This window comes from Austwickia chelonae NBRC 105200 (genome assembly GCF_000298175.1).
In the GTDB taxonomy this organism is placed as follows: Bacteria; Actinomycetota; Actinomycetes; order Actinomycetales; family Dermatophilaceae; genus Austwickia; species Austwickia chelonae.
The window spans coordinates 1-40,777 of the sequence record NZ_BAGZ01000025.1 but is presented as its reverse complement, the minus strand read 5'-3'; the positions used below and the strand labels follow the sequence as shown (position 1 = coordinate 40,777).

General features: G+C 65.5%; 32 protein-coding genes. 27 read left to right on the top strand and 5 right to left on the bottom strand.

Features of this window, described 5'->3' with window-relative positions:
• Positions 1–451: 451 nt before the first annotated feature.
• The 4 genes from AUCHE_RS16420 to AUCHE_RS15130 all read left to right on the top strand — a co-directional run bounded on the left by AUCHE_RS16420 (position 452) and on the right by AUCHE_RS15130 (position 5,095).
• On the top strand, positions 452–1,174 hold the full coding sequence (locus tag AUCHE_RS16420; protein WP_143115205.1) for an HNH endonuclease family protein: 723 nt from the start codon (positions 452–454) through the stop codon (positions 1,172–1,174).
• Between the two features lie 1,041 nt (positions 1,175–2,215).
• Positions 2,216–3,019: a pirin family protein gene (locus tag AUCHE_RS15140; protein ID WP_217994399.1), complete on the top strand. Its 804-nt coding sequence runs from the start codon at positions 2,216–2,218 to the stop codon at positions 3,017–3,019.
• A 176-nt stretch (positions 3,020–3,195) separates the two neighbouring features.
• Positions 3,196–4,245: a glutathione S-transferase family protein gene (locus tag AUCHE_RS15135; RefSeq protein WP_006504206.1), complete on the top strand. Its 1,050-nt coding sequence runs from the start codon at positions 3,196–3,198 to the stop codon at positions 4,243–4,245.
• A 112-nt stretch (positions 4,246–4,357) separates the two neighbouring features.
• A complete protein-coding gene (locus AUCHE_RS15130; RefSeq protein WP_006504205.1) occupies positions 4,358–5,095 on the top strand; it encodes a 2,3-dihydro-2,3-dihydroxybenzoate dehydrogenase in 738 nt (245 codons plus the stop codon).
• 31 nt (positions 5,096–5,126) lie between these two features.
• Here AUCHE_RS15130 and AUCHE_RS15125 read toward each other — a convergent pair whose 3' ends face one another.
• Positions 5,127–5,858: a 4'-phosphopantetheinyl transferase family protein gene (locus AUCHE_RS15125; RefSeq protein ID WP_006504204.1), complete on the bottom strand. Its 732-nt coding sequence runs from the start codon at positions 5,856–5,858 to the stop codon at positions 5,127–5,129.
• A 49-nt stretch (positions 5,859–5,907) separates the two neighbouring features.
• Here AUCHE_RS15125 and AUCHE_RS15965 point away from each other — a divergent pair, with 49 nt between their 5' ends.
• Positions 5,908–7,062, top strand: a complete 1,155-nt coding sequence (locus AUCHE_RS15965) for an isochorismate synthase (protein ID WP_006504203.1) — start codon at positions 5,908–5,910, stop codon at positions 7,060–7,062.
• Positions 7,063–7,090: 28 nt separating this feature from the next.
• Here AUCHE_RS15965 and AUCHE_RS15115 read toward each other — a convergent pair whose 3' ends face one another.
• Together AUCHE_RS15115 and AUCHE_RS15110 are read right to left on the bottom strand one after the other, a co-directional pair.
• Positions 7,091–7,738, bottom strand: coding sequence for an isochorismatase family protein (locus AUCHE_RS15115; RefSeq protein WP_006504202.1), 648 nt, complete (start codon positions 7,736–7,738; stop codon positions 7,091–7,093).
• A 251-nt stretch (positions 7,739–7,989) separates the two neighbouring features.
• Positions 7,990–8,175, bottom strand: a complete 186-nt coding sequence (locus tag AUCHE_RS15110; protein WP_006504201.1) for a hypothetical protein — start codon at positions 8,173–8,175, stop codon at positions 7,990–7,992.
• A gap of 672 nt (positions 8,176–8,847) precedes the next feature.
• Here AUCHE_RS15110 and AUCHE_RS15105 point away from each other — a divergent pair.
• The 5 genes from AUCHE_RS15105 to AUCHE_RS15085 all read left to right on the top strand — a co-directional run bounded on the left by AUCHE_RS15105 (position 8,848) and on the right by AUCHE_RS15085 (position 16,282).
• Positions 8,848–10,281: a sugar porter family MFS transporter gene (locus tag AUCHE_RS15105; RefSeq protein WP_006504200.1), complete on the top strand. Its 1,434-nt coding sequence runs from the start codon at positions 8,848–8,850 to the stop codon at positions 10,279–10,281.
• Between the two features lie 349 nt (positions 10,282–10,630).
• On the top strand, positions 10,631–12,082 hold the full coding sequence (locus tag AUCHE_RS15100; protein ID WP_081578269.1) for a PAS domain-containing protein: 1,452 nt from the start codon (positions 10,631–10,633) through the stop codon (positions 12,080–12,082).
• A 472-nt stretch (positions 12,083–12,554) separates the two neighbouring features.
• On the top strand, positions 12,555–12,926 hold the full coding sequence (locus tag AUCHE_RS15095) for a phage holin family protein (RefSeq protein ID WP_006504198.1): 372 nt from the start codon (positions 12,555–12,557) through the stop codon (positions 12,924–12,926).
• Between the two features lie 76 nt (positions 12,927–13,002).
• Positions 13,003–13,665 carry a TetR/AcrR family transcriptional regulator gene (locus tag AUCHE_RS15960; RefSeq protein ID WP_006504197.1) on the top strand — a complete coding sequence of 221 codons (663 nt, stop codon included), beginning with the start codon at positions 13,003–13,005 and terminating at the stop codon, positions 13,663–13,665.
• A 25-nt stretch (positions 13,666–13,690) separates the two neighbouring features.
• Positions 13,691–16,282, top strand: a complete 2,592-nt coding sequence (locus tag AUCHE_RS15085) for an MMPL family transporter (RefSeq protein ID WP_006504196.1) — start codon at positions 13,691–13,693, stop codon at positions 16,280–16,282.
• Here the strand turns inward: AUCHE_RS15085 and AUCHE_RS15080 are convergent.
• Both AUCHE_RS15080 and AUCHE_RS15075 read right to left on the bottom strand, forming a co-directional pair.
• A complete protein-coding gene (locus AUCHE_RS15080; RefSeq protein WP_006504195.1) occupies positions 16,200–17,039 on the bottom strand; it encodes a TRIC cation channel family protein in 840 nt (279 codons plus the stop codon). The genes AUCHE_RS15085 and AUCHE_RS15080 overlap by 83 nt on opposite strands.
• Before the next feature lie 26 nt (positions 17,040–17,065).
• A complete protein-coding gene (locus tag AUCHE_RS15075; protein WP_006504194.1) occupies positions 17,066–17,983 on the bottom strand; it encodes a LysR family transcriptional regulator in 918 nt (305 codons plus the stop codon).
• A gap of 191 nt (positions 17,984–18,174) precedes the next feature.
• Between AUCHE_RS15075 and AUCHE_RS15070 the strand changes: the two genes are divergently transcribed.
• The 17 genes from AUCHE_RS15070 to cas2e all read left to right on the top strand — a co-directional run bounded on the left by AUCHE_RS15070 (position 18,175) and on the right by cas2e (position 40,734).
• Positions 18,175–20,511, top strand: a complete 2,337-nt coding sequence (locus AUCHE_RS15070; RefSeq protein WP_006504193.1) for a thiamine pyrophosphate-dependent enzyme — start codon at positions 18,175–18,177, stop codon at positions 20,509–20,511.
• 93 nt (positions 20,512–20,604) lie between these two features.
• A complete protein-coding gene (gene amaB / locus AUCHE_RS15065; protein ID WP_006504192.1) occupies positions 20,605–22,146 on the top strand; it encodes an L-piperidine-6-carboxylate dehydrogenase in 1,542 nt (513 codons plus the stop codon).
• An 89-nt stretch (positions 22,147–22,235) separates the two neighbouring features.
• A complete protein-coding gene (locus AUCHE_RS15060; protein ID WP_006504191.1) occupies positions 22,236–23,429 on the top strand; it encodes an acyl-CoA dehydrogenase family protein in 1,194 nt (397 codons plus the stop codon).
• Positions 23,430–23,613: 184 nt separating this feature from the next.
• Positions 23,614–25,362 carry a TIGR03767 family metallophosphoesterase gene (locus tag AUCHE_RS15055; RefSeq protein WP_006504190.1) on the top strand — a complete coding sequence of 583 codons (1,749 nt, stop codon included), beginning with the start codon at positions 23,614–23,616 and terminating at the stop codon, positions 25,360–25,362.
• A gap of 260 nt (positions 25,363–25,622) precedes the next feature.
• Complete coding sequence (locus AUCHE_RS15050; RefSeq protein WP_052024958.1) at positions 25,623–27,224, top strand: M1 family metallopeptidase; 1,602 nt, start codon at positions 25,623–25,625, stop codon at positions 27,222–27,224.
• Between the two features lie 202 nt (positions 27,225–27,426).
• Positions 27,427–28,464, top strand: coding sequence for an iron-siderophore ABC transporter substrate-binding protein (locus AUCHE_RS15045; RefSeq protein ID WP_006504188.1), 1,038 nt, complete (start codon positions 27,427–27,429; stop codon positions 28,462–28,464).
• The gene (locus AUCHE_RS15040) at positions 28,461–29,519 is read left to right on the top strand and encodes a FecCD family ABC transporter permease (RefSeq protein ID WP_006504187.1); all 1,059 of its coding nucleotides are present in this window, start codon (positions 28,461–28,463) and stop codon (positions 29,517–29,519) included. Before AUCHE_RS15045 ends, AUCHE_RS15040 begins: the two co-directional genes overlap by 4 nt.
• Positions 29,516–30,565 (top strand): FecCD family ABC transporter permease, encoded by a 1,050-nt coding sequence (locus AUCHE_RS15035; RefSeq protein WP_006504186.1) that lies wholly within the window; start codon positions 29,516–29,518, stop codon positions 30,563–30,565. The genes AUCHE_RS15040 and AUCHE_RS15035 overlap by 4 nt, the downstream gene beginning before the upstream one ends.
• On the top strand, positions 30,562–31,482 hold the full coding sequence (locus tag AUCHE_RS15030) for an ABC transporter ATP-binding protein (protein ID WP_006504185.1): 921 nt from the start codon (positions 30,562–30,564) through the stop codon (positions 31,480–31,482). The genes AUCHE_RS15035 and AUCHE_RS15030 overlap by 4 nt, the downstream gene beginning before the upstream one ends.
• A 181-nt stretch (positions 31,483–31,663) precedes the next feature.
• Complete coding sequence (locus AUCHE_RS15025; RefSeq protein WP_006504184.1) at positions 31,664–34,534, top strand: CRISPR-associated helicase/endonuclease Cas3; 2,871 nt, start codon at positions 31,664–31,666, stop codon at positions 34,532–34,534.
• A gap of 1 nt (position 34,535) precedes the next feature.
• The gene (gene casA, locus AUCHE_RS15020; RefSeq protein ID WP_006504183.1) at positions 34,536–36,191 is read left to right on the top strand and encodes a type I-E CRISPR-associated protein Cse1/CasA; all 1,656 of its coding nucleotides are present in this window, start codon (positions 34,536–34,538) and stop codon (positions 36,189–36,191) included.
• A complete protein-coding gene (gene casB, locus AUCHE_RS15015) occupies positions 36,188–36,811 on the top strand; it encodes a type I-E CRISPR-associated protein Cse2/CasB (protein ID WP_006504182.1) in 624 nt (207 codons plus the stop codon). Before casA ends, casB begins: the two co-directional genes overlap by 4 nt.
• Positions 36,812–36,877: 66 nt before the next feature.
• Positions 36,878–38,008: a type I-E CRISPR-associated protein Cas7/Cse4/CasC gene (gene cas7e / locus AUCHE_RS15010; RefSeq protein ID WP_006504181.1), complete on the top strand. Its 1,131-nt coding sequence runs from the start codon at positions 36,878–36,880 to the stop codon at positions 38,006–38,008.
• Positions 38,008–38,763: a type I-E CRISPR-associated protein Cas5/CasD gene (gene cas5e / locus AUCHE_RS15005; RefSeq protein WP_006504180.1), complete on the top strand. Its 756-nt coding sequence runs from the start codon at positions 38,008–38,010 to the stop codon at positions 38,761–38,763. The genes cas7e and cas5e overlap by 1 nt, the downstream gene beginning before the upstream one ends.
• Complete coding sequence (gene cas6e, locus AUCHE_RS15000) at positions 38,754–39,425, top strand: type I-E CRISPR-associated protein Cas6/Cse3/CasE (RefSeq protein WP_006504179.1); 672 nt, start codon at positions 38,754–38,756, stop codon at positions 39,423–39,425. The genes cas5e and cas6e overlap by 10 nt, the downstream gene beginning before the upstream one ends.
• Positions 39,392–40,378, top strand: coding sequence for a type I-E CRISPR-associated endonuclease Cas1e (cas1e, locus tag AUCHE_RS14995; RefSeq protein ID WP_306301883.1), 987 nt, complete (start codon positions 39,392–39,394; stop codon positions 40,376–40,378). The genes cas6e and cas1e overlap by 34 nt, the downstream gene beginning before the upstream one ends.
• Positions 40,378–40,734, top strand: coding sequence for a type I-E CRISPR-associated endoribonuclease Cas2e (gene cas2e, locus AUCHE_RS14990; RefSeq protein WP_006504177.1), 357 nt, complete (start codon positions 40,378–40,380; stop codon positions 40,732–40,734). The genes cas1e and cas2e overlap by 1 nt, the downstream gene beginning before the upstream one ends.
• Positions 40,735–40,777: the final 43 nt, after the last annotated feature.

Below are 40,777 nucleotides of genomic sequence, written 5' to 3'. Positions count from 1 at the left end.
GCCCGAAAACCCCCCAACACCCACACGCCAGACCTTTCGACAAGCGCTTAATCCCTATCTGCTCTTCTAGCCCGCTTACCGTCGTCTGCCGACGATGCTCAAAGCATGCCTAGATGAGAGTCAAGTAAGAAGCGCCAGCAACTTAGCCACCGGCTCGCAACCGTATGAACCAAGCCATCAACAATCGCTTGCGCATATGAGCTCATAGTGAATTCCAAGCATTGGACTCTATATAACTGGTATTCCCCAGGTATAACTGGGTGAAAAATCTAGTTTGTCGATTATATATATCCGTTTGAGTGGATATTGAGCCTCTTCGGCCCGAAGGGCAACTGCGAGGCATATTTTTTTCACGATAAAAACCGTGAAAATATGAATCTTAGGTGGGGACACGGGGATTCGCGAGCATTAATGTGACCGAAGTCAGAGCAGCTCTGTCTTGGAGACTCACATGAAATCTGAACGTCAGGCCAGCAGGAAGACACTGCTTCGGTCATCTTTGGTGTTGGCATCTGTAGTAGCGGTTTGCCTTCCTGTCACTACCGCTCAGGCGGCGCGGGTTGAGGAAGCCAAGCCTGACGTGGCTGCTGCTCAATTGAAGATCGGCATGGATGGGACTCCGGAAGGGGCTAAAACCGCACTGGCTGGTCTTACTGTGGCGGAAATGGCTGAAAAGGGTGGGTATTCGCGTAAATCCTTCCCGCACTGGAAGAATGCGGCCGATAACGGGTGGACCAACGTTCCCAGCGAGAAGTGCAATGCGCGGAATGCGGCACTTCACCGTGATGGGCAGAATGTTGAATTTGAGGGGAACTGTACCCGGCCGACTGGTAAATGGGTTGACCCGTATACGGCTGGAGTCTTCGACTCTGCGCGCGATATCGACATCGACCACGTGGTTCCCCTTTCGCATGCATGGCGCACTGGAGCAGCCGACTGGGATACCGAGAAGCGCACTAAGTTTGCCAATGACCCGCTCGTGCTCGTTTCTGTAGAGAACCGCGCAAATCGGGCTAAGGGCGACAAGGCTCCCAATGAATGGAAGCCGAGCAACACGGCTGCTCACTGCTTGTATGCGACTCGCTGGGTCCATGTGAAGGCTAAATATCAGCTGAACGTCTCGAATGAGGAGAAGAGCACTCTGACTGAGATGCTTGGTACCTGCTCGGGCTGAAGTTCTTGAAGTTTCTCTCCGGTCTGTGCCTGGAGGTGAGAGGCTGTGGGGTGGGGGCTTCGCCCCCACCCCACAGCCTTCTGCTGATTGCAGGACCTTCGGCGAAAAGCCTGAGCGCAGTATCTCGTCTTGCGGGCCGACGACAAAGCGGTGCTCCTGCCCTCTATTGTGCGGCTTGTGAGTTGGCAGGGTTGCCTGCCGAGGCTCTCGGTTGAGCTTTGTGAGCATCGACTTCCTGAGCGCGCGTCTGGTCGGCAGGATGGCTTGTCGAACGTCCTCACCTGTAGTCCATATCTCTTTTCTGGACGGCGACCTTGCTCAAAGGTGCGGTCGTAGAAGCAGAACGAGGTGAAAACGGCTCCTGGGCCTCAAGCCCCGTATCCAGATGACTGGGTGGCGGATAGGGAGCAGGGTCCTTCGGACATACCCTGCTCGATTTGTTGAGAGCGTGGAACTCCATCGGAGGTGGTTTCTCCTGATCGGCTACGCAGACAGGACTGGGGTAGTGGGGGCGAGGAATCTACTCTTCGGAACAGAAGCGAGAGTATGACCGTGAACATCGAGTACAAGACCTCGATGAGTAACTGCCACCAGCTTCGGCTCTTCGAAGGACTCGGTCCCTGCGGTTCGACTCGCCTGGGCGGCCCATCGAAGGAAAGGCGCGCGTCCATGACCTGTCCGAACGGTTTTCCGTGGCTGTGGCTGCCCGTCGTACGGAACGCCCGGCCTGTACGTTGAGCGGGGCCGCTCCCTCCGCCGTTGCTCATTGAGACAGGTGGCCATTGGGAGTCGGCCTTGAGTTTGGGCGAGCGCTTCCCTCTGCCCGGAGTCGCCGTGTCACGTGGCAGCGCTACCTGAACAGCGCCTCGGCTTTCTTCTGATGCAGCTGCGGCTGTAGGCGACGGCCCGGAGTCGAGAGGACAATTGGGGTCATCCCTCTCGCAGAGGCGAAATCCGCTGATGTCGAACGGAAGCTTGGAGAGAGGGCAGTCTCGCCTCGGAGACGGTTGAAGTTCGAACGATCTGTCTATAGAGTAATAGGTGACGCATCACCTAAATTTGGGGGTACTGATGTTCACGATGCCGACCGAGGCCGTCGACCTCCGTCGTTCCACGGATCGATTCTCCAGCCAATACGGCTGGCTGGACAGCAAGCACTCGTTCTCGTTCAGCCGCCACTACGACCCGGCCAATACTCACCACGGCCTACTGCTGGTAAGTAATGACGACATCGTGGCCCCCGGAACCGGCTTCGAGACCCACCCCCATCGAGACATGGAGATCGTCACCTGGGTTCTCAGCGGATCTCTGGTTCACCAGGACTCCGAAGGGCACAACGGCATCATCTATCCAGGCCTGGCCCAACGGATGAGCGCAGGAACCGGAATCCTTCACTCGGAAAAGAACGACTCCTGGGTCTACGACACCAACAGATCTCCACACGCCGACCCAGTGCGCTTCATCCAGATGTGGGTGGTGCCGGACACCCAAGGAATCAAGCCTGGATACGAACAGCTCGAGATCTCACCTGAAACACTCGGAACTGGATTCGTCACAGTGGCCACCGGTATGGACAAATACCTGAACGAGTCCGCGATCAGGATCCGAAACAAATATGCGGCATTTCATGTGGCGAAACTGTCCTCCGGCCAGGAAGTCACCCTGCCGGAAGCTCCTTATCAGCATCTTTTTGTAGCAACAGGATCCATAACCTTGGAAGGATCCGGCCGGATGAATTCTGGAGACGCAGCGAGGATGACCGCCACCGGCGGTCACAAAGTGACCGCGCTCGAACCATCTGAGGTGCTGCTATGGGAGATGCACGCCACATTGAACAGCCGCTGAGGGCGGGAAGCCACACCCCGACAATCGGTAACGGCGTTCCCGAGAGCGGCGCCGGATGGGAAAGTCCGTCGCACGCCTGCCGATCGAAGCAAAAACGGTGAAGAAAAAAGACGCCGAACCTGAGCAAACGGCGAGGACCGCCACCAGCCACCAATGCGAGCCGAAAGAAGGACGGCATGACGTCGAACACCGACCAGAAGGGTTCCTACGTAACCCAGGGGAAAGCCTTCGATCGGGACACCAACTACATCACCACCCGTATTACCGTCGACGGGAGCGAGGGGTACAAGGTTGAGCCCGACCGCTATCGGCTGGTTGTCTCTCGGGCCTGCCCCTGGGCGAACCGGGCCATGATCGCTCGACGTGTCTACGGTTTGGAAAGCGCGATCTCCCTGGGCGTTACGGGCCCTACGCACGACAAACGCTCCTGGACCTTTGACCTCGACCCAGAGGGGAAGGACCCCGTCCTGGGAATCCACTTCCTCAAGGACGCTTACGAAAAGAGATACCCCGGCTACCCCCGTGGGATCACCGTTCCGGCACTCGTTGATACCCGTACTGGGGCTGTTGTCACCAACGACTATGCGCAGATGACCCTTGACATGGGCAGCCAATGGCGCAGCTACCACAGGGAAGGGTCACCTGATCTCTACCCCGTCCATCTCCGCGACGAGATGGACGAGCTGATGGGTTTCATCTTCCGCTCCGTCAACAACGGGGTCTACCGCTGCGGGTTCGCCGGATCGCAGGCTTCCTACGATCGGGCTTATGACGAGCTCTGGCACGCTCTCGATGTCCTGGAGGAAAGGCTCTCGACACGTAGATATCTCATGGGAGCGAGCATCACCGAAGCTGATCTGCGTCTCTATCCGACCCTGGTGCGTTTCGACGAGGTCTACTACGCACATTTCAAATGCAACCGACAGCCGTTGGCAACGATGCCTCAGCTCTGGGGGTACACGCGAGACCTCTTCCAGACGCCGGGGTTCGGGGACACGAACGATTTCGTGCATATGAAAGAGCATTACTACGGGGTCCATACCGACATCAACCCCACCCAGATCGTCCCTCGCGGGCCGCGGCACGAAGGATGGCTCGAAGCACACGGTCGGGATCATTTCGACACCGACACCTGGGGCGCCGAAGGCACCCCTCCGCCTCCGGTGCTTGCCGCAGAAACAGTCGATGAGGCCCACACCCCGCTGAGAACAACAGCTAGCAGCTGAAGCCTTCGCTCCGTGAGTCGACCTGTGGGGCAACGCCCTCGATATCAGGGCCGGTCCAGACGCGACCAAAGACTGAGGCTAGCCTTAGCTCATGTGCTCGGACGCTCCTGACATGGAACTGATGCCGACCGAAGGTGAAATCGCTCTGGTGACCGGAGCCGCAGGAGGCATCGGGCGTGCTGTCGTGGACGCACTCACCGCGCGCGGATGGCAGACCCTCGGCATGGACCTCGCCGGCGCCGATCTGGACTGCGATATCACCGACCCGCACGCTGTTGAAGAAGCCATCCGACACATAGAGGAGAAGAACGGGCCGATCACTAGGCTCGCCCACACCGCCGGGGCGCTGCGCACCGGAAGTCTCGTCGACAGCGATGTACAGGATCTGCACGACATGATCGCCGTGAACACGTTCGGCACGGCGCACCTGCTCCACAGCGTCGGCCAACGGATGAAGAAGCGCGGTCGGGGATCCATCGTCGCGGTCGCCTCGAATGCCGCCATCATTCCTAGAGTCGATCTAGGAGCTTACGGAGCCTCCAAAGCCGCAGCCGCCATGCTCGTTCGCTCCGCAGGACTTGAACTCGCGCCGCACGGCGTCCGGTGCAATGTGGTGCATCCCGGGTCGACTTCGACTCCTATGCTTTGGGCCTCCTGGCCCAACCCCGACGACCCGGATGCCTTGCACACCACCATCGAAGGTGACGTCACCCGCTATCGCACCGGTATTCCGCTCGGCCGGGTGGCCCGCCCTGAGGACATCGCATCCTGTGTGGCCTTCTTGCTTTCCGACGAAGCCCGTCACGTGACCATGAGCTCCCTCGTGGTCGACGGTGGAGCCTCCCTCTGAAAGAACAGCGCTGACCTGAAAGCGCGTGGGCTCAGGCGGAGGCCGCTCCGAGGACGGTCATCCGAGCTGCGGACGGTGCGGCGACGGCCCAATGGGCCGTCGCCGCAGCTAGCTGAACGCGACCTTCGGAGAACACCACGTCGTCGGGGACGCGGATCCCCTCCGGAGAACAGGCTTGATCCAGGAGCTCGTCCAAGTCCCCCCACCCGGCCTTCACGCAAGACTCCACCCGACACCAGGTTGACAGTGGAATCGGCTTGCCCTGCCAGACGACCGGCGGTTCGCAGCGGCGCTCGCGTTCACAATCGACCCCCACGTCGGACTCCCGGGACTCGGCGATCACGACGGCGATGAGACCCCGAGAATGGGCCCAGGACAGACGGACCTCGGGATCGATGACATAAGGCCGCCCATGTCCGGAACCGGCGCATCCCGGGCACCGCTGACGGATGTCCCGCTCTGCGAGGAGAGCCGTCGGGGCAGCCGGTATGAACTCGTCCCAGGTTGCTGTAGACACTGCCGAAGTCGGCGTGGAAGGCCGGGGGGCGGGGGCCACCGCAGTTCGACGACGGAACAGAGCCAAGCGGGTGAGAAGCCGAACGGCGAGGAAATCGCTCCGATCCTGTGGTACACGAAACCTGGCCAGTCGTTCCTGCTCCGCTGCGGAGAGCGTCGGGCTGAGCAGTCCTGGGTGCAGACCGTACTCGGCGAGCATGTCGAGGAGAGAAGCGCTTTCTGCCAGGAAGGCCTCCACACTGCTCACTGAATCTTGCACCTCACTCGCCGTCGAAAAGTTAGGTTAGCCTAACTTAGTGATCCCACGTGCCCTCTTCACCGTACCGACGCCACCTCACCCTGTTCGCCTCAGATTCCACACCACCCAAGGCAGCCTGAAGGCGACCGGCGGACGTATCCACACCATCGATGTCAGCAGCCCCGGAGAGCTGGCCAGCTGGGCTCGCGAGCAAGGAACAGTCGCAGGCGCCATCTCCTTCGACGGCCGGACCGCAGCGCTGAGCGTTGTGCACGAGATGCATCGTCACGGAGATCCGCTGCTTGAAGCAGGCAGCGGATGGAATGGATTCCCCCGAGTCGTCGGGACCCCGGAGGAGACGCCTACATCGGCGGGCTACCGGGGCAGAGTGGAGAAAGCGCTCTCTGTGTTCGAGCGCGGAGAGCTCGACAAGATCGTCCTGGCACGCAAACTACGACTTCGTTTCGAGACGACGGTGCCGGCTGAGTACCTTTACCAGGCTCTGGTCGAGGCACATCCCGAAGCTCGTACTTACGCCGTCTCACCGGCGGAGGGTCAATGGCTCGTCGGCGCAAGCCCTGAACTTCTGGTCTCCAGACAAGGGCGCACGGTCACCTCCCACCCCTTGGCTGGTTCAGTTCCCCGTTCTCCCGACCCGGTCGAAGACGAAAATCGAGGACGAAGGCTGCTCACCTCAGAGAAGGATCTACGTGAGCACTCCTATGTGGTGGAGATGATCGCCGACACTCTCAGCCCCTACTGCCGCAGGCTCGCCGTCGCCGATCGATCTGCGCTGGTAGGTACCCGAACGGTGTGGCACCTGGGCACCTGGATCGAAGGTGAATTACGCGACCAGGACACTACTGCCCTCGAGCTGGCGGCTGCGCTCCAACCCACACCTGCTCTGGCCGGTGCGCCGGTCGCCTCGGCGGTGCACACGCTCGAAGAACTCGAACCTTTCGCCCGTGGTTATTACGGCGGTTGCATCGGATGGTGCGATGACAACGGTGACGGGGAATGGACCGTGGCAATCCGCTGCGCGTCCGTCAGAGGGCCAGTGGTCGACCTGTACGCCGGGGCAGGCATCGTTGCCGGATCAGACCCCGCGGCGGAATTGACTGAGACCACAGCAAAACTGTCCACCCTGGCTGATGTCCTGCTGGCTTCTGAGCTTGAGGTGGAGGTAGCGCCCGACGGGGCCAGGTCGGCCTGAGCACGGGCACCGCTCGAGGGGCCCTGGGTCAGGCGGACAACTGCTGAGAGCAGGAGAGTATGTCCACCACATCTTCAGTGGTCACGCAGACCCCGCACCTGCTCGTCACGTACTCCAGGGCCATGCGGTGTTCTCCGGAGGAGAAGTCTGCTGTGCCATCGGCCACTAAGAAGGGCTGACGGTCGGTCATGAAAGCGTGAGCTGAGGTCATCAGGCAGCCGACATGGGCGTAGATTCCGCAAACGATGAGCTGGTCGCGTCCCTGCTGGCGCATCCAAGCGTCCAGTCCGGTACCCAAGAAAGCGTTGTACCGGCGTCGGATGATGACGATCTCTCCTTCGCGGGCTTGAAGGCGCAGATCAGGAGCTCCGCTGTCGTCGCTGCTCAAGGGACCCGGGCCCCAGAATTCGGTGAGCAGTCCACGCTCGGCGGGGGTCTGGTCGTCGGGCTGCATCGCGTGAGCGATCGGTACCCCCTGGGCGCGACAGGCGGCGGCGATGGTGTCCACATTCGCGGTGAGCTGCTCGCGCATAGCTGGTGAAAAAGGACGCAGGAAGTGCGGCTGGAGATCGTGCAGCAACAGAGCGCATCGTTCCGGGTCCAATGCCCAGGAGACGACCGGCTCCGGGATATCGGTGGTAGGGATCGTGTAGTCGATGCGACTGGGCAGTGCCATTGAGAGCCTCTCTAGGTGCGCGGAATGGAACACGGTGGCGGCTCTGCGAAAAGGGGAGCTGCCAAGGGCAGTTCGCCTAACTTAGGTATGCCTTACCTAGATTGGCAACTCTGCTCCGGGGTCTGTGCGCGATGGGTGAGGCTGATCGCCCTGGGAGACAGAACTGCCCGAAGGGGCCTTCGAAGTGGTGCGTCGACGAGGGCGGAGAAGCAGGATCGGTCTCGTACTCAAGGCCGATCGACGCATCGGCGTCAGTGCACCTCGGGCGCGCTCTCGGGCGCTGCGGCCTGAGCCACCTGGTAGGACTTCGCCAGCAGGGTGGTGGCCAGGATCAAGATGGGGATACCGACCCATGGGGTGAATGTGCGCCACGCGCCGAAGCCCGCCGCAGTGAGGGCGAACGAAGTCACGGTGAGTGGTACGAGGGACGTCGTCATCGCTGTCCTCTCCTGGATCAGCCGAAGGGTGGCGGTGGAATGCTGATCCATCTCGTCGAACCATGGGTGTCGGATATGTCGGTGCCTGTCGGCCGAGATTCAGCTCGGTCTCAGGCGTCACTCACCTTAGACCACCCGCGGACCGCGAATGCCCTCGAGTGCCGTTAATTGTCTAAGTGATTGGGCGCGAGGGACGTATCTCGGCCCCATATCGGGAGCAAAGGGACAGGGGAGGTCCGCCAGGGTGCCTGGGGCGGGGGGATCCGGAAGGTGGAGTGGGTGAGGTGGGTGCTCCGCAGGGGGCTGGCAGGGCGGGGTGAGATGTCCACATCGCGAAATATGGAGCGGTGTCGAGGAGGGGGCGGTCGATGTCCGATCGGCGGGTGATGCTGGTGAAGTCGGCCGGTGGTGCCCTGTCCCGCTGGTCGAATCTTTTTGATCGCCAAGGGTTGACGGATTCGGGGGTGGTTCCTTCGCCTGTTTCCCTCCAGGGATGCCAGGCCTGCAGCGGGGGACGTTAGTCATTTGTTATTACAAATTTGTCGAAGGCTCTTGACCCTTATCGTGATCGCTCCATAGCGTTCTAGGCCTCGACCGCTGTCATGAGCGCAGCGGTCGGTGCCCCCTATCAGACAGCGCTGTCCGCCTCCGGGCGAGCATCGGAGGTATGTCATGTCTCCTGGAACCACTGCCGCGACCGCGTCCGCAGGATCGGTCCTGCCGCCTCTGACCGCAGGTCCCCACCAGCGACGACTCGACCGGATGGCCGTCATCGCGACCTTCGGTGGACTCCTCTTCGGTTATGACACCGGGGTGATCAACGGAGCACTCCCCTCGTTGCGGCAATACTTCTCGCTCGGCGCCTGGGGCGAAGGACTCGTCACCGCGACCCTCCTGGTCGGTGCCGCACTGGGCGCCTTCGTCGGTGGCAAGCTCAACGACAACCTGGGGCGCAAGAAAGCACTGACGATCGTCTCGATCATCTTCTTCGTCGGCACCATCGGCGGCGTGATCGCACCCACCCTCAACATCCTGCTGGCCTCCCGGGTGATCCTCGGCTTCGCCGTCGGAGCCGCGTCCGTCAGCGTGCCGGTCTACCTCGCCGAACTGGCACCCACCGAACGACGAGGCACACTCAGCGGCCGGAACGAACTGGCCATCGTCATCGGTCAGATGCTGGCCTTCATGATCAACGCCGCCATCGCCCACACCTGGGGGCAACAGCCCGGTGTCTGGCGGTACATGCTCGTCGTCGCCGCTGTTCCCGCCGTCTTCCTCTTCGTCGGCATGCTCCGGATGCCCGAATCACCGCGCTGGCTGATCTCCAAAGGACGCCAGGAGGACGCCCTCGCCGTCCTCATGCTCGTCCGCAACGAGGAACGGGCCCGCGCCGAGATCGCCGAGGTCGAACAACTGGCCAAGGAAGAGGAGATCTCCCGCTCCGGTGGCTGGGCCGACCTGAAGGTGCCGTGGATCCGGCGGATCATCCTCGTCGGCTCCGGACTGGCCATGGCGCAGCAGGTCACCGGCATCAACTCGATCATGTACTACGGCACCGAAGTGCTCAAGGAAGCCGGTTTCTCCGCCGACGCCGCCATCATCGCGAATATCGCCAACGGTGTCCTCGCGGTCGTCGGCACCATGCTCTGCCTGTTCGTGATCATCGAACGCGTCCCCCGGCGCACACTGATCATCTTCGGCTTCTGCGCCACCACGATCTGCCACGGCCTGATCATGACCGCCGCCGCGATGATGCCGGCCGGTCAAGCCCGGGCCTGGGTCATCCTCGTGCTCTGCGTCACCTTCGTGTTCTTCATGCAGATGGCACTCAATGCCCCAGTCTGGGTCTGCCTCTCCGAACTCTTCCCGCTCAAGGTCCGCGGATTCGGCATGGGCGTCTCGATCTTCTGCATGTGGACCGTGAACACCATCCTGACCTTCGGCTTCCCGAAGGTCGTGGAAGCAGCCGGACTGCAGGCCGCCTTCGGGATCTTCTTCGCGCTAGGGCTGGTTGTCATTCTCTTCCTCGTGAAGTGCCTGCCCAACACCAGCGGACGATCACTGGAAGAACTCGAGGAATCTTTCACGGCAGGGAATTTCCGCTGAAACAATGCTTCCTCCGCTGACACCTGCAAGATCGGCAAGGAGTCGGCGGGCGGAGGAACTTCCCCGGGCGGGGGTGCAGGTCGTCGGGCTGTCGACCGCGCCCCCGCCCCGTTCTGTTTCGGATGAAACGATGCATATCCACCGGAAATGACCGATAGAAGGACGGCTAGGTGCGGGGTGATCGGACTCCTTGAAGGGCGTACCGGTTCACCCTTGCTTTCATTCCTGTTGGACGTCTGTTCTGAACGCGGGTTATTGTCAAGTAACTGGGTTTTGATACCGCGGGCACCGGACGGCTGTCCTGGTGGTTGGATCCGGATCGGCGAGGACACTGAGGAGAGAGTCGAGGATGCCGCGAGTAGAAATAACGCCGACGGACCAGGAGTATGTGGTCGGCGTAGACGAACTGTTCTTCTCTGCGACGGACCGCGCCGGGGTGATCGAGTTGGTGAACTCGACCTTCGCACGGCTGTCGCACTACACCCATGACGAGCTGGTGGGTAAGCCCCACAACGTCGTCCGCCACCCAGACATGCCTGGTGGCGCCTACAAACTGGTGTGGAAACAGCTCCACGAAGGTCGGCCCGCCTGCGCCTACGTCAAGAACATCGCTGCCGACGGCAGTTTCTACTGGGTGTTCGCGACTCTGCTCCCGGTCGGGGACAAATTCCTGTCGGTGCGCAAGCGCCCCCAGATGACCGACCTGTTGGCGATCACCGAAGACCTCTACTCAGGTGCCCGGAGCCGCGAGCTCCAGGCCCACGAAGAAGGCAGCTCCCGCGCCGAGGCCGCGGAAATCGGCTGCGGCATCATCGTCGAAGAACTCGCCAAGTACGGCATCACCAACGGCGACGACCTGGCGTTGAACACACTTCCCCGTGAGGTCCTCGAACACGTCCGCCACAGCGGAGGGCTGCCCCGGCGCCCCGACGCGACCGGGCCACTGGGCGACCTGCTGCGCATCATGCACGAGATCGACACCCTGACCGTGCACCTGGTGCACCAGATGGACGAATACGCCGACTTCGTACGCGCTCTCGAATCCTCTTATGGCGACGCAGAACTGGCTGCTGCCCGACTGCGCGACATCGCCGCGGCCGCACGTCGGGCCGCCGACCTGCCCGCCGTCGGTGCCGCCGCCCGCAAGGCCGTCGAAGCCGCCGCCAAACAGGCCGCCGCCGCAGGGCACGAGGTCGAGGAAGGGATGGTCGTCACCCCCTTCGTCGCCGAACTCTCCGACCGGATGAGCGGACACGCCGACAAAGCCAGCGAAGAGCTCGCCTCGCTGGTCGTCCACCTGCGCCAGGCCGCCGAACAGGTGCGTTGGCTGCGGATGCGAATCGCTCTGCTCCGCCTGCACAACCTCATGGTCGGCACCTTCGCCTCCGAGCTCATCGACGGACACGGCGACGGCGACACCACCGAGTCGATGCGTCTGCTCTGCCAGGCCCTGCAGGAGGGGGTCGTCGAGCTGATCAAGACCGACGACACCGTGCGTGAAGCGGCAGGAGCGGTGCCCGCGCTCGTCGAAGACGCCGTCCGTCAGGCCGACCGCGTGCTGCGCCTCGTCACCAAGTGGCGCCCGGAGATCGGTGCGCTGGGCTGCGCCGACATCGCCCAGGAGCACCTCGACGCGGTCTCGGCGATCACCGAAGCCGGTTTCGACGAGCTGCACCGCTTCTACACGGTCGCTGCCCGCTGCTCGCTCCTCGGTGACAACCACGACGAAGAGCGCCTGGCCGCTGCCATCTCCAACCTCGCCAACGTGCTCGACGAGTACAGCAAAGAAAGCGCCGCCTGATCCAGGCGCATACCTGACCGGTTCGACCAGGACGGCATCCGAACGAACCGGGTGTGACTGCGGGGGCCTACGCCGTACGGCGTAGGCCCCCGCAGTCACACCCGCCTGCTCCGACCGGCCTCCGCAGGAGAGGACACGGCGGCACAGCATCACAAGATGAACCTCGTCCAGCCGGTCGACGACAGCTGCCGTCAACCGCTGCCGGGAGTGCGCAGGCCTGCGCGGAAAGACACCGCTCGCCGCCGCACGGGCGAGACCCGCTGCCCGCCGCGTCCCCCCATCACGTCATCGGACGGCCTCTGGCCTGCGTAGACACCGGCACCACGGAAGCTCCCCGACGTTTTTCGAGGTGCGTGCCGAAGGCAAAGATCACTCTGCGTTCTGCGGAAAAGGACGAACGGCTATTTCGTGAACATTGCTAATAAATCAGAGTGAAGATGAACTGGACGAACTTCCATGTGAGGATGTCCCGGTGTCTTTTATCGCGCGTACATTAGCTGTCGCTGCAGCGACCGCCGTTGCTGCTTGGATTGTTCCTGGCATCACACTGACGGGATCAGGTGCCGGCGGTAAAGCGTTGACTTTGATCCTGGTGGCGCTCATCATCGGAGTCGTCAACGCAGTGGTGAAACCCGTGGTGCAGTTCCTCACCGGCTGCCTGGTGGTCATCTCCCTGGGGCTTTTCCTGCTGGTCATCAACGCTCTCATGCTGTTGTTGAGCTCCTGGGTGGCCCAGCACCTCGCCCTGGGCTTTCACGTCCGAGGCTTCTGGGCGGCCTTCTTCGGCTCGATCGTCATCAGCGTAGTCAGCGGGCTGATCACCTGGTTGTTCGTACGCGACTGATCAACGGCGAGCGATTTCCTGATTGCACTGAGGGTATTTTTGCCCTCAGTGCAATTTCTATTTAAAGTCGGTTGATGTGATCATCAAGGTGGGCGTCGGCCGTCGCGAACAGAACAAAAAACGAACCCGCGAGGCCATCGTCCGAGCAGCCACCGACCTTCTCCACCACGAAGAACCCACCTCGGTCACCGCAGAGAAAGTCGCCGAAGCCGCCGGCATCTCCCGCCGCACCTTCTTCAACTACTTCCCCAGCGTGGAAGCGATCCTGGCCTTCCGATCCCGCCAAGTCCTCGAAATCTTGCACGACCAGCTCTTCTCCCGCCCCGAGGACGAACCGCTCATCGACAGCGCCAAAGCCGTCATCGACATGACCTTCACCGTCGAAACCCTCCGCGAAGCCACCCGCGCCTGGCAACAGGTCGAAGCCTCCCCCGGAGCCCACCGCTACACCCTGGAAACCAACCTCGAAGCCATCGCCGAACTCTCCGGAAGATGGAGCGCAGGCAAACTGCAGGCAGCAGGCCAAGACGCCTCCCCCCTGAGGATCGCCGTCCTCACCGCCTCCTGCATGAGCGCCTACGACATCGCCCGACGCGCCTGGCTGACCCGCCTCGACGGCCCCGTCGACGAACAAGCCCGCGACGACTTCGTCCGAGAGACCCACCAAGCCCTCGAATACCTGCGACCCGCCGTCGAGAACACCACACCCAGCCCACGACCTGGCCCGCCCACCAGCTGAGCGGAGCCCCAGGGAAGGACCCGACATGGCCTTCTACCTCCACAGACTCGGACGAACCGCAGCCCGCCACGCCTGGGCGGTCATCCTCACCTGGGCGCTCCTCCTCGCGCTCACCGCCACCGCGGCCATCACCCTCGGGCGCCCCTTCACCACCAAACTCACCATCCCCGGGACCGAATTCCAGACCGTCATCGACAACCTGGAAAAGAACTTCCCGAAAGCCGCCGCCGGAACCGGCGTCATCGTCATCAGCACCACCGACGGCAACGCCTTCACCGCCGACCAGAAAAAAACCATCGGCGAACTCACCGCGGCATGGTCCCGGATCGACGGCGTCGACACCGCCGACGACCCCTTCACCCTCCAGACCAAGATGGACGCCGCCGCCGCACAGATCGCCGACGGACGCGGAAAAACCACCGCGGCACGACAACAACTCGACGCCGGCCAAGCCCAACTCGACACAGCCCGCCAGCGACTCGACACCGACAAAGAACGCGCCGCCGGGCAGGAACTGCCCCCCGCACTGCAACAAGAACTCGCCGCCGCCGAAACCGCCCTCGCCGCACAGAAAAAACAACTCGACGCAGCCCGTCACGAACTCACCAGCAAAGAGAGCGAACTAAGCCACGCCGAACGCCGACTCGCCCTCATGGACGGCTTCCGCACGATCAACACCGCACAGAACACCGTCCTCACCCAAGTGACCTTCGACAAACCCCTCATCGACGTCCCCGCCGCCACCAAGGACGCCGTCCCCGCAGCCGCCGGCGACCTCGCGAAAAACGGCCTGAAGATCGACTACTCCACCGCCATCGTCGAGAAGATCTCCCTCCTCGGACCCGGCGAACTGATCGGCGTCGGCGTCGCCACCCTCGTCCTCATCGTCATGCTCGGCTCACTCCTCGCCGCCGGACTCCCACTGATCTCAGCCCTCGTCGGCGTCGCCGTCGGCCTCCTCGGCGTCATCGCCCTCACCCACTGGGTCGACATGACCGATGTCACCCCCGCACTGGCCCTCATGCTCGGCCTCGCCGTCGGTATCGACTACTCCCTCTTCCTCGTCAACCGCCACCGCGAACAACTCGCCCGCGGCACCGAAACCGTCGAATCCATCGCCCGAGCCACCGGCACCGCCGGCAGCGCAGTCCTCTTCGCCGGACTCACCGTCGTCGTCGCCCTGTGCGCACTCACCCTCACCGGCATCCCCTTCCTCGCCACCATGGGCTTCGCCGCCGCAGCCACCGTCCTCATCGCCGTCCTCATCGCGCTCACCCTCACCCCGGCACTGCTACGCCTCATCGGCCCGCGAGTGCTCTCACCGCGTGCGCGCCGAACCCTCGCCGAGAAACTCGCCACCGAAGACAGCGAAGCCGACGCCGAAGACGCCGAAGAGAACATCCCCGGCCACCCCCACCACCGGCACCACGGCTGGGGCGGGCTCGTCACCCGGCACCCCCTCGTCGTCCTCGCCCTCACCACCGTGCTGCTCAGCGTCCTCGCCGCACCCTCGCTCTCCCTCCGGCTCGGCCTCCCCGACGGCTCCTACGAACCCCACGACTCCACCGCATATCGCACCTACGACACCACCGACCGTCACTTCGGCCCCGGACGCAACGGACCCGTCATCGCCGTCGCCACCCTCAACACGACCCGATCCCAAGAAACCTCGACCGACACCGCCCGCGAAGAACTCACCCTGGCCGTCGGCGAACAACTGAAGAAAACCCCCGGCGTGGCCTACGTCCTCCCGATCGGCGCCAGCGAAGACCGGCGGACCCTCGCCTACCAGGTCGTCCCCACCACCGGGCCCTCCGAACCGGCCACCGCCGACCTGATCACGACCCTGCGTCACACCAGGGACGACATCATCACCGGCCAACGGCTCGACCACATCGGCTTCACCGGCCAGACCGTCGCCAATATCGACATCTCCCGCAGCCTGGCCGCAGCGCTACCCCTCTACCTGGTCGTCGTCGTCGGGATCTCCCTGGTGCTGCTGCTCCTGGTCTTCCGGTCGATCGTCGTACCCGTGCTCGCCACCGCAGGTTTCCTCCTGTCCGTCGCCGCGGCCTTCGGCTCGGTCGTCGCCGTCTACCAGTGGGGATGGCTCGCCGGGATCTTCGGCGTCGACCACCCCGGACTGATCCTCAGCTTCCTGCCGACCCTCGTCATCGGCATCCTCTTCGGGCTCGCCATGGACTACCAGATGTTCCTCGTCTCCGGGATGCGTGAAGCCTGGGCCCACGGCCACACCGCCCGCACCGCCGTCCACACCGGATTCAGCCACGGCGCCCGAGTGGTCACCGCCGCGGCGCTCATCATGACCGCCGTCTTCGCCAGCTTCGTACACGCCCAGCTGACCATGATCAGACCCATCGGATTCGCGCTCGCCGCAGGAGTCCTCATCGATGCCTTCGTCGTACGGATGACCGCGATGCCCGCCGTCATGTACCTCCTGGGCGACAAAGCCTGGTACATCCCAGGCTGGCTCGACCGCCTCCTGCCCGACCTGGACGTCGAAGGGACCACCCTCACCGCGGAGGAGAACCCGGAGCGTCACGCCCCGCAGGACTCCCCCCGGAACCATCCGTCCGACCGGCCTCCGGCTCCGTGACCGTGCCCTCCTGATCCCCGGCCGGCCCCGAAGCCGAGGAGACCCCCTCCGGAGGAACCTCAGAGCCCCCGGACGACGGACGCCGCAACACCGCCACATAACGGCCCGAATCCGAGAACACCGGCAGACGCAGATTCCACTGCGCCGCCCCCGGCAACACCCATCGCCGCCACCGCGCCAACGAACCCAACGCCGCACACGTCCCGATCGACAAAGCCATCCCCAACACCGGACGATGCCACCGATCCAGCACCAACATCTCCACACTGCCCACCAGCGCCACCGAGGCATACAACGGATTACCCCCGAAGACCACCGGCGCGCGCGCCACCAGCACATCCCGCACCATGCCGCCGCCCACCGCCGTCAACACCCCGACCACCACGCTCGGCAACCAGTCGACACCGACGGACAGGGCCTTGTGCGTACCCGTCGCCGCCCAACAACCCACCGCGAGGAAGTCGGCGACCACCAGCAGCCGGTTCGTCCACCTGCCCCAATGCAACAGATAGGCGACCACCGAGGAGGTGATCGCCGCCGGCAGATAGGCCGAATGGGTCAAAGCCACCGGAAGCCCCACGCCCAGCAGAAGGTCACGGATGATGCCGCCACCCAAACCGGAACAGACCCCCAGCACGATGAAACCGACCACGTCGAAATGACGGGCCCGGGCCACCGCGCCGCCCAACAGGGCATTGGCGATGACCCCGACGATGTCCACCGTGCTGAACAGGGTGTTCGGGTCGAACTGCCTCACCGGACGATCGTAACCAGGGGTGACGGTCAGTCACAGCTGTGCACATAGGGGTCGGACAAGCTCGGCGCCGCCTGCCTGAGCGCGTTCACCAGTGCGTTCGCGGCCGGCCCGGCGTCCTGCCGTCTCAAGATCTCGACCCGCCGGGAGGCGCCTGCCGGAGTCGGCCGAGCCACTCCGACGTCAGGGGACGGGCCGAGGCACAGCCCCGGTGACAGCGCGACGCCCAGGCCGCAGCGGACGAATTCGCTGAGAGCATCGTCACTGCTGCCGCGCATCACCACATTCGGCGTGAAACCAGCAGAAGCACAAAGGATCTCGAGACAGTTCGCTCCGGGGCTGTTCTCCGCGGCCGTGACCCAACCGGCCTGCGCCAGCTCAGACCACGGCACAGCGCGCCCCGCCCACCGATGCCCCCGCGGAGTCACCACGAGCAGATCCTCCCGAAGCAGAGGGAAAACCTCCACCGGCCCCGGGAAGACCACCGGCACCACGTCGTACCGGCAGACCACCGCCACATCGAGCCGACCCTCCGCCAACTCCGACACCAACAGATCCGTCTCCCCCTCGCACAACCGCACCTCCACCCCCGGGAACTCCCCCAACAGGAGAGCGAACGCCCCCGGCAACAACCGCTCGACCGCCGTCGGGAAAGCCCCCACCCGCACCACGCCCAGACCGCCCCGAGCCATCTGCAGGACGTCCTCCTCCAACACCCGCAGCGCCGCCAAACTGTCCCGCGAACGATCCGCCAGGACCCGCGCCGTCGGCGTCGGAGAAATACTGTGCGCAGCCCGATCGAACAACACCAGCTTCAACGACCTCTCCAACGCCGCCACCTGCTGAGACACCGCCGACGGGGTATAACCCAACTCGCGGGCGGCCTCCACGAAAGAACCGGTCTGCACCACCGTCACCAAGGTCTGCAGATGCACAGGATTGAGCATGGCTGATGCTATCGACGCACCCCGCCGCGCCCAGGAAGCACACGCCGACACACCCCGGACCCCGCCGGCCAGCAACAGCAAAAGCGCCGCTGGCACCACAAAAACTCGCCCTCGCAATACCGCACCCACCCCGCCGGCCACTGCAAGGTGAACCCTGCCATCCCCGCGACCGGAACGACGGGAAACACCGCATGAACCTCACCGTCAGCGAACACCTCGTCCACAAACTCCACGAACTCGCCGACGCCCCACTGCTCGCCGAACACACCGACGACACCCTCACCACCACGGTCACCGACGACGACCTGATCAGCCTCCTCGACGCCCAGATCACCAGCCGCCACCTCGACCTCATCGCCCGCGACCTGCAACAACGCGGTGAAGGCTTCTACACCATCGGCTCGGCAGGCCACGAATCCGACGCCGTCGTCGCCCTCGCCACCCGACCCACCGACCCCGCACTCCTGCACTACCGCTCCGGCGCCTTCTACTGCGCGCGAGCAGCCCAAGTACCCGGCATCGACCCCACCCGCGACCTGCTGCTCAGCTTCATGGCCGCCGCCGACGACCCCATCTCAGGAGGACGACACAAAGTACTCGGCCGAGCCGAACTGTCGATCATCCCGCAAACCTCCACCATCGCCTCCCACCTGCCGCGAGCCATGGGGCTGGCCTTCGCACTCGGCCGCAACCTCGGCGGACCGGACCCCGCCACCGGGCACACCCTGTACCCCGAGGACGCCGTCGTCATCGCCGGCATCGGAGACGCCTCGATCAACCATTCCACCGCGGTCGGCGCACTCAACGGCATCGCCCAGTCCACCCACCAAGGAGTGCCGGTACCCCTGCTGATCGTCTGCGAGGACAACCGGCTCGGCATCAGCGTGCGCACCCCACCGGGATGGACCGAACGCGCCCTGTCCAGCTGGCCGGGCATCGACTACCTGCGCGCCAGCGGCGAAGACCCCGAACGGGCGCTCGCGGTCGCCCGACGCGCCGTGGACATCGTGCGCACCCGGCGCCGCCCCGTCATCCTGCACCTGGACGTGGTGCGTTTCCTCGGGCATGCCGGATCGGACGCAGAGATCGCCTACCGCAGCGCCCGGGAGATCGCCGCCGACTACGAACGGGACCCGATCCTGGCCGTGTCCCGGGCGCTGATCCGCCGCGGAGTGATGACCGCCGCCGGGATCCTCGCCCGGTACGAAGCCACCGAGGCCAGCGTCGCCGCCATGGCCGAGCACCTCCTGCCCGTACGGCGGCTCACTACCGCGGCAGAGGTTTCGGCGCCGCTGGACTTCACCGAGAAGAGCACCTGGGCGGCGCAGATCCTGCAGGACCCGGACGCCCGTGACCAACTCGGCGGGGATATCAGCCCGAGCGCCCGCGATCTCGCCTACCGGGGGAAACTCCCCGAGGACCAGGGACCGTTGACCCTCGCCCAGACCGTCAACGCCACCCTGACCGACCTGCTGCTCACCCACCCGTCCGCAGCCGTCTTCGGTGAGGACGTCGGTGTCAAAGGCGGGATCTACGGGGTGACCGGTGGGCTCCGACGGGCCTTCGGCGCGACCCGGGTGTTCGACACCCTCCTGGACGAACAAGCCGTCCTGGGCACGGCGCTGGGCCTGGCCCTCACCGGGGCACTGCCCATCCCCGAGATCCAGTACCTCGCCTATCTGCACAACGCCGAGGACCAGCTCCGCGGTGAGGCCGCGACCCTGCGTTTCTTCTCCGCCGGCCAGTACGGCAACGGCATGATCGTCCGGATCGCCGGACTCGCCTACCAACGTGAGTTCGGCGGACACTTCCACAACGACAACTCCCTCGCCGTGCTCCTGGACATCCCCGGCATCGTCGTCGCCGTGCCCTCCCGCGCCGCCGAAGCCCCCGGTCTTCTCCGCGCCCTGGCCGGACTGGCCCTGGCTGACTCCCGGGTGTGCGTCCTCGTCGAACCCGTCGCCCTCTACCACGCCCGCGACCTGCACCCCGGGGACGGCGCCTGGCTGGCACCGTATGTCCCCCTGGGTGGTGCCACGGACGGGCAGGAACCCGAGAGAGGACGAGGGACAACCGTCGACGGGCCTACTGCCCCGAGCGTCCACGGATGCGCCGCCCTGGACCGGGGACAGGTGCACGGCGACGGACCCGACGTCCTCGTGGTGACCTTCGGCAACGGGGTGGCGATGAGCCTGCGCGCCGCCACCCAGGTCGCCGCCGACGGCGGACCCCGCGCGACCGTCTTCGACCTGCGCTGGTTGGCGCCCCTCCCGGTCGACCATCTCATGTCCGTGGCCGCGGACTTCCCCCGCGTGCTCGTCGTCGACGAGACCCGCCGCTCCGGGGGAGTGTCGACCGGCGTCGTCGCCGCACTGCTGGACGCCGGCTACCAGGGCCGCGTCCACCGGATCACCAGCAAGGACAGCATCATCCCGTTGGGCCCCGCCGCCGGGACGGTCCTTCTGCGGGAGGAGGACATCGGGCAGGCACTGTGGCACGGCGTGGCTGTCCTGGAAGAGCACCGATAGACCGTGGCTCGATCCGCCCAGCGGCTTCGCCCGGAGCGCAGCATCATCTGAAGAGGGCGACCGCTGTAGGACTTCGACCTGAGGAGATCCGTGATGATGCAGGAGCGCACGATGCTGCCGACCGGTGAGGAACTGGCGAGGATCGCGCGGGAGTGCGCCCGCCGGTGCGGGGTCGACCTGGAGGAGTGGGCCGGAGGACAGGAGGGGCGCTCGCCGGTCAACGGCGCAGTGGTCTCCCGGACGGCGGTGGGTGACGCCGAGGGGGTCGACGAGGTGGTCAACGATGCCCATGAGGCTTTTCTGACGTGGCGTGAGACGCCGGCGCCGGTGCGTGGTGCGGTGGTGAAGGTGTTGGGTCGGTTGATCGGTGAGCATCGGGAGGATCTGGCGGTTCTGGCCGGGGTGGAGGTGGGGAAGGTCAGGTCGGAGGCCTTGGGGGAGGTGCAGGAGATGGTCGACATCTGTGATTACGCGGTGGGTTTGTCGCGGCAGTTGTTCGGGCGGACGATGCCGAGTGAGCGTCCGGGGCACCGGTTGATGGAGACCTGGCATCCGCTGGGTGTGGTGGGGGTGATCTCGGCGTTCAACTTCCCGGTGGCGGTGTGGTCGTGGAATGCGGCGGTGGCCTTGGTGTGCGGGGACACGGTGGTGTGGAAGCCGTCGGAGCGGGCCCCGTTGTGTGCGTTGGCGTGTCACGCCTTGGTGCAGCGGGCCCTGGCTGAGGTGGGGTGTGATACGGCGGTGAGTCAGGTGGTCTTGGGCGGGCCGGAGGTGGGCCGGGCCTTGGCCGATCATCCGTTGGTGGCCTTGGTGAGTGCGACGGGGTCGACGCGGATGGGGCGTGAGGTGGGGCCGCGGGTGGCGGCGCGTTTCGGTCGGTGTCTGTTGGAGTTGGGTGGGAACAATGCGGCGGTGGTGGCGCCGTCGGCGGATCTGGATCTGGTGACGCGGGGGGTCGTCTTCTCTGCGGTGGGGACGGCGGGGCAGCGGTGTACGACGATGCGTCGGGTGATCGCGTATGTCTCGGTGGTGGACGAGGTGGTGGAGCGGGTGGCGTCGGCGTACGGGAGGTTGTCGGTGGGGGATCCGATGGTGGAGGGCACTTTGGTGGGTCCTTTGGTGGATCGTGGGGCCTATGAGTCCTTCCGGGGGGCGTTGGAGCGGGCGGAGGCTGCGGGCGGGCGGGTGGTGGCCGGTGGCGGTCGGGAGTTGGTGGAGGCTGCGGCGGATGCCTATTACGTGCGGCCTGCGGTGGTGCGGATGCCGGTGCAGGACGGGGTGGTCTGTTCGGAGACTTTCGCTCCGATCCTCTACGTCCTGTCCTATTCGGAACTCGCCGAAGCCATTGCTATGAACAACGCTGTGCCACAGGGCCTTTCGTCGAGTATTTTTACGCGTGACCATGTGGAGGCCGAAGTCTTCATCTCCGCGGCGGGCTCCGACTGCGGCATCACCAATGTCAACATCGGCACCTCCGGAGCCGAGATCGGCGGAGCCTTCGGCGGGGAGAAGGACACCGGCGGCGGCCGTGAAGCCGGCTCCGACTCCTGGCGCGCCTACATGCGCCGGGCCACCAACACCATCAACTACTCCGGCGAACACCCCCTGGCCCAAGGGGCCCACTTCGACCTCTGAGGTCCGACACCTCGGCGACCAGACGTCTCGCCGACCAGTTGCCCCGCCGACCAGTTGCCCCGCCGACCAGACGACCAGAGAAGGACGCCATGGCACCCCGCACCCGGCAGACCCCGCTGGGACTGCTCGACATCGACCAACTCCTCCACGCCGAGGAGCGCGACATCCGCGAGAGCACCCGCACCTTCCTCGAACGTTCCGTACGCCCCCATGTCGCGGGCTGGTACGAGGAAGCCGCGCTCCCCGTCCGTGAACTCGCCAGAGAACTCGGCGGGCACGGCCTGCTGGGCATGCACCTCGACGGTTACGGCTGCGCCGGGACCAGCGCCACGGCCTACGGACTGGCCTGCCTGGAACTCGAAGCCGTCGACTCCGGCATCCGTTCCCTGGTCTCCGTGCAGGGCTCCCTCGCCATGTACGCCATCCACCGATGGGGCAGCGAGGAACAGAAACAGGAATGGCTGCCCCCGATGGCCGCCGGCGAAACCATCGGCTGTTTCGCACTCACCGAACCCGACTGCGGCTCCAACCCGGCCGGGATGCGCACCCGCGCCCGCCAGGACGGCGGCGACTGGATCCTCGACGGATCCAAGATGTGGATCACCAACGGCTCCGTCGCCGACGTGGCCGTGGTCTGGGCGCAGACCGGCGAGCCGGGTCGAGGGCACGGAGTGCGCGGATTCGTCGTGCCGACCGACAGTCCCGGATTCTCCGCACCGCAGATCCACCGCAAGATGTCCCTGCGCGCCTCGGTGACCAGCGAACTCGTCCTGGACGGGGTGCGTCTGCCCGCCTCGGCCGCACTCCCTGCGGCCACCGGACTGTCCGGGCCGCTGTCCTGCTTGAACGAAGCCCGCTTCGGAATCGTCTTCGGTGCTCTCGGTGCCGCCCGCGACTGCCTGGAGACGGCCCTGGACTATGTCGACTCCCGAGAGGTGTTCGGCCGTCCGTTGGCCTCCTTCCAGCTCACCCAGGCCAAACTCGCCGACATGGCAGTCGAACTCGGCAAGGGGATGCTGCTGGCCCTCCACCTGGGGCGCTTGAAGGACGGACGCCGACTCCGTCCGGAACAGGTCAGCCTCGGCAAGCTCAACAACGTCCGGGAAGCCCTCGCGATCGCCCGGGAGTGCCGCACCCTCCTGGGTGCCAACGGCATCAGCGGCGACTACCCGGTGATGAGGCATGCGAACAACCTCGAATCGGTGCTCACCTACGAGGGAACGTCCGAAGTGCACCAATTGGTCGTCGGGCAGGCGCTCACCGGTCACGGTGCCTTCTGCTGACCGGCCGGACCAGCGGCTCCCATCGGTCGGCCCGTTACCCCTGTTCTTGTAACGATTCATCAACTCCCGGAGTGAAATTCCTTCGACCGTCGTTGGGGAAACACGCCCCGCAGAAGCGCTCCTGCTGATAGCAAGGGAGAACGGCTCTCACGGGGAAACACTCAGGCAACGACGCGGAGGACACATGGGCCACATCACACGACGCACTTTCGTCACCGGACTCACCGGTCTGGCCGGAGCCACCGGACTGACCCTGTGGACCGCCGATCACGCCAGAGCCATCGACCGATCACTAGCCCGCTCCGCAGCCCGCGCCGTCAACACCACCGGGACCACCCTGCAACAGGCCGCAGCCCCCGGGGCGCGACTCTCCGCCACCGGCAGCTACCGGCGACTCACCGCAGGACCCGGCTACCCCCTCGTGGTGCGCCCCCAGCTGGTCGCGCCCAAGCCCGGACGCGACGACCGCCGCCGCGCCCTCGCCTCCTTCGTGCAGATCACCGACATCCACATCATCGACGCCCAGTCGCCGATGCGCGTCGAATTCCTCCACCCGTTCAACGGGTCGGCCTTCCGCCCCCACGAAGCACTGGGCACCCACGGCGGCATCTCCCTGGTGAACAGGCTCAACTCCCTCAAAGGCGGGCCGTACACCGGGCGTCCTTTCGACTGCGTGGTGTCCACGGGGGACAACACCGACAACGACGAGGAAATCGAACTGACGTGGTTCCTCACCGTGCTCGCCGGCGGGAAGATCACCCCCAACACGGGCGGACCCCAGTGGGAAGGCGTGCAGAACTTCGGGAGCACTCACTTCTACAACGTGGAGTCCTCGCTGCAGGACCAGTACAAGCAGAAGGGCTTCCCCCAGATCCCCGGCTTCCTCTCCCGGGCGATCGCGCCGGTCACCAGCCCCGGCCTGCGCACCCGCTGGTACAGCGTCTTCGGTAATCACGACAACTCGATCCAGGGGACCATGCCGCTCTCCTGGGAGACCCTCACCGAGACCTACACCGGTTCGCGCAAGATCCTCGGCATCCGCGACCCCGCAGCCCGGTCCAGGTTGGAGCGCTCCTTCAGTTCGGGGCGGCCCGTCTCGCCGAATGCGGTGCCCCAGGGGGACCGCATCGTGCAGACCGTCACCCCGGACCCGCGTCGACGGCCGCTCGTCCCGGGGCAGTACATCGCCGCCCACCTGAAGGCCGCGGTGACCGGTGCGGGGCCGGTCGGGCACGGGTACACCGCGGAGTCGGCCGCGACCGGTCGCGCCTACTACAGCTTCCGTATCGCCCCGGGCGTCACCGGCATCTCCCTGGACTCGACGAACCCTGCGGGGTGGACCGAAGGCTCACTCGGTGAGGGACAGTTCTTCTGGCTGGAAAGGGTGCTCACCGCAGGTAGCAGCCGGTACCACGGGACGGACGGCCGCCCGGTCACCCGGCAGGTCGCCGACGAACTGTTCATCGTCTTCAGCCATCACACCTCCGGGACGATGACGAACCTGATCCCCAATCTCGACGACCTGGAACGCCGCTACGCCGGGGTGGAGGTCCTCGAGCTGCTCCACCGCTTCCCGAACGTACTGGCCTGGGTCAACGGGCACACCCACAACAACCGGATCACCCCGCGGCCGCACGCCGACCCCCGGCGTGCCTTCTGGGAGATCAACACGGCCAGCCACGTCGACTTCCCCCAGCACGCCCGCCTGCTGGAACTCGTCGACAATGTCGACGGCACCCTCTCGCTGTTCACCACCCTCGTCGAGTCCGAGGCGCCCTACGCCGCCGACCACGGTTCCGGCGCGCCCCGGGACCTCGCGGCGCTCTACCGGGAGATGTCCTTCAACGACCTGCACGCGAAGAAACGCAACGGCAGCAACGCCGATCGGAACACCGAGCTGCTCCTCGTCAACCCCCTGGGCAAGAGGGCCTGAGCAGAACCCCTCCATCCCGCCGTACCCCTTCCGGAAGCCGAGGTGGGCGCTGTCGTCGTCGACGGCCCCTACCTCGGCTTCATCCGTCCTGCCTGAAAAACCGGCCAAGGGCGGTTCAGTGGGACGTCAACGCCTGCTCTGAAGTCGACCAGCAAAGCGCAAAGATCAGCAGTTGCTCCGTGCCGACCCTCCGTTATCGCGTTACGAAAGGTGCTGCAGCGCAAATCCGACAGAAGCGCAGAAGATGTGAGGAGAAACGCATGAAAGCGACAGGTTCGCCACGCACCGGGAAACGGAAGTCCCTCGCAGTCGCCACCGCACTCGGAGTCGTGATCGGCACTGCGGCGATGACCCCCGGGTCCTTCGCAGCTCCGGCCCCGACGCCTACGCCGGACACCAACTTCAGCTACGAGCAGAAAGCCGACAAGGGGACGAACCGTGTCCTGCCTCGTCACGCCGGCGACCGGAAACTCGCCGGGGCCTACAGCAAGGCCGCCCCGGGCATCGGCGCCCGGGGCATCGGCGACCCGTACTACCCCGAATACGGCAACGGCGGATATGACGTCGACAACTACAACATCAACGTCGACTACTCGACCGACACCGGGCTGCTCTCCGGCACCACGGTGATCTCCGCCAAGACGACTCAGCAGCTCAAACAGTTCAACGTCGACTTCGCTCTGAACGTCACCAAGGTCACCGTCAACGACAAACCGGCCACCTTCCGGCGCACCTCTCAGCGTGAGGTCACCATCACGCCGTCGCAGAGTCTGGCCGACGGTGCCGACATGAAGGTCGCCGTCACCTACTCCGGTGTCCCGTCGAAGACGAAGATCAACGGTTCCTCACGGTGGATCTCCAACGACGAGGGTGCGGTCGCGGTCGGCGAGCCGGAGATCGCCCCCTGGTGGTTCCCGAGCAACGACCACCCGCGGGACAAGGCGACCTTCGACATCACGGTGACCGTGCCTGAGGGCATGAAGGCGATCAGCAACGGCCACCTGTTGAACACGGCGTACAACAACGGCACGAACACCTGGTCGTGGCGTGAGGACCGGCCGATGGCGACCTATCTGGCGTTCGTGGCCATCGGAAAGTACGACATCACGCGGGGCACGACCCCTTCGGGTATCCCATGGTTGAACGCCGTCTCGTCCAGGGACACCCCTGAGACGCGCAGCGCTCGTAAGGACCTGGCCCGTAACCCGGAGGTCATCGAATGGTTGGCCTCGCAGTTCGGTGAGTATCCGTTTACGACGACGGGTGGCGTGATCTCGGACATCGAGTTCGGTTTCGCCCTGGAGACGCAGAGCCGTCCGATCTATTCGCAGAGTTTCTGGGACGGCGGGGATCGGAATATCTCCGTGATCGTGCACGAGCAGGCTCACCAGTGGTTCGGTGACTCGATCAGTCTGAAGAACTGGAAGGACATCTGGCTCAACGAGGGCTTCGCCAGCTGGGCGGAGTGGCGTTGGGAGGAGACGAAGGGCGAGTTGAGCGGCAACCAGATCTTCAAGCAGCAGTACGACGAGCACCCGGCGTCGGACAGCAGTTTCTGGAATGTGGTGCTGACCGATCCGGGACCGGGTCGGGAGTTCGCCAAGGCGGAGTACGTCCGGGGTGCGATGGCGGTCCAGGCTCTGCGGAACCGGGTCGGCGAGTCGACCTTCTGGGCGATCGTCCGCGGTTGGACGGCGAAGTACCAGCACGGTGTGGCGAGTGTGGAGGACTTCATCGAGTTCGCGCAGGAGCAGTCGGGTCAGGACCTGTCGACCTTCTTCCGGGCGTGGTTGATGACGCCGGGTAAGCCGACTCCGTCTGCGGAGCTGGGGTTCCCCGAGTCGATGATCCCCCAGCGTTGAGTCCGTTTTTCGTCGTTCTTCGTCTCGTCGGTGATCGTCCGGCGGGGTGAGTTCCGTTCGACGCTTGTTCGTTCCGGGCCTGGATGCCGTTCGCGGTGTCCGGGCCCGGACTTGTGGTGTCGGAGGCCCTGGTGAAGTGTCCGAGGCAGGCGATTTGCGCAGCTAAGGTTAGGCTTACCTATAGATAGATCGGAGCCTCTCCATGCGCCCGCCCCGCCACCTCACGGCAACACTCGTCCTCGCCCTCACCCTCACCTCCTGCGCCACCGGCCCTCGCGGCGAGACCAAGAACGACAACCCCGTGAAAAACCCAGACAGCGCACCCACCGACAGCTTCCCGATCAACATCGACCACGCACTCGGCACCACCACCATCGAGAAAGCACCCCAGCGCATCGTCACCGTCGGATGGAGCGACCACGACGTCGTCGCCGCCCTCGGACAAGCACCCGTCGGCGCCACCAAAGTGACCTGGGGCGGCAACGACAAAGGATCCACCCCCTGGTTCGACGCCAAACTCCAAGAACTCGGCAACCCCGACATCACCCGCATCGCCGACACCGACGGCATCGACAGCGAAGCCATCGCCAAACTCAACCCCGACCTCATCCTCGGAGTGAACTCAGGAATCAAACAAGAAGAATTCGACAAACTCACCAAAATCGCACCCACCATCGCCTACCCCAAAGCACCCTGGGCGACCTCCTGGGAAGAACAACTCGACATCATCGGCCGAGCCACAGGCCGCAGCACCGCAGCCCGCACCCTGCGCGAACAGACCGACCGACGTATCGACGAAGCCCTCGCCAAATACCCCCAGATCAAAGGCAAAACCGCAGCCTGGGTGTGGTTCACCCCCACCGACCTGTCAACCGTCGGCATCTACACCACCACCGACGCCCGCCCCCACATGCTGCGCCGCTTCGGACTGACCGACGCACCCGCCGTCAGCGAACTCTCCAACGGGCCAGCCTTCAGCACCACCATCTCCGCCGAGAAAGCACACACCGTCGAATCCGACGTCACCCTCTTCTACGCCGACGACGAACAACTGAAAACCCTGCAAACCCACCCGCTGATCTCGAAACTGCCCGCACTCGCAGCAAACCGCTACTTCGCCAGCGCGAACAACCAAGAAGTGCTCCCCCTGTCCTCACCGACCCCGCTGTCCATCCCGGCCGCACTCGACACCTTCCTCCCCAAACTAGCCCAGGCCGTCGACGGGAAACCCGCCCGGTGACCGGTGCGCCCAACCCGTCGAACCCCACAACACCCACCGCACCGGGAAACACCCCGGGCACGCCCGCAGCCTCCGACCCGAAAAAACCGCTCGCTGCCGTGCTACTCGGCCTGCTGCTACCGGCCGTCCTGGCCACATCCCTGGCCGTCGGCGCCCACGGCCTCGGACCGGGAGAACTCTGGGCCGGGCTCACCGGCACCGACGGACACGCTGCGAGCATCGTGGAGACCCGCCTGGACCGCACCCTCATCGGAGCAGTCGTCGGCGCCGCAGCAGCCCTCTCCGGAACACTCCTCCAAGGCGTCACCCGCAACCCGCTGGCCGACCCGGGAGTCCTCGGCCTGACCTCCGGAGCCTCCCTGGCCGTCGTCCTCACACTCCACCTCGGTGTCCGACAGCCGACATTCCTCGCCGCCAGCGCACTGACCGGGGTGATCCTCGCCGCTGCCGTGGTCGCCGCCGTCGCCGCGATCGCACCGCCGGAACGACGCGACCTGTCCATGGTGCTCGCCGGGGCAGCCGTCCTCGCCGCCGCCACCAGCCTGACCAGCAGCATCCTCCTGATGGACGCCGAAGCTCTCGACGTGCTGCGTTTCTGGCAGGTCGGTTCGGTCGCCGGCCGCACCACCGACGCCCTCCTCGCCGTCACCCCCTTTCTGCTCGCCGGAGCCGTCCTCGCGCTGGCCAGCATCGGAACCCTCGACGCACTGGCCCTCGGCGACGACCTGGCCGCCGCCCTCGGAGAACACGTGAACCGTCGCCGACTCACCGTGCTGGCCGCCGCCGTGCTCCTCACCGCAGGAGCCACCGCGCTCGCCGGTCCGGTCGCCTTCGTGGGCCTTGTCGTCCCGCACGCCCTGCGGCGGCTGTTCGGCGCGGGGGCGACACCCGTCCTGCTCGGGTCCTTCGTCGCCGGTCCGGTGCTGGTCGTCGCCGCAGACACCCTCGGACGGGTGGTGATGCCCCCCTCGGAGATCCAGGTCGGCATCATGACCGCTCTCCTCGGCGCGCCGATCCTTGTGGCGGTCGCTCGCACCCAGGGCGGTGCGCGGTGACGGTGGACGAGGCGGCGCTCGACGTCCTGCGTTGTCAGCGACGCGTCGTCCGACGACGGCGCGCTCTCACCGCCGCCGTCATCGGGGTCCTTCTCGTTGCGGCGGCCACCGTCCGGGTGCTGCTGGGGGACTATCACGTCACTCCGGTCGACTTCGTGCGGATCGTCACCGGGGAGACGATTCCTGGCGCCAGTTTCATCGTGCTGGAATCGAAGCTGCCCCGTGCGTTGACCTCTCTCCTCGCGGGGGCGTTGTTGGGCGCCGCCGGCACTCTCGGGCAGTCGCTTTACCGCAATTCGTTGGCCAGCCCCGACATTCTCGGCCTGACCGGCGGGGCCACCACGGCCGCTGTCGTCGCCATCGTCCTGGGGCGCTGGTCCGGGCCGGCGGTCACCGTGGCCGCCGCGGTCGGGGCGCTCGTGGTCGCAGCGGTGCTCCTCGCCGTGGGCGGTACCGGCCCCGGTGCTGCGACCCGGGCCGTCCTGACCGGTGTCGGGATCTCTACGACGCTGGCCGCCTTGGTGCATGCCGTTCTGCTCCGGGCGGATCTCCATCGGGCTCATGACGCGCTGGTCTGGATCACCGGGTCCACGTCGCGGGCCACGTGGACGGATGTCGTCGTGCTCGCCGTGCTGGCCGCGGTCGTCCTGCCGTGGGCGTCAGCTCTGGGGCCGGCGATGCAGGCCTATGCGCTGGGCGACGACCTGGCCCGGTCATTGGGTGTGCGACTCGATCGGGTGCGGGTCCTCTGTTTGGCGGTCGTCGTCGTGATGGTGGCTGCCGCAACCGCGGTGTGTGGCCCGATCGCTTTCGTCGCGCTCCTGTCCGGTCAGATGGCAGGAGCTCTGGCTCGCGGGCTGAACCGTTCTGCACCGGTCGGGACGGGCGCCGCCGTGGGGGCGCTGCTGGTGGTCGTCGCCGACCATGTCGCCGCTTATGCCCTGCCTGGGACGGCCTTGCCCGTCGGGGTCGTGACCGGGCTTGTCGGTGCTTTTTTCCTCGGCGCGCTGTTGTGGCGTGCTTCGATCCATCGAGAGGGCGTATGACCGACATGGCAGGTGTGGCGCGGGCCGGTGCGCAGGACGGTGACGGTGTGGCAGGGGCGGCGGCATGTCCGGTCCCGCCTCTGGCGGTGGAACAGGTCGAGCTGGGCTACGGAGAACGTCTCGTCGTGCACGGGGTCGACCTGGAGGTCCCTGCCGGTCAGGTCACCGTCCTGGTCGGCGCGAACGGGAGCGGCAAGTCCACTCTCCTGCGGGCGATGGCGCGGTTGTTGGTCCCCAGGTCGGGGCGGGTCGTCCTCGACGGTGTCGATCTGGCCGGTCAGGACTCCCGGGACGTGGCCCGTCGGGTCGGTCTGCTCCCGCAGACGGCGCAGGTTCCCGACGGGATCACCGTGGCGCAGCTCGTGATGCGTGGACGTCATCCTCACCGGCGGCGGCTCTTCCCTCGGCCGACCTTCGCCGACGATCTTGCTGTCGCCCGCGCGTTGGAGGCTACCGACCTGGTGGGGCTCGCCGGACGTCAGGTCGCTGAGCTTTCCGGTGGGCAGCGGCAGCGGGTGTGGTTGGCGATGGTTCTCGCCCAGGACACCGGGGTGCTTCTCCTGGACGAGCCGACGTCCTATCTGGATCTGGCGCACCAGGTGGATGTGTTGGATCTGGTGCGTCGGCTCAGCGACGAGAACGGGATCACCGTGGTGATGGTGTTGCACGATCTGGCGATGGCGGCCCGGTATGCCGATCATCTGGTGGCGGTGAAGGACGGTCGGGTCGCGGCCGAGGGGTGCCCTGTCGAGGTGTTGACGGTGGAGACGGTGGCCGAGGTCTTCGGGATCACGGCTCGGATCGTTCCTGACCCGGATACCGGTACCCCGGTGGTGCTGCCTCGGGGGCGGATGTCGAAGGTTGCGGGGGACATGTCGGGGGGAGCTTTGTCGATATCGTCCGCGGCCGAGGGATGAGCTAGATATCGAAACAATGTGAGTCGGTCGTCCGTCATTCTTTTGCTGAAGTGTGATTTTTCCGCATGGAAATAAAAGCCTTTCTTTAATAAACTTTTACGCGATCAGTGTTGGCCGTGTACTTGTGGCTTTTTGTTACCGGATTGGTGTGCGGTCAAAAAGCAAAGAATGAAGGTTCGCCATGCCCGCTGTGCAGGGATGGTCCGACAGTGCGCTGTCGCTGTGGGGGAAGTTGAGCCGAGAAGAGGGACTTTCTCTTCCGCTGGTGACTCATCTCGAGGATGCCGCGGCGGTCGCCGGCCATCTGTGGGACCACTGGCTTCCGGACATCGTGAAGCTGCGGGTGCAGGCGGAGCTGCAGGGCGACGCCCGCTTGGCCCGATCGCTGGTGATGTGGCTGGCCGGAGTCCACGATCTAGGGAAAGCCGCACCAGCTTTCGTGGGGAAAGCACGTCCGGCGGGAGCTGATCATGTCATCAGGCACATCGAATCCCACGGGCTGCTGTGCCCGGAGGTGCCACGGGACGATTACGCCCACCACGGCGTCATGGGCCAGGTCCTTCTGGAGGAATGGCTGCTGAAGCGTCATCCCTCGCGACGGGACAGCGTACGTTCGTTGGCCGTCGTCATCGGCGGACATCACGGGATGCCACCGACCGCCGAGACGCTCCAGGCTGTCCGGGCCAACCGGCTCCCGCGGCGACAGAGCCGCGCCTGGGGTGATGCCGCCTGGGACGCCGTCCGCGCCGAGATCCTCACCGGGATGGCCGCTCGACACGACCTCGACGAGGTCTTCGCCGCGCTACCGTCGTCCGGGCTCCCGGTGCCGGTCCAGGTCGACCTGAGCGCAGTCGTCATCATCGCCGACTGGTTCGCCAGCGACGAGAGCCGATTCCCGTACGTGACGCTCGAAGGCGGGGATGCGCGCCGAGCTGAGGCCTTGGCCGAGCTGGTTCTCCCTCCCCCGTGGAGCCCCGCGCTCCCTGACCTGGGCGACCCGGAAAAGCTGATGCAGCAGCGGTTTCCGCATCTGGCGGCCTATCCGATCAGGCCGATGCAACGGGCGGTCATCGCTGCCGCAGCGGCGGCGGAGGAAGCGCCGCTGATCGTGGTCGAGGCCGCCATGGGTCAGGGGAAGACCGAGGCCGCACTCCAGGCCGCCGAGATCCTCGCTGCCCGATTCGGCTGCGGCGGTGTCTTCGTGGCCTTGCCCACCATGGCGACCAGCGATGCGATGTTCACCCGTGTGCTCACCTGGCTGCGTCATCTGCCTGGCGGTGTGGACACCAGTGTCTTTCTGGCTCATTCCAAATCGGGGCTCAACGACGACTATCGGGAGCTGCTCCGCGACAGGTACGCCAGATTCGCCGAGGTGTACGACGAGCACGGCTCCGGACGGCCTGCGCGCGACACCGGGTCGCTCACTCCGGTGGCTGATGCCTGGCTCCAAGGGCGGAAACGAGGCGTCCTGGCCAATCACGTCATCGGCACCATCGACCAGGTGCTCTTCGGCGGTCTCCAGTCGAAGCATCTGGCGCTGCGGCACCTGGCTCTCTCCGGGAAAGTGGTCGTCGTCGACGAGGTACATGCCGCCGATGTCTATATGCGGTCGTTCCTGTGCCTGGTGCTGGATTGGCTCGGCGCGTACGAGGTCCCGGTGGTTCTGCTGTCGGCGACGCTCCCGTCGGCGCAGCGTCGACAGCTGGTCGAGGCCTATGTCCGCGGACGTCACGGCCGAGCGTTGGGGCGGAGCGCCGCCATCGAGTTTCCGGCACCGGCGACGTACCCCTGCCTGACGGTGGCGACCCGGAGCGTGGCGACGGTCGCGGTCGAGGACGGCAGCGCATCGATGCGGGTGGGGCTGTCGTCGCTCCCGGACGACAAGCTCGTGGACGTCTTACGGGACGAACTCGTCGACGGTGGTTGCGCTGCGGTGATCCACGACACGGTCGGTCGCGCGCAGGAGACCTATGCGGCGTTGTCGGCGGAGTTCGGGGCTGACGTCCACCTCGTGCACAGCCGCTTCATCGGTCCTGACCGGATGCGTCTGGAGAAGCAGATTCGCAGCATGCTCGGTCCGCCAGGGGGAGCGGCGGGTCGCCCGCAGCGGTGCATCGTGGTCGGCACGCAGGTGTTGGAGCAGAGCCTCGATGTCGACTTCGACGTGATGATCAGCGATATCGCGCCGATCGACCTGGTGCTGCAGCGGGCTGGTCGCCTGCATCGGCATCGCCGGCCGGAGCGGGACCGTCCGCCGGGGTTGCGGCGTCCGAGGTTGTTGCTCGCCGGGGTCGAGGGATTCGGTGAGGGCGACGGGCCGCCGTCGTTCGACCGTGGGTGTGTCGCGGTCTACGGCGAGTACCGGCTCTTGAGGTCGATGGCGGTGCTCGCCCCGTACCTGGACGGGGCCCGGCAGGTATCGCTGCCTGAGGACATCCCGGTCCTGGTGGGGGCGGGATATGACGACGATGTGCCGCCGCCGACGGGCTGGTCCCCCAAGTGGGAGAAAGCGCGGTCGGACGACGAGGCACGACATGCTGCCTCCGTTGCGAAGGCCCCGGTCTTCCAGGTCAAACCGGCCCGGTCAGAACGTTTTCTGGCCAGCTGGTCGGCGAGTCCGGTTCGTGCCGAGGGGGATGATCTCGACCGCTGCGGGAGGGGCCAGGTTCGGGACAGCGAGGACTCGTTGGAGGTGGTGCTCCTGTGCCGTGGAGACGACGGACTGCTCCATCTTCTCCCCGGTCTTCCGGAGTGTTCAGGTGCGGCACTTCCCGGGGTGTTGGGCCGCAGCGACGACCTGGTGGCGCGGGTCGCCGCATCGTGCACGGTCCGGCTGCCGCGGGCTGTCGTGCATCCGGGGGTGATCGATCAGGCCATCTCCGAGTTGGAGCAGGTGCCGGAGGTGGCCGGTTGGCAGGACAACCGGTGGCTGTCCGGTCAGTTGGTCCTCCCGTTGGACGCCTCGCTGAGGGCGTCGTTGTGCGGTGCCTCGATCCGCTATGACCGAGTGCTCGGTCTGCTCGTCTCTTCGAAGAATTCAGACAGGAAGTGACATGACTCCGAAATTCAATCTGGTCCATGACCCGTGGGTGCTGGTGCTCGATGCGGACCGGCAACGACATGAGGTCTCACTTCTCACGCTGTTCCGGGAGGCTTCACGTTGGCGGGGACTCGCCGGTGAGATGCCGACCCAGCAGGTCGCGCTGCTGCGCCTGCTGTTGGCGATCGTCCATCGTGCTCTCCGCGACGACATCTACCCTGATGAGGCGCTGCAACGGTGGGGGACATGGTGGTCGGAGGGTCTTCCGGTCGACGAGATCGTGGCATACCTCCTCCGGTACGAACAGCGCTTCGAGCTGTTCGACGAGAAGTGTCCTTTCTTCCAGGTGGCCGGCCTGCGCACGCAGAAGGGCAGCACCTCGGGGCTGACGAAGCTCATCGCGGAGATCCCCGACGGGGACAAGTTCTTCACGACTCGAGCGGGGGAGGGTCTCGACCGGATCGGCGCTGCCGAGGCGGCCCGGTGGCTCGTCCACTGCCAGGCGTATGACCCGGCAGGCATCAAGACCGGTGCGGTGGGTGATCCGCGGGTGAAAGGCGGGAAAGGCTACCCGTCCGGTACGGGGTGGTGCGGGAGCCTTGGTGTGGTTTTTGCCGAGGGGGAAAACCTCGCGGAGACCTTGCTGCTGAACCTGGTCTACGAGGAGCCGTCCCCGGAGGGCGACCGCCCGGCGTGGGAGCGGGACGAGCTGCTCACCAGCGCAGTGGATCCGTGGCTGGTGGATCCGACACGCCAGCGTGGCCCGGTCGAACTCCTCGCCTGGCAGGGCCGCCGCCTGCGCCTCATCCCGGACGACGAGGGGTACGTCGTCGACGCCTTGGTCTGCTACGGGGATCGGGCAGGCCTGCAGAACCGCCATCGGGACGAGGCGATGGCCGCGTGGAAGCGGAGCCCCGCTCAGGAGAAGAAGGGTGAGTACGGCCCGGTGGTCTACATGCCGGTCGGCCATCTGCCGGAGCGCGCCGTGTGGCGGGGGCTCGGGGGTCTGCTCGCTGGACGGACTTCGAAGCGTGGTGCGGTGGAGGATGCCGAGCGTTTGTCTCCGCTGCTGCTCCAGTGGCTGGCCAAGGTCACCGATGAGGGATATCTCGGCGGTGATCATCCGGTGGTCTTTCATGCGGTAGGTGTCGAGTACGGCAGCAACGATTCGGTGGTCTCCGGACTTGTCGACGACGTGATGTCGCTTCGTCCGGCGGTCCTGACGGATGAGGTGCTGCGCGGCGCGGCCATGGAAGCGGTCGCTGTCACGAACGACGCGGTCGGTGACCTGCGCAATTTCGCCCACAACTTGCATCGAGCCGCGGGTGGGAGCAGCGACGGCGCCCGAGAAAGGGCAGGAGAACGCGTCTGGGGTGTCCTGGATGCTCCCTTCCGGGAGTGGCTGCTCGAGCTGTCGACGTCGACGGACGTCGACGAGGCGTTGACCCGCTGGCATCGCACCGCCGACCGGATCCTCAAACAGGTCGGGGCGGAGCTGATCGACAGCTCTGCGGACAAGGCCTGGCGTGGTCGTGATGTCGGCGGACGCTTCGTCGACGCGCCGATCGCCGAGGCCTGGTTCCGCTCCGCCTTGATGAAGAAACTTCCCCGGGCCTATCAGGTGTCGGCGGCGGGGAACAACGCAACGAGTTCGAAGGAGGCGTCATGAGCGGTGCCGACCACCGACGGGACATCGAGAAATATGTGCAGAGCAGGGTGCTGCGGCTCCAGGAAGCCTATGCCCGTGGTGGGCAACAGCCCACGTCGTACGGATCAGCGACGATGGCTGCTCTCCGGCGGGCCGATCCGACCTGTCCCGGGGACGACCCCGCCGTCTGGGAGATCACCTTGGGTGACCTGCCGGCAACCTTGGCCGGCGGCGGTGACGCCCCGTCCCGGGCGGAGCGTGCCATCCATGCGGCGCTGTGTCTCTACGCCACACATCAGCAGTCCCGAGGTGACGGAGTGCACCGCTCCGGTGTGCGCTTCGGGCAGGCGGTCAGACAACTCGCCATGGTTCGCGGTGACGGCCGTGAGCTGGACGGCTCCGTCGTGGCGCGATTCCACCAGGCCGGCGCGGCTGCTTCTGACCGCCGTCGACTGACGGTGATGCGCACCTTGGTGACCTTGATGCGCGCCGAGCGTGGCGCCGGGATCCATCTGGACTACGGGCTCCTGGCCCGAGACCTCTACGACCTGTCCTCGCCGCGGACGGCTTCCCGGGTGCGTCTTGCCTGGGGGCGCGACCTGCGACGACACCGATCCGACCAGAGCGACCTCTCCGCCTGATCGCCCTGCACGACCTTATTCGCGCTTCGTTATTCGTTTCGTTTTTGCAGAAAGAGGAGTTCTCCCATGACGACCTATGTCGATCTCCACATCATCCAGACCCTGCCGCCGAGCAATGTCAACCGTGACGACACCGGTCAGCCGAAGAGCGCGATCTACGGCGGTGTGCCTCGCGCCCGAGTCAGCAGCCAGGCATGGAAGCGCGCTACCCGCGCCGCTTTCCCCGGCCATGTCGACAGCAGCGAGCTCGGTTACCGGACGAAGCGGCTCGTGGAACTCCTCGGCGATCGGATCCTCGAGCGCAAGGGCGGCACCGCCGCCGATGAGCCGGCGCTGCAGGACGCCCGCAACCGGGCCGAAGAAGTCCTGGGCCTCCTCGGCTTGAAGCTGGAGAAACCGCGCGTCAAGAAGGGCGAAGAGGAGCTGCCCAGCAAGGTCGCCCAGGCCGAGTACTTGGTTTTCATCAGCTCCATCCAACTCGACAAGCTGGCAGAACTCGCCTGCAGCACAGAAAAACTCGACAAGAAGGCGGTCAAGGCTGCCATGCAGGACGGTCACGGGGTGGACATCGCACTCTTCGGCCGGATGGTAGCCAATGACGCCGACCTGAACGTCGACGCCGCCGTCCAGGTCGCCCACGCGTTGAGCACCCACCGCGTCGACAACGAAGACGACTACTTCACCGCCGTCGACGACCGGAACGAACGTGCCGACACCGGCGCCGGAATGATCGGCACCGTCGAATTCAACTCGTCCACCCTCTACCGCTTCGCCACGATCAACGTCGACGGCCTCCTGCACAACCTCGGCGACGCCGACGCCACCGGCCGAGCAGCAGCCGCCTTCGTCCAAGGCTTCGTCACCAGCATGCCCACCGGAAAACAGAACACCTTCGGCAACCGCACCCTCCCCGACGCAGTCGTCGTGATGGTGCGCGAAGGACAGCCCGTCAGCCTCGCCGGAGCCTTCGAAGATGCAGTCACCGCCGCCGACACCGGCCACGTACGACCCTCCTGCGAGCAGCTCGCGACATACGCCGAAGAAGTGCTGCCCCAGTTCAGCACCGCAGCCAGCCACATCTGGGTCACCCGTGGACCAGCCGCAGCCGAAGCCGTGGACCGCCTCGGCGAACGCATCCCCCTCCAGCAGCTGGTCGACAACGTCCGCCATGTCGTGACGGAGACGGCGGCCCGCTGATGTCCGTCCTCTTGCTCCGCCTAGCGGGGCCACTGCAATCCTGGGGAGAAGAAAGCCGGTTCGCGCGCCGCCACACCAGGAGAGAACCGACGAAGAGCGGCGTCCTCGGCTTACTGGCCGCCGCGCAAGGCCGACGCCGAGCCGACCCGATCGAAGACCTGGTAGGCCTCCGTTTCGGAGTCCGCGTCGACCAGCCAGGCCGACTCATCCGCGACTTCCACACCGCGATCCGCTGGACATCACCAAAACCTGAATCGATGCCGCTCTCCTACCGCTACTACCTCGCCGACGCGATCTTTGTCGCCGCCGTCGAAGGCGAACACACCCTCGTACAGTCGCTCTACGACGCAGTGCGCTCGCCGGTTTTCCCGCTGTACCTGGGGCGACGGGCGTGTCCGCCGTCCCAGCCGGTGGCGATGTCGGTGCGGGAGGGCGACCTGGTGGAGGTGTTGCGGGACACGGAGTGGCAGGCGTCTTCGTGGTATCGCCGTCGGCTTCCTCAGGGACGTACCAACCTGGAGGCTTTCGTCGACGCGCAGTCATCGGGGGGCGACGTCGCGGACAGCACGTCTCAGATGTTCACGGTGCGTGACGTGCCGCAGAGCTGGGATCCGCGGCGCCGGGAGTACGTCTGGCGTGCGGTGGAGTCGGTGGACCCGATGATCGAGGTCGACAATCCACAAGGCCGGGTTCCGAGAGGTGTTGCGCCGGAACCGGATTTCTTTTCTGAGGTGGGTGGGGTGCCGTGTACCTGACCAAGTTTTCGTTGAACCCGTCCCGGCGGGGGACCCGGCATCTGCTGGGCTCTCCTCAGCGGATGCACGCCGCAGTGTTGGCCTGTTATCCGCCGGAGGCGCAGACCGGCCGAGTGTTGTGGCGGGTGGATCGTCCGCAGCGCCATGAGTGTTTTCTGTACGTGGTGGGCGCTGCGGAGCCGGATCTGACCACGTTGGTGGAGCAGGCCGGTTGGCCGATGACGCAGACCTGGCAGACGACGACGTATGCGCCGTTCTTGTCGCGGTTGGCCGATGGCCAGAGGTGGCGGTTCAGGCTGTCGGCGAATCCGGTGCATGTGCTCCGTCAGGAGGGTGCGCCGCGCGGCAAGGTGGTCCCGCATGTGACGGCTCACCAGCAGGAGCAGTGGCTGCGTGAGCATGGTGCCGGGTGGGGCTTTTCGATTTGTGATCCGGAGGGTGCCGCTGAGGGCGGTGTGGTGGTGACCGGCCGTCAGGCGGATGCTTTTTCGCGGGGCGATCCGGCGGGGGGCCGTCGTGGCCGGGTGACGATCAGTCGTGTTCAGTTCGATGGTGCGTTGACGGTCACTGATGTCGGTCTTTTCCGGGAGGCTCTGGTCGGTGGCATGGGTCGTGCCAAGGCGTACGGGTGCGGGTTGATGACATTGGCGCGTCCGCGGTGAGGCCGGTCCCGGGGGCTCGGCCCAGTGATGTCCAGGAGCTTGTGCGGGTTCAGGACCGTTTGAGTTTTGTCTATGTCGAACGCGGTGTGGTCCACCGTGATGGGAATGCCATCACGGTGACTGATGAGCGGGGCACGGTGCATGTGCCGTCGGCGACGATCGGGGCGTTGTTGTTGGGGCCGGGCACCCGGGTGACTCATCAGGCCATGGTGGTGCTCGCGGAAAGCGGCGCCACCGTGGCCTGGGTGGGCGAGCGGGGTGTGCGGTATTACGCGCATGGCCGGACGATGGCCAGGTCGTCGCGCTGGTTGATTCGGCAGGCGGAGGTGGTGTCGAATCAGAGGTTGCGGTTGGCGGTGGCGCGGCGCATGTATGAGATGCGTTTCCCGGGGGAGGACGTCTCCGGGTTGTCGATGCAGCAACTGCGGGGCAAGGAAGGTGCGCGGGTGCGGTTGGCGTACAAGGTTGCCGCTGAGACATTTGGGGTCGAGTGGTCTCGGCGGGATTATCGGCCGGACGATTTCGATGCGTCGGATGCGGTCAACATGGCGCTTTCGGCGGCGACGACGTGTCTGTACGGGGCGGTTCACGCTGTGGTGGTGTCGCTCGGGTGCACGCCGGGTCTGGGCGTGGTGCATACAGGGAACGACCGGTCGTTCGTGTACGACATCGCCGATCTGTACAAGGTGGAGTTGGCGGTGCCGACGGCGTTCGAGGTGGTGGCTTCGAAGAGCGAGGATGTGCCGGGGGATACTCGGCGCGCGATGCGGGATGCGATTCATGCTGCGAAGCTGCTGCCGAGGTGCGCGAGGGATGTTCAGGACTTGTTGTCTGGTGGAAAGGCCGAGGACGAGGAGCTTGACGTCGTCGAATGGGACAGCTTGGAGTTGTGGGACGGCGGGATACGTACGGTTCCAGGAGGGGTGTCTTATGGGGATGAACGGGGTGGGTGATGGTAGTCATCGTGTTGACGGCGTGCCCGGTCGGTCTTCGTGGGTACTTGACCAGGTGGTTGCTGGAGGTCAGCGCGGGTGTATTTGTCGGGAAGGTCAATGCGCGGGTTCGGGAGGAGCTGTGGGATCGGGTTTTGGAGATGGTCAAGGATGGCCGGGCCATCATGGTTTTCGGTACGAATTCGGAGCAGGGGTTGGATTTTCGGGTGTATCGCCACGACTGGGAGGTCGTCGATCTCGACGGTGTGCGGGTGATGCTTCGACCGGCTGCGCCGTCGGAAGAGGTGTCGCGTTCAGGGTTGAGGCCAGGGTGGAGCAAGGCGTCGCACCGGCGGCGCGCTGCAAAGCGAAGTTGAAGAGAATCTTTGTTACCGGGTGGTAATATCCCTGGTCAGAAAG

Bases quoted from the DNA above. Each gene is read 5' to 3' on its own strand.
- AUCHE_RS15045 (WP_006504188.1), top strand. From the start codon at position 27,427: ATGCGCCCGCCCCGCCACCTCACGGCAACACTCGTCCTCGCCCTCACC.
- AUCHE_RS15070 (WP_006504193.1), top strand. From the start codon at position 18,175: ATGAACCTCACCGTCAGCGAACACCTCGTCCACAAACTCCACGAACTC.
- AUCHE_RS15075 (WP_006504194.1), bottom strand. From the start codon at position 17,983: ATGCTCAATCCTGTGCATCTGCAGACCTTGGTGACGGTGGTGCAGACC.
- amaB (WP_006504192.1), top strand. From the start codon at position 20,605: ATGATGCAGGAGCGCACGATGCTGCCGACCGGTGAGGAACTGGCGAGG.
- AUCHE_RS15060 (WP_006504191.1), top strand. From the start codon at position 22,236: ATGGCACCCCGCACCCGGCAGACCCCGCTGGGACTGCTCGACATCGAC.
- AUCHE_RS15055 (WP_006504190.1), top strand. From the start codon at position 23,614: ATGGGCCACATCACACGACGCACTTTCGTCACCGGACTCACCGGTCTG.
- AUCHE_RS15030 (WP_006504185.1), top strand. From the start codon at position 30,562: ATGACCGACATGGCAGGTGTGGCGCGGGCCGGTGCGCAGGACGGTGAC.
- cas5e (WP_006504180.1), top strand. From the start codon at position 38,008: ATGTCCGTCCTCTTGCTCCGCCTAGCGGGGCCACTGCAATCCTGGGGA.
- AUCHE_RS15110 (WP_006504201.1), bottom strand. From the start codon at position 8,175: ATGACGACGTCCCTCGTACCACTCACCGTGACTTCGTTCGCCCTCACT.
- AUCHE_RS15050 (WP_052024958.1), top strand. From the start codon at position 25,623: ATGAAAGCGACAGGTTCGCCACGCACCGGGAAACGGAAGTCCCTCGCA.
- casB (WP_006504182.1), top strand. From the start codon at position 36,188: ATGAGCGGTGCCGACCACCGACGGGACATCGAGAAATATGTGCAGAGC.
- cas2e (WP_006504177.1), top strand. From the start codon at position 40,378: ATGGTAGTCATCGTGTTGACGGCGTGCCCGGTCGGTCTTCGTGGGTAC.
- AUCHE_RS15105 (WP_006504200.1), top strand. From the start codon at position 8,848: ATGTCTCCTGGAACCACTGCCGCGACCGCGTCCGCAGGATCGGTCCTG.
- cas7e (WP_006504181.1), top strand. From the start codon at position 36,878: ATGACGACCTATGTCGATCTCCACATCATCCAGACCCTGCCGCCGAGC.
- AUCHE_RS16420 (WP_143115205.1), top strand. From the start codon at position 452: ATGAAATCTGAACGTCAGGCCAGCAGGAAGACACTGCTTCGGTCATCT.
- AUCHE_RS15025 (WP_006504184.1), top strand. From the start codon at position 31,664: ATGCCCGCTGTGCAGGGATGGTCCGACAGTGCGCTGTCGCTGTGGGGG.
- AUCHE_RS15100 (WP_081578269.1), top strand. From the start codon at position 10,631: ATGCCGCGAGTAGAAATAACGCCGACGGACCAGGAGTATGTGGTCGGC.
- AUCHE_RS15135 (WP_006504206.1), top strand. From the start codon at position 3,196: ATGACGTCGAACACCGACCAGAAGGGTTCCTACGTAACCCAGGGGAAA.
- AUCHE_RS15085 (WP_006504196.1), top strand. From the start codon at position 13,691: ATGGCCTTCTACCTCCACAGACTCGGACGAACCGCAGCCCGCCACGCC.
- casA (WP_006504183.1), top strand. From the start codon at position 34,536: ATGACTCCGAAATTCAATCTGGTCCATGACCCGTGGGTGCTGGTGCTC.
- AUCHE_RS15115 (WP_006504202.1), bottom strand. From the start codon at position 7,738: ATGGCACTGCCCAGTCGCATCGACTACACGATCCCTACCACCGATATC.
- AUCHE_RS15130 (WP_006504205.1), top strand. From the start codon at position 4,358: ATGGAACTGATGCCGACCGAAGGTGAAATCGCTCTGGTGACCGGAGCC.